Annotated in this window: 45 protein-coding genes and 1 tRNA gene; 16 read left to right on the top strand and 30 right to left on the bottom strand. The window is 61.4% G+C overall.

Annotation, left to right across the window (positions count from 1 at the left end; all coding sequences use genetic code 11):
- Positions 1–140: 140 nt before the first annotated feature.
- From CRI93_RS13855 to CRI93_RS13830, 6 genes are all read right to left on the bottom strand, one after another.
- Positions 141–1,424 carry a serine hydrolase gene (locus CRI93_RS13855; RefSeq protein WP_176521884.1) on the bottom strand — a complete coding sequence of 428 codons (1,284 nt, stop codon included), beginning with the start codon at positions 1,422–1,424 and terminating at the stop codon, positions 141–143.
- A gap of 208 nt (positions 1,425–1,632) precedes the next feature.
- Positions 1,633–2,625 carry a hypothetical protein gene (locus CRI93_RS13850; protein ID WP_141491726.1) on the bottom strand — a complete coding sequence of 331 codons (993 nt, stop codon included), beginning with the start codon at positions 2,623–2,625 and terminating at the stop codon, positions 1,633–1,635.
- A gap of 32 nt (positions 2,626–2,657) precedes the next feature.
- A complete protein-coding gene (locus CRI93_RS13845) occupies positions 2,658–3,143 on the bottom strand; it encodes a hypothetical protein (RefSeq protein WP_098063238.1) in 486 nt (161 codons plus the stop codon).
- A gap of 42 nt (positions 3,144–3,185) precedes the next feature.
- Entirely contained in the window at positions 3,186–3,644 is a 459-nt protein-coding gene (locus CRI93_RS13840) for an anti-sigma factor (protein WP_098063237.1), read from the bottom strand.
- Positions 3,645–3,701: 57 nt separating this feature from the next.
- Positions 3,702–4,283, bottom strand: a complete 582-nt coding sequence (locus CRI93_RS13835) for an RNA polymerase sigma factor (protein WP_176521883.1) — start codon at positions 4,281–4,283, stop codon at positions 3,702–3,704.
- 355 nt (positions 4,284–4,638) lie between these two features.
- Positions 4,639–4,962 carry a hypothetical protein gene (locus CRI93_RS13830; RefSeq protein ID WP_098063235.1) on the bottom strand — a complete coding sequence of 108 codons (324 nt, stop codon included), beginning with the start codon at positions 4,960–4,962 and terminating at the stop codon, positions 4,639–4,641.
- A gap of 311 nt (positions 4,963–5,273) precedes the next feature.
- Here CRI93_RS13830 and CRI93_RS13825 point away from each other — a divergent pair, with 311 nt between their 5' ends.
- Both CRI93_RS13825 and CRI93_RS13820 read left to right on the top strand, forming a co-directional pair.
- Positions 5,274–7,643, top strand: a complete 2,370-nt coding sequence (locus CRI93_RS13825) for a S41 family peptidase (RefSeq protein ID WP_098063234.1) — start codon at positions 5,274–5,276, stop codon at positions 7,641–7,643.
- Between the two features lie 703 nt (positions 7,644–8,346).
- Positions 8,347–9,204: a 3-hydroxybutyryl-CoA dehydrogenase gene (locus CRI93_RS13820; protein ID WP_098063233.1), complete on the top strand. Its 858-nt coding sequence runs from the start codon at positions 8,347–8,349 to the stop codon at positions 9,202–9,204.
- 275 nt (positions 9,205–9,479) lie between these two features.
- Here the strand turns inward: CRI93_RS13820 and CRI93_RS13815 are convergent, their stop codons facing one another.
- Positions 9,480–10,439, bottom strand: coding sequence for a PhoH family protein (locus CRI93_RS13815; RefSeq protein ID WP_098063265.1), 960 nt, complete (start codon positions 10,437–10,439; stop codon positions 9,480–9,482).
- A gap of 92 nt (positions 10,440–10,531) precedes the next feature.
- Here CRI93_RS13815 and dapF point away from each other — a divergent pair, with 92 nt between their 5' ends.
- Positions 10,532–11,437 carry a diaminopimelate epimerase gene (dapF, locus tag CRI93_RS13810; RefSeq protein ID WP_098063232.1) on the top strand — a complete coding sequence of 302 codons (906 nt, stop codon included), beginning with the start codon at positions 10,532–10,534 and terminating at the stop codon, positions 11,435–11,437.
- 34 nt (positions 11,438–11,471) lie between these two features.
- Here the strand turns inward: dapF and CRI93_RS13805 are convergent, their stop codons facing one another.
- Positions 11,472–12,143, bottom strand: coding sequence for a heme exporter protein CcmB (locus tag CRI93_RS13805; protein ID WP_098063231.1), 672 nt, complete (start codon positions 12,141–12,143; stop codon positions 11,472–11,474).
- Positions 12,144–12,296: 153 nt separating this feature from the next.
- On the opposite strand from CRI93_RS13805, the gene CRI93_RS13800 reads away from it, so the two are divergent.
- Together CRI93_RS13800 and CRI93_RS13795 are read left to right on the top strand one after the other, a co-directional pair.
- A complete protein-coding gene (locus CRI93_RS13800; RefSeq protein WP_098063230.1) occupies positions 12,297–13,271 on the top strand; it encodes an ADP-ribosylglycohydrolase family protein in 975 nt (324 codons plus the stop codon).
- Between the two features lie 42 nt (positions 13,272–13,313).
- Positions 13,314–14,573, top strand: coding sequence for an aminotransferase class V-fold PLP-dependent enzyme (locus tag CRI93_RS13795; RefSeq protein WP_098063229.1), 1,260 nt, complete (start codon positions 13,314–13,316; stop codon positions 14,571–14,573).
- On the opposite strand, the gene CRI93_RS13790 is transcribed toward CRI93_RS13795, so the two are convergent.
- A complete protein-coding gene (locus CRI93_RS13790) occupies positions 14,566–15,480 on the bottom strand; it encodes a zinc-dependent peptidase (RefSeq protein WP_098063228.1) in 915 nt (304 codons plus the stop codon). The genes CRI93_RS13795 and CRI93_RS13790 overlap by 8 nt on opposite strands.
- 694 nt (positions 15,481–16,174) lie before the next feature.
- Here CRI93_RS13790 and CRI93_RS13785 point away from each other — a divergent pair.
- The 3 genes from CRI93_RS13785 (at position 16,175) to hpt (ending at position 20,293) form a co-directional block, all read left to right on the top strand.
- Complete coding sequence (locus CRI93_RS13785) at positions 16,175–17,965, top strand: SurA N-terminal domain-containing protein (RefSeq protein WP_245850547.1); 1,791 nt, start codon at positions 16,175–16,177, stop codon at positions 17,963–17,965.
- Between the two features lie 276 nt (positions 17,966–18,241).
- A complete protein-coding gene (gene tilS, locus CRI93_RS13780) occupies positions 18,242–19,615 on the top strand; it encodes a tRNA lysidine(34) synthetase TilS (protein WP_176521882.1) in 1,374 nt (457 codons plus the stop codon).
- Between the two features lie 90 nt (positions 19,616–19,705).
- Complete coding sequence (gene hpt, locus CRI93_RS13775) at positions 19,706–20,293, top strand: hypoxanthine phosphoribosyltransferase (RefSeq protein WP_098063225.1); 588 nt, start codon at positions 19,706–19,708, stop codon at positions 20,291–20,293.
- 121 nt (positions 20,294–20,414) lie between these two features.
- Here hpt and wrbA read toward each other — a convergent pair whose 3' ends face one another.
- From wrbA to CRI93_RS13735, 8 genes are all read right to left on the bottom strand, one after another.
- Entirely contained in the window at positions 20,415–21,041 is a 627-nt protein-coding gene (wrbA, locus tag CRI93_RS13770) for an NAD(P)H:quinone oxidoreductase (RefSeq protein ID WP_098063224.1), read from the bottom strand.
- Positions 21,042–21,107: 66 nt separating this feature from the next.
- On the bottom strand, positions 21,108–22,124 hold the full coding sequence (locus CRI93_RS13765) for a VOC family protein (RefSeq protein WP_098063223.1): 1,017 nt from the start codon (positions 22,122–22,124) through the stop codon (positions 21,108–21,110).
- Between the two features lie 36 nt (positions 22,125–22,160).
- The gene (locus CRI93_RS13760; protein WP_098063222.1) at positions 22,161–22,592 is read right to left on the bottom strand and encodes a MarR family winged helix-turn-helix transcriptional regulator; all 432 of its coding nucleotides are present in this window, start codon (positions 22,590–22,592) and stop codon (positions 22,161–22,163) included.
- A gap of 133 nt (positions 22,593–22,725) precedes the next feature.
- Positions 22,726–23,814 carry an asparaginase gene (gene ansA, locus CRI93_RS13755; RefSeq protein ID WP_098063221.1) on the bottom strand — a complete coding sequence of 363 codons (1,089 nt, stop codon included), beginning with the start codon at positions 23,812–23,814 and terminating at the stop codon, positions 22,726–22,728.
- A gap of 464 nt (positions 23,815–24,278) precedes the next feature.
- Complete coding sequence (locus tag CRI93_RS13750; protein WP_098063220.1) at positions 24,279–24,722, bottom strand: PIN domain-containing protein; 444 nt, start codon at positions 24,720–24,722, stop codon at positions 24,279–24,281.
- A gap of 62 nt (positions 24,723–24,784) precedes the next feature.
- Positions 24,785–25,093, bottom strand: a complete 309-nt coding sequence (locus CRI93_RS13745; RefSeq protein WP_141491725.1) for a hypothetical protein — start codon at positions 25,091–25,093, stop codon at positions 24,785–24,787.
- A gap of 676 nt (positions 25,094–25,769) precedes the next feature.
- A complete protein-coding gene (locus tag CRI93_RS13740; RefSeq protein WP_098063218.1) occupies positions 25,770–29,465 on the bottom strand; it encodes a T9SS type A sorting domain-containing protein in 3,696 nt (1,231 codons plus the stop codon).
- Positions 29,466–29,630: 165 nt separating this feature from the next.
- Positions 29,631–29,996, bottom strand: coding sequence for a PID-CTERM protein-sorting domain-containing protein (locus CRI93_RS13735; RefSeq protein ID WP_098063217.1), 366 nt, complete (start codon positions 29,994–29,996; stop codon positions 29,631–29,633).
- A gap of 1,464 nt (positions 29,997–31,460) precedes the next feature.
- Between CRI93_RS13735 and CRI93_RS13730 the strand changes: the two genes are divergently transcribed.
- The 3 genes from CRI93_RS13730 (at position 31,461) to CRI93_RS13720 (ending at position 36,360) form a co-directional block, all read left to right on the top strand.
- Positions 31,461–33,152: an alanine/glycine:cation symporter family protein gene (locus tag CRI93_RS13730; protein WP_483869240.1), complete on the top strand. Its 1,692-nt coding sequence runs from the start codon at positions 31,461–31,463 to the stop codon at positions 33,150–33,152.
- Positions 33,153–33,692: 540 nt separating this feature from the next.
- Complete coding sequence (upp, locus tag CRI93_RS13725; protein ID WP_098063264.1) at positions 33,693–34,322, top strand: uracil phosphoribosyltransferase; 630 nt, start codon at positions 33,693–33,695, stop codon at positions 34,320–34,322.
- Between the two features lie 49 nt (positions 34,323–34,371).
- The gene (locus tag CRI93_RS13720) at positions 34,372–36,360 is read left to right on the top strand and encodes a Na+/H+ antiporter NhaC family protein (RefSeq protein WP_098063215.1); all 1,989 of its coding nucleotides are present in this window, start codon (positions 34,372–34,374) and stop codon (positions 36,358–36,360) included.
- 892 nt (positions 36,361–37,252) lie between these two features.
- Here the strand turns inward: CRI93_RS13720 and CRI93_RS13715 are convergent.
- The 10 genes from CRI93_RS13715 to CRI93_RS13665 all read right to left on the bottom strand — a co-directional run bounded on the left by CRI93_RS13715 (position 37,253) and on the right by CRI93_RS13665 (position 48,398).
- Positions 37,253–38,020: an MBL fold metallo-hydrolase gene (locus CRI93_RS13715; RefSeq protein ID WP_245850543.1), complete on the bottom strand. Its 768-nt coding sequence runs from the start codon at positions 38,018–38,020 to the stop codon at positions 37,253–37,255.
- Between the two features lie 644 nt (positions 38,021–38,664).
- Entirely contained in the window at positions 38,665–39,714 is a 1,050-nt protein-coding gene (locus CRI93_RS13705) for a polyprenyl synthetase family protein (RefSeq protein ID WP_098063212.1), read from the bottom strand.
- Positions 39,715–40,012: 298 nt separating this feature from the next.
- Positions 40,013–40,086, bottom strand: a tRNA-Arg gene (locus tag CRI93_RS13700).
- Positions 40,087–40,190: 104 nt separating this feature from the next.
- On the bottom strand, positions 40,191–41,042 hold the full coding sequence (gene thiD, locus CRI93_RS13695) for a bifunctional hydroxymethylpyrimidine kinase/phosphomethylpyrimidine kinase (RefSeq protein ID WP_098063211.1): 852 nt from the start codon (positions 41,040–41,042) through the stop codon (positions 40,191–40,193).
- Positions 41,043–41,178: 136 nt separating this feature from the next.
- On the bottom strand, positions 41,179–41,853 hold the full coding sequence (locus CRI93_RS13690; RefSeq protein WP_245850541.1) for a thiamine phosphate synthase: 675 nt from the start codon (positions 41,851–41,853) through the stop codon (positions 41,179–41,181).
- 46 nt (positions 41,854–41,899) lie between these two features.
- Positions 41,900–42,433: a hypothetical protein gene (locus tag CRI93_RS13685; RefSeq protein WP_245850539.1), complete on the bottom strand. Its 534-nt coding sequence runs from the start codon at positions 42,431–42,433 to the stop codon at positions 41,900–41,902.
- A gap of 659 nt (positions 42,434–43,092) precedes the next feature.
- A complete protein-coding gene (locus tag CRI93_RS13680; protein WP_098063209.1) occupies positions 43,093–43,593 on the bottom strand; it encodes an HNH endonuclease in 501 nt (166 codons plus the stop codon).
- Positions 43,594–43,854: 261 nt separating this feature from the next.
- A complete protein-coding gene (locus CRI93_RS13675; RefSeq protein ID WP_098063208.1) occupies positions 43,855–46,194 on the bottom strand; it encodes an acyl-CoA dehydrogenase family protein in 2,340 nt (779 codons plus the stop codon).
- A gap of 19 nt (positions 46,195–46,213) precedes the next feature.
- Complete coding sequence (gene hemE, locus CRI93_RS13670; RefSeq protein ID WP_098063207.1) at positions 46,214–47,278, bottom strand: uroporphyrinogen decarboxylase; 1,065 nt, start codon at positions 47,276–47,278, stop codon at positions 46,214–46,216.
- A gap of 85 nt (positions 47,279–47,363) precedes the next feature.
- Positions 47,364–48,398, bottom strand: a complete 1,035-nt coding sequence (locus tag CRI93_RS13665; protein WP_098063206.1) for a dienelactone hydrolase family protein — start codon at positions 48,396–48,398, stop codon at positions 47,364–47,366.
- 126 nt (positions 48,399–48,524) lie between these two features.
- On the opposite strand from CRI93_RS13665, the gene CRI93_RS13660 reads away from it, so the two are divergent.
- Together CRI93_RS13660 and CRI93_RS13655 are read left to right on the top strand one after the other, a co-directional pair.
- The gene (locus CRI93_RS13660) at positions 48,525–49,130 is read left to right on the top strand and encodes a diacylglycerol/polyprenol kinase family protein (protein ID WP_098063205.1); all 606 of its coding nucleotides are present in this window, start codon (positions 48,525–48,527) and stop codon (positions 49,128–49,130) included.
- A gap of 82 nt (positions 49,131–49,212) precedes the next feature.
- The gene (locus CRI93_RS13655) at positions 49,213–50,073 is read left to right on the top strand and encodes a lipase family alpha/beta hydrolase (protein ID WP_098063204.1); all 861 of its coding nucleotides are present in this window, start codon (positions 49,213–49,215) and stop codon (positions 50,071–50,073) included.
- A gap of 137 nt (positions 50,074–50,210) precedes the next feature.
- On the opposite strand, the gene CRI93_RS13650 is transcribed toward CRI93_RS13655, so the two are convergent.
- A complete protein-coding gene (locus CRI93_RS13650) occupies positions 50,211–51,077 on the bottom strand; it encodes a hypothetical protein (RefSeq protein ID WP_098063203.1) in 867 nt (288 codons plus the stop codon).
- 104 nt (positions 51,078–51,181) lie between these two features.
- Positions 51,182–51,841: an MBL fold metallo-hydrolase gene (locus CRI93_RS13645; RefSeq protein WP_098063202.1), complete on the bottom strand. Its 660-nt coding sequence runs from the start codon at positions 51,839–51,841 to the stop codon at positions 51,182–51,184.
- 559 nt (positions 51,842–52,400) lie between these two features.
- On the opposite strand from CRI93_RS13645, the gene CRI93_RS13640 reads away from it, so the two are divergent.
- Together CRI93_RS13640 and CRI93_RS13635 are read left to right on the top strand one after the other, a co-directional pair.
- Positions 52,401–53,828, top strand: coding sequence for an LptF/LptG family permease (locus CRI93_RS13640; protein ID WP_245850538.1), 1,428 nt, complete (start codon positions 52,401–52,403; stop codon positions 53,826–53,828).
- Positions 53,825–54,697, top strand: a complete 873-nt coding sequence (locus CRI93_RS13635; RefSeq protein ID WP_098063200.1) for a phosphodiester glycosidase family protein — start codon at positions 53,825–53,827, stop codon at positions 54,695–54,697. The genes CRI93_RS13640 and CRI93_RS13635 overlap by 4 nt, the downstream gene beginning before the upstream one ends.
- 24 nt (positions 54,698–54,721) lie before the next feature.
- Here CRI93_RS13635 and CRI93_RS13630 read toward each other — a convergent pair whose 3' ends face one another.
- On the bottom strand, positions 54,722–56,203 hold the full coding sequence (locus tag CRI93_RS13630) for an FAD-binding domain-containing protein (RefSeq protein WP_098063199.1): 1,482 nt from the start codon (positions 56,201–56,203) through the stop codon (positions 54,722–54,724).
- Between the two features lie 894 nt (positions 56,204–57,097).
- Between CRI93_RS13630 and CRI93_RS13625 the strand changes: the two genes are divergently transcribed.
- On the top strand, positions 57,098–57,553 hold the full coding sequence (locus CRI93_RS13625) for an alpha/beta fold hydrolase (protein WP_098063262.1): 456 nt from the start codon (positions 57,098–57,100) through the stop codon (positions 57,551–57,553).
- Positions 57,554–57,671 lie beyond the last annotated feature (118 nt).

The raw sequence follows: 57,671 nt of genomic DNA, 5'->3' as shown, positions 1-57,671 counted from the left end.
AGACGATCTAGGATCCATGCCCCAATGGAGGGATGCGTTAGCGGAGTGAGTTCGCCCTCAAACGGCGAATGGTTCCCGCCACAGCGGCGCTCGCTTTCGCCGTCAAGAACCCAAACAGGCTCTTAGTCGCTACCGCTCTGTCACTCACTGCGTTGTCGGAGCAAAGTCTCGCGCTGCTCCTCGCGAAACGTCTCGTAGACCGCTGCTTGTTCAGAAGTTAAGCGCGAGCGGATGGCTGCATCGGTTTCGCGCATCACCCGACGGAGTGCGCGCCCGAGTCGGCGTTTTTCGCGTCGATTCAGCGGCTCCATCGATGCACGCCGCTGTCGCAGTTCGAACAGCTCCTCGGTCCGCCGTTGAACGATCGGTCGGATGGCCTCGGTTTGCGCATCCGTTAGGGACAGCGTGGAATCGAGTGTTGCCATTTGGCAGCGAACGACGAACGCTGCCGCCCGCTCACGTTGCTGCGGACCTTGTCTGTTGCTGGCCCCCTCATTCGCCCCCTCGTATGCTTCGCCGTTCAGCAGTCGAGCCAGAAACTCGCCGTCGTGCCACGTCCGGTCACGGCGTCCGAGCCGCACCACCACCATCTCGCGCGATGGGATAACGAACAGGCGCTGGTTGTTGAGCCCGGCAGCCATGAAGAGGTCGTTGGGCCCGTCGGCATAAATCATGCCTTCAGGTCCATCGGGGGCCACGTCGCGCGGTGCGTACTCGAAGAAAGAAGCGGCGGGATCTACCGGGGCATTCAGCCAGACCGACAGCCCGTATCCGGGACCGGCCTCCGTCGGTATTGTAAGGGGCGTAAGCACGTCGCGTGCGACCACGACCTCGCCCTCGAACGTCCCGTTGCCCAAGAGCAGCCGCCCGAATCGCAGCCAGTTGCGCGCGGTGGTACGTGCCCCGCTGCCCAAGTTGATGTCACCGTCCGTGCGTCCCCAGGTTGGCGATTGAGCGCCAATCGGTTCCAGCAGTCGCCGGGTGAGGTAGGCCTCGGGGGATTCGCTGTCCAGTTTCTCTGCTAAGACCGCGCCAAACACTTGAAAAGCGGTGGGACCGTAGCGGAAGGATTCCCCTGGCGCATGCACGAGCGGCGTTTGCAGGGCCTCTTGAAAGCTCGGGGCGCGCCCGATGCGCGTTTCCAACCCACTCGTAAGCTGGAGCAGCTGCCGAATGGTGATCTGCGACTTTTGGGGATCCTCGGTCCACGACGGCACGGAAGCCGCAACGGGTTCATCCAGCGAAAGCAGTCCATCCTCTGCAGCGGCCAGAGCCATCAGTCCCGTTAACGTTTTGGTGCCACTGGCCAGTATGTGAGGATCGTTGGCCCGGTAGCCGTTTGTGTAGTCCTCTACAACCAGTTCGCCGTCTTCCCAGATCAGAAGGGCATCACCAGCTTTCGCTTCCGCGTAGGATCGGGCCATCTCGAAAGGATCAGCCTTAGCAGGCGAGTCGTCATCGGGCGGCTGCGTACTGGCTGGACTCGGTCCTGCGCATCCTACCAACACTCCTATGCAAAGAGCGAGAAAAACGCCCGAACGGCTGACATTATGAACGGGAAATCGTGGCGCAAACATTGAGTGTCAGGAATCTTGAGGTAGGCATGCGTGAGGGATGGGCCGACCTGCCCATTTACCCGCGGCGTTCGTTGACAAGGCGGGCCCGTACCCGGAGCACAAGGCTGCGGTGAAGTCGGATAGTCTCGTACTGGACATCGGTAAGTGTCTCGCGCAGTGTTTCGTGCATTGCAGATCGCACGTCGCGGATGGCCTGACGGGCTTCGTCCCGGTCACGCGCGCCGCTGATCTGCTCGATACGAATTGTGCGGATGCGCTCACGGGTGTCTTGCCGCGCTGTGCCGATTGCTTCTTGCTGGGCATCGGTCAAGTTCAGCACCGTGGTGCGGGCGGCCGTTCGCTCGGCACGTCGCTCGGCGGCGGCTTCTCGGATCGCCTGAATGCGTTCACGTTGCGCGTCGGTAAGCACAGCGCGCGCATCCTCACGAAAACCGGTACGCAGCTCCTGCACGTTGGTGCGGAATTGCTCAGGACTGAGGGTGCCTTCCTGCAACTGATTGCGCGCATCACGGATGGCGCTGCGCAGCTCGCGGTGTAGCGCGCGCAGCTCTTCCTGTTGGGCATCGGTAAGCGACTTGCGCAGGACCTGGCGCACGCCCCGAGGCAGGCGGCTCCAGGCTGCCCCGCGTGGGCCGTCGCGCATCTCAGAGCGCAGTTCGCGGCGCAAGGCGCGGTTTCTTTCGAAGAGGCGCTCTTTTTGCGCATCGGTAAGCGTCTCGTGCAAGTCAGCCGCCACCGTCCACAGCACGCCTGGAGCGGCATCGCTGGGCGTTTCGTTGGTGAACCTGCCGAACGCAGATAGCGAAACCGATTCATCGTGCTCACGCAATGAATGCTGCTGCGCGGCGGTAAGCTCAAGCTCGGCGTTTAGCATCTCGACGAGCGTGTTCGATGCCGGAGGCTCGGGGTCCGCTTGCTCTGAGGCAACGGTGTCGCATCCCACAAGAAGAAGGACGGCCATCCCCAAAGCCAAAAGGGGCGGCCACGTACGGAAGAGGATTGAAGAACGACAAACAGCAGGAGCGTGCGTAGCCGTTTGGGTGGTCATGGCAAACAGAGATTGAATGGTTTCAACGCGATTCATGGATTAGACGAGGCGTTCGGCGCCTGCATTTCATCGTTTTGTGATGAATACATGAAACCGAAATGCTCCCTGCGGACGGGTCCGTCGGATGAAAGCCCGGATCGTCGATTTTGGAACCGCTGGCGCATGCGGCGTAGCTCTCTACGCTGTTCGGGCGTGAGGTGCGGGCGCATGTCCTGCCAGAGGGTATCGACACGAGCGCGCATCTGGGTGCGCGTCTGACGGGTCATCTGCTCAATATCGCTCCCTGCCTCGCGCAGTAGTGGACGCAGCGTGTCGCGCTGTGCCGAGGTTGGCTCGATGGCGTTGAGCATGTGCTCGGTAAATCCATCAGCCGTGCGCAGGCTGCGAATGGTTTCCACGCGGTTCTTGACGACCGCTCCCACGAGCAACCCCCCTACGAGTCCGCCCAGCACGAACGTGCCCAGCAGAAGAAGTGCGGGCTTCCAGAGGGAGCGGAGTCCAGAAAATAAAGAAGACATAGCAACGGACCGTACGAGGGATATTCAGAGGAGAGGGGGAGATCAGAGGGCCAGTAGCAGCTCGACAGCGATGGGAGGCAAGCCGAAAAGGCGCTCCACAAGCGTGGTGCTTGTTGCCTCAAGCGGAGGTCCAGCGTAGACGTTGTAGAGGGCCAGCGCCAGCACCGCCGATGCGGGTACGGCTCCGAACCGCCGAAGCAGAAGCTCCATTCCCGCGGTGAGTTCACCCCAGACCGTGGGGGAAGCAGAGCCCGAAGCCGGTGCGTGCTCTTCCGCTGTCATAAGCTCACGATTCAGGCGGCTCATGGTGCGTTCGGCAAATCCGTCCTCGAACGCGTCTGGTGCAGACTGGCTCATGAGCGTGTGCACCGCCTGCTCTTCATGCAGGTGGCGCTGCAGATGCGGATGGTCACGCAGCAGCCGGTCGAGTTCTTCGCGCTCGTTGGATGAGAGGGTGTCATCCAGCGCCTGTTCAATGAGATAGCGATGCCGGTTCTTCATTGCGGTATGGGAGTCAGAAGGTCGTAAAGACGTATTCAGGTTTTGCAAGGGCTTCTCCTAAGGACGATCCGCATCCAAGAGGGGGCGTAGCCGGTCGGCGAGGCGCTTCTTGGCACGATGCAAGCGCGAAAGCACCGTTCCGTAGGGTATCTCCAAGATGTCTGCTGTTTCCTGCGTAGAGTAGCCATCGAGCAACCGCAGCACGACTACCGCGCGGTACGGCGTATCCAACTGGCGCACCGCTTGCTGCACCAAACGCTTCTGCTCTCGACGCTCCACCGTACGGTTTGCATGTCCGACGGGCTCATCGGGCGGACGCTCAGCGTCACGACTCTGCAAGCGATTCTGACGCCGCTTGCGAGCGCGGAGTGCATCGATTGAGACATTGATGGCGATGCGTGTCACATACGTTTTGAGGCGAGCCGCCCCCTCAAACTGGTCGAGCGAGCGATACAGGCGAATCATCGTTTCTTGCCCCACGTCATCAGCCTGCGGGCCCGGTCCCAGCATACCAATCACGGTAGCAGCTACCACGGACTCGTAGCGCTCCACCAGATACCGAAAGGCTCCGGTGTCGCCTGCCTGCACTGCAGCAATGAGAGCCTCATCGGTCGCATTAGGCGAGACATCAGGCGGCACAGTGTCAGGGAATGCTGTGGCGGAGGATACTGGAGCTCTGGCGGTGGCCTGCAAGACGGCGCAGGCCGAAGCCCACACATTTTTGTATTAGACGAGCACAAACAAGCTCACATTCCAGACCGTCTCCCCTTTTTAGGAATCTGTATGTGTGATTCTTATGAAAGAGAGTGCCTGGCGTGATGTTAGGTAAGAACGGCGAGACGGAGGAGCGCGAAGGGTAATGTCCCGGCATGGCACACGTTGCACAGTGGAGCCATGCAACGAGAGGGCTGTCGTTTATTCATGCGATGTGTTCGCTTCAGGAAAGGTTTTTTATCAGAGGAGCTATCCCTCAGCGTCTATCCACTACCGTATACTACTTGGAGCGCGGCTCCTTGCGGATCTCATCGAACGTCATCTCAATGATGCGCGGGTCAATGCCGTTATAGATGGCGCTCATCAGTTGTATGGTGCGCTGCGCGGCTCCTTTGAATACGAAGTGCGGCGCGGCAAACTCACAGCGCACGAAGTTGGGTGGAACGCCCCCGCTGTAGACAAACGTGCAGGCGTCGAATTCACAGTCCTCGAAATGCTTTCCATCAACTGCGAGTTGCTTGCTGGTAAACTGTTGGCCCCGCACCGGGGTGCGGTTGGATTCAGAGGGCAGCGGAGTATTGGAGGAACCATCCTTCTGACTCATGGAGCACTTCGGAAACGTGGGGTGTGGACAGCAGAAATTATGTTCTGTAGCGTTGTCTGCCGTAACGTGCTTCAAGAGCGGGCGTTGCGCAGGAAACGAAGCGGCGTAGCGGTGCGAAGCCAATCGTACGAGAGACGCAAACGGGCGCCAGCGCGCGCTTCGCCCCTGCCCCTGATCCGCGCGACCCAGCGGCTCCCGCACCGCAGATGAACGGGGCCCACGTCTCGTCTCGCCCGCAGTTGTAACAGTGCACATGTTGCCTGCGTTTACTATGTATCGTGCTCAATTCTCTAATACGTTTTCTGTATCCCATGATTGAACGTTCCACCTCTACGCGCTTCCTCACGTTCGTTTGCACATGCGCGCTTCTTGCAGGCAGCCTTGCCCTGCTGGGAATGCAGTCTCCCGCCGATACCGCCCCCGATGCACCGCGTGCGTCAGCCGATTCCTCGGGCGCGATTGCCAACGTAGAAGCGTTTGCGCGGCTGTACGGATACGTCCGCTTCTTCCACCCGAGCGATGCCGCTGCTGAACTTGACTGGGATCGCTTCGTGGTGCATGGTGTGCGCCATGTGTACGACGCGCCCACTCCCGATGTGCTGCGCGAGCGCCTGCACACGTTGTTTGCGCCGATTGCGCCCACCGTGCAACTCTACGAAGCGGGCGCAACGCCTCCGAATCCGCCCGACATGCTCACCCCGCCCGACACCGCCGGACTCCGCCTGGTGGCGTGGCAGCATCGAGGCATCGGGCTCGGCAACCCAGGATCATACAAGAGCGTCCGCCTCAACCGCGCGTTGGAGAGCGACGACGGCCCCCAGTTTGGAATAGGGATGCGGAGCATCGGTGCTACGACGCATCGGGGCAAGCAAATTCGCCTCCGAGCCGATGTGCGGGCTGATGTCGATGGGAGCGCCAACCAGGCGCGGCTCTTGCTCGGCGTAGATCGCCGCAACCAACAGCGCGGCTTCTTTGACAATATGGGAGATCGCCCCATCACTGCGTCCAGCTGGAATACTTATACGATTACCGGCCCGGTCGCCGACGATGCCACGCATATTACGATAGGAGGCATACTGGTCGGGGAGGGGGAAGCCTGGTTCGACAACGTACAACTGCACGTGCGCTCGCACCCCGATTCCGCCTGGACACCGGTTCCGCTTCTCAATGCCGGGTTTGAAGCCGGCGATACCGGAGAGATGCCCCCGAACTGGGGCAACCGGTCAGACTACGAAGTGACTACCGTTGACGAACGTTCGGTGCAGGGCGACCAGGCTATGCACATCGCCTCGCCGCCGCCAGCTTCCGTCGCAGAACCCCTCTTCGACGCGCGCCCTGATGCCGGAGCGGTCATCAACAAGCTCATTGGTCGCGGACTTGCGGTGCAGATGCCCCTTGCGCTCTACAGCCGCGATGAGCAAACGCTGCGCCCAGGCGATGCTCCAGCGCCCGCACGTCTCAACACGCTCCTTGCCAACGGCGCCTCTGACGCCGCCTTAAGCAGCGACCGGGCCACACACATGGCCGCTGTTGTGATGGCGTGGAACGTGATGCAGCACTTCTACCCCTACTTCGACGTGGTGGATACGGACTGGGAGGGCATGCTTCCACGTACGCTGCGCGCCATGCGGGATGCCGATACCCCACTGGCCCGGCTCCGGGTGATGCAGCGCATGGTGGCCGAACTCGATGATGGACACGGACGCGTTTTTCATCCGCTCGTGCAAAACCGCGCTGGGCTGCCGCTTCGCGTAGATTGGATTGATGAGCAGGTCGTGGTCGCTGCTGTGAGCGATTCGTTGCAGGAGGCCGAGACGCCCTGCATCCGTCCGGGCGATGTCATCACCGCCGTAGACGGCACGCCGAGCGCAGATGTCATTAGCACGCGCAAGACGTACATATCAGGCTCGCCGCAGTGGACCGAGCACCGGGCGCTGAGTGGATTTGCACGCGGCCCCCGCGGCACCGAGGTCACCCTTTCGGTGCAGCGCATTGACGACGGTAGCACGACCACGTGCACCGTCCCGCGCAACACCGACCGTCCGGTGCAGCAGCCTCGCCCTGATGGCATCGAAGAAATCGATCCGGGCGTGTACTACGTTGACTTGACCCGCGTAGGGCCTTCAGCCGTTCAGCAGCAGATGGACCAGCTGGCTGCAGCGCGCGGTGTGGTGTTTGACATGCGCGGCTATCCGGAAACCGGCAACCAGCAGGTGCTGCGTCACCTGACGTCCGACACCCTGCAGTCGCCACGGTGGCAGGTGCCCCAACTCATCTACCCCGACCAGGAACGGCGCGTTGGCTACGACACGAGCGGACGCTGGCAGCTTACGCCCCAGACGCCCACCATTGGCGGTGCCGTGGCCTTTCTTACGGATGCAGAGGCTATCAGCTTCGCCGAGAGCATTCTGGGCATTGTGGAGCACTATGAGCTGGGCGCGATCATTGGCGGCCCCACGGCAGGCGCCAACGGCAACGTGAACCCGTTCTCGCTTCCCGGCAATTACCGTATTAGGTGGACCGGCATGCGCGTCCTGAAGCACGACAGATCGCAGCACCATCGCATTGGCATCCAGCCGACGATCCCGATACAGCCTACGCGCCAGAGCGTTGCTGAGGGACGTGACCGGTATCTCGAAGCGGCCTTGCAGCACATCAACACAAATGCCCCGCCTAATTAACGGCATGTGCAGGTTTCCTTCCTCCTTTGTTGATCGCCGCCTTGTGGTAGAATGCGCGGTCCTGACATCCCCCATTCCCTCACGCTGTTCGGGCCTTTCCCCCTTCGCGAAGGGGGAAATGTCGCGCAGCGACAAAGGGGGATGCCCAACCCAAAAGGACCATCGAAAAACTCGCACACTGCGTTAATTAGGATGGGGAAGGAAGCCAGCAGTGCGCTTTACCGCTCGCCAGACGACCTTCGGGTAGCACCGTTGGATGGACGGCATCCTTATGCCTGATCATCGAAACCGCTGGGCCTACCACGAAACCTCCGAAGGTGCTGATTCGCCAGTTGTCCTGACGAAAATGTCTGTGGGTGAGGTTCTTAGCATTGAACCGCTACCCCATAGCTTTTCGTCAGTGGGAATACGGTAAATAACGCGTGGATGTACAGCACTGCTTTTTTGAGACTCGCTGTGTCTTTCCTCCGCGCTCGGCATCCCCAATGCACGCTTCGAACGCGGACTATCATCGGGGGGCGAACCGGCGGATTCGAAGCCAACCGTTCAGGCAGGACGAGCGGATTCGTCGCCGCTGGATACAGTCCACCGGAGTTGAGCGCCTATGTATCGCCTTCGTGCATTTTTCGGTGGATCGTGCGGTGGCGCATGGGTACGTTGGGAGCGTATTCGCTGAAACCGCTTCCAACCTCTGCATCCCTCTATGTCTTTTTCGAACACCGCCGTGGTGGGCGCTGGCACCATGGGCAACGGCATTGCTCACGTCCTTGCACTGAATGGGTACACCGTAACGCTGATCGATGTCAATGAGGAGGCGCTCGAACAGGGCACCGACACCATCGCATCCAACCTGCAGCGCCAGGTCAACAAGGAACGCATCACCGCTGCTGAGCGCGAGGCCACGCTCGACCGTATCCGCACGCATACTGATCTCGCCCAGGCGGTGTCGGATGTTGAGCTCGTCATTGAGGCCGTAAGCGAAACGACCGATGTGAAGGGCCCGATCTTTGAGACGCTGGATGAGGCGGCTCCCGACGATGCGATTCTCGCCTCCAACACCTCTTCGATCTCGATTACGTGGCTGGCGGCGCAGACAAGCCGTCCCGATCAGGTCATCGGGATGCACTTCTTCAATCCGGTGCCCATCATGAAGCTGGTGGAGGTCGTGCGCGGCCTCGACACCAGCGACGCGACATTCGACGCTGTGGAGCGCCTGGCACTCGACTTAGACAAGACGCCCGTCGAGGTGAATGATGCGCCGGGCTTTGTCTCAAACCGTGTGCTCATGCCCATGATTAACGAGGCGGTGTTCTGTCTCATGGAGGGCGTGGCCAGCGAAGAGGACATCGACACGGTCATGACGCTGGGTATGAATCACCCGATGGGCCCGCTCACGCTGGCTGACTTCATCGGGCTCGATGTGTGCCTGGGCATCATGGAGGTGCTGCACCGCGAGCTCGGCGACGACAAGTACCGCCCATGCCCACTCCTTCGTAAGATGGTGACGGCCGGTCACCTCGGACGCAAGTCGGGACAGGGCTTCTATTCGTACGACGGGTAGTGCTCTAACGCCTTATAGGACCCAAGGTACCACCCATAGGCTGTCATTTTGAGCGCAGCGGAGCGGAGTCGAAAAATCTCCTCATCTCGGCTGTTTTGCTCTCATAGGGAGAGATTCTTCGTCGCCTCGCTCCTCAGAATGACAGAATGTGGGGGAATGCTGCTATACCCCGCAACTTAAGTTAGATATGTTGCGCACAGCGCTTTCCTCACACCGCCTCATCGACACTGCGCTCGGTGGGGCGGTTTGTGTTTAGGGGATACAAGGCGCCCTGCTCATCCCTCTTCATGCTTCTCGTACGCTGCAATGATGTCGCGCACCAGGCGGTGGCGCACCACGTCCTTGGGCGTCAGGTATATAAAGTCGATGCCGGTGATGCCTTCCAGGATGTGCTGCACCTGCACCAGTCCACTGCGGCGGCGGTCCTTCAGGTCGGTCTGTGTCACATCGCCAGTAACGATGGTCCGGCTGTTGGGTCCAAGGCGCGTCAAAAACATTTTCATCTGGCCGGTGGTCGCGTTCTGCGCCTCATCCAAGATGACGAAGGCCGACTTCATCGTCCGCCCGCGCATGTACGCCAGCGGAACGATCTCCACACGGTTCGTCTCGATGTACTCGGCCAACGTGTCGTGCGGCATCATGTCGCCGAGCGCATCGTAGAGCGGCTGCAAGTACGGATCGATCTTCTCGTAGAAGTCGCCCGGCAGAAAGCCCAACTGCTCGCCCGCCTCTACCGCCGGACGCGCCAGCACGATCTTCTTGACACGGTGCTCTTTCAGCGCGGCCACGGCCATGGCCACCGCCATGTAGGTTTTGCCGGTGCCCGCCGGGCCAATCGCAAAAACGACGTCGTTGGTGCGCGCCGACTCGACCAGTTTGGCCTGGTTGGGCGTACGCGGACGAATGGCCTCGCCGTCGGGGGTGTGCAGCACCACATCGGCATCGGGCGTGTTCGCTGTTGGGGCCGGATCGCTGTTCGACTGCTCCAGGGCCAGCACCGTCTTCACGTCCTCCTCGGCCAGCGCGTCGTTGCGCTCCAGGAGCACCATCAGTTCTTGAAAGACGGCATCAACGGCCTCGACCACCTCTTCGGGGCCCTCAACATATACGGTGGTGCCGCGTGCAGTAATGGATGCTTCCGGAAACGCCTGCTCGACTGTGCGCAGATGCGCATCGTTGAAGCCAAACAGGAGGAGCGGATCGGTGTCTTGAATGCTAAAACGTTTCTCAGCCAAGGACAGTGTAGCAAACCGGGGAATCAGAACACGAAAGGGGCGCATTGGCCCCGCCGCATGTAGTATGTACCGTTTCAGCGTTTGTTTGCCATATGCCCGACCTGATTGTATCGTTCACGAAAATGGAAGGCGCCGAAAACGACTTCATCGTCGTTGACAATCGATTCTTCCACTTTTCTGATGCCGAACTACAGGCGCTGGCCCGCCGCTGGTGTCCGCGCCGCCGGGGCGTAGGGGCCGATGGCGTGCTCGCCCTGCATCCGCCCGAATCCGCATCGGCACAGGGGGATGCAGAGGACCGTGCCTCCACAGCACCCGTCCCCGACTTTCGGATGCGCTACGTCAACGCCGATGGCTCCATGGCCACGATGTGCGGCAACGGCGCCCGGTGCCTGGCGCGCTTCGCTGCCAATGCCGGACTCGGCTCCCCACAGCAGGACCGCACGCGCCTTACCTTCAGCACAGATGCTGGACGCTACACGGCCGATGTACCGAACGACCCCAACGCTCCCGTGCGCCTGTGGGTGCCTGAACCCTCGCGCTACACGGCTCATGTCACGCTGCAGACCGCCGACTCCGCCGGATTCGACTGGCACCAGGTCTGGTCGGGCACCGAGCACATTGTTGCGTTTGCAGATGCAACGGACGCGCTGAACGAAGCACCGCTCGAAACCCTGGCCCCGCCCCTGCGCCACGACGACGCGTTCGCCCCCGAAGGCACCAATGTGAACCTGGCGGCTGTGATCGATGCCCACACCGCCCGAATGCGCACGTACGAAAAGGGTGTGGAAGCCGAGACTGCCGCCTGCGGCACCGGCGTGCTGGCTGTGGCAGCAGCGGCCTTACAGCAAGAGACGCTCACGCCGCCGATCACCATCCACACGTCAGGCGGCACGTTTCAGGTTGGCCCCGCATCCGATGACAAGGCGCCCGCCCCCTGGCATCTCGACGGACCGGCCCGCGCTGTGTACGAGGGCACGCTGAAATGGACGCCGTAAGCAGCGCGCAGATGATGAAAGCGGACATCCCACCTCACTCCTGCCACACGTAGTCGAACAGAAGCACCGCAGCGGTGATGGTCGTGCCGGCGAACCCGATCAGGGTTAGGACCTCATCTTGCGCGGCGCGCCAGGTGCCGCCTGTTAGGGCGATGCGCGTGGCCTCGACCACCGACAGCAGGAGTGGCATCAGCACCGGAAGCAGCAGCACGGGCAGGAGCGGGCCGCGCTGCCGCGCCCGAGCAATCAGCGCGCCCAGCAGCGTGGTGGCCCCCGACAGTCCCAACGCGCCCAGCACCAGCACGCCCACGAGCAACCCCGGCGCGCCCACCGACACATCCAGCATAAGCACAAAGAGCGATACGGCCACCACGTTTAGTCCGAGCACCAGAAGCACGGTAAACAGCAGTTTTCCGGCAAAGACCATGCTTCCACGCACGTGCAGCTGCAACAGCAAGAGCGTGCCTGCCTCCGCCTCGCTCACAAACGCACGGCCCAGCCCGATCGAGGCCGAGAACAGGATGACAATCCACAGCAAGGCCGACTGCACGGCGGGCGCCAGCGTCTCTTGGCCCACAGCAAACAGCACCAAAGCCAGCGTTGTGAGCACAAACAGCCCAAGCATGTTCAGGGCGACCCGCTGACGCAGCTCAATCTGCACGTCCTTCTGAAACACCGCCCAGGCCCCGACCAGCCAATCGGTCATGCGTGTACAATCAATTCGTTCAACAAATCCGGTTCAACATAACCCCCAATGTGTCGTATAGCAGATGCATTGTGATGCAGGGAGCATATGCTGCTCTCTACTACACCGATGCCCGCTTCATACGTTGCGCCTATTTATCATCTTCGATTCTGTATGACTACCGATACCTGTCTGGGGACGCTGCTTGGCACAGCCGTAGGAGACGCGCTTGGCATGCCTGTTGAAGGCCTAAGCCATCAGAACATTCGCACCTATTACAAGGGCATCAAGGAGTACCGCGACGATGATGGGCGCGGCGATCTTTCGGCGGGGCAGTGGACCGATGATACGCAGTTCACCTTTGCGGTGGCTCGTGTGGTGGCTACGGCAGCGCCCGACCAGTGGCCTGCCGAGGTGGCTGCCGAGTACACCGCGCTACAGGACGAGGCGCGCCGCTGGGGACCTACCACCACGGCTGCCATTGAGCGTCTGGCCAATGGCACACCGCCGCTAAAGGCCGGACGCGCCGAACGCCCCACCGATGGCGCGGCCATGCGTGCCGCTCCGCTCGGACTCTGGTGGGCGGCCTCCGATCTCAATCGGGATGCCGCCTTCCCACCCATCCGCGACATCCTTTCGGTCACGCATGCCCACCCTGCCGCGCTTGCTGCCGGATGGGGCCAGGCCGCCGCTACTCGCTATTGCGCCACGCATCCGCTCGACACGTTCGACCGCACCGACTTCTGGGAGCATCTGGTGGATACGACAACCTGGGCCGAAGAAAAGCTGGGTGACGATGCCCGCGTGTCCGATCGCCTGAAGCAGCTTAGCGACCAACTCCGCGAGTTCCCGCTCGATCTGCGCGACGTATGCAACGGCGCCAATGTAGCTGCCGATGAGGCGTGGCCCTTTGCTGTTGCCATGGTGGCCCGCGCACCGCAGCTTCTCGAAAATACGCCGCTCTCGGGCATCAACGTGGGCGGCGATGCCGATACCACCGGCGCGATGATGGGCGCGCTGCTGGGCACGCTGCACGGCTGGGATGCCTTCCCCGACGAGTGGAAAACCGGCCTCGAAGCCGCCGACCACCTGCGCCAGCACGGCGAATCCTTTGCCCGCCGCATCCTGCCTGCGGAGTCTGCCGCGTAGCCCGCTCGTTGTCCCCGCTCCCCCGCATCCTCCTACTGCTGTATGTCCACTCCGATTGCCTCCCTCCGCGATGCGTTCGTCCGCCCCGGCCCCGACGAGGCCGTAGAACTGCGCGCCTTTACGCATGGACTGATGCCCAGGCGCGTGCCCACCATGATGCAGCGCTTTGCTGAGGACTGGAGCGGGCGCGGCGTGGATGCCTGGAACCACGTGCCCAATCACTGGCAGCCCGCCGCCACAAACGGCTCCGAAGAGAACGTGGGGTGGTGGACGCTGCCCATGTTTCTGGGCGATGCCTTCATTGCCCCGCTGTTGGGCGCGCCGCACGGCACCTGCATCATGCAGCCGCATGTGCACTGGACGATGCAATGCCTGCTCTCGGCGCCCGAGGTCATTGAGCGCGGAAATGAGGTGGTGCTCGTTGACAGTGCGTTTCCGTCGGTGAAGCACAGCGTGCACCGCTGGCAGGCACTGAACGGACTCACACCCGCCGTCGTGGATCGCCCCGCACACGGGCATGTCGATGTGGAGCGCGTCATCGACCGCATTGGGGCAGACACGGCGATGGTCGTGCTCAGCCATGTGGGCTTCACGACCGGGCAGCGCATCCCCGACCGCGAACTGCGCGCCGTGGCCGACGCGGCTCATGCTCAGGGCGCGCTCTTCGTTATCGATGGCTACCACAGCGCATGCACCTTTCCCATTCAGGTGGATGCGCTGGGCGTGGATGTCTACATGGGTGGGCTGCTAAAAGAAGGCTGCGGCTCCTCGGGCAACAGCTTCGTCTATCTGCGCGAGGGGTTGGAGCTCACCCCGCGGCTTACGGGCTGGTTCGGAAATGCCGAGCCGTTTGCTTTCAATGACACGCCCCAGCCGCACCCCGACGTGCGCCGCCGCTTTCTGGGCGGCACCACCGCCGTCGCCTCGCTCTACCATGCCGTAGAAGGTGTGCGCCTGCTCCTGGAAGCAGGACTCGACACTGTGCACGCTCACACGCAGCGCCTAAGCCAAATCGTCATCGACCGTGCCGACGAGGCTCCCTTTTCCATGCGCTCGCCGCGCGATCCGGACCAGCGGAGCACTCTGCTTGTGCTGGAGGTGCCCGAGGCGCACAAGCTCTGCGAATACCTGAAGACCCAGCACATCTACACCGACAGCCGCAAGAACCGCTTCCTGCGCATGGCGCCGTTCGTGTGGAACACCAAAGCCGACATGCACCGCGCCCTCGACGTGCTCACCGAGACCCTCGAAACCGGGGCACATCGCGACTTTGCGCCAGAAACCAGTGGACCCGTCACGTAGCATCGTCTCGGAGCGTCTCGGGGTCTGCATCCGGTTCGGGTTCAGCAGGATGCGCAGGCGTCCAGTTGAACAGTGCCGTCATGGCCTCGAACAGCTCTGGATGCTCCGTGCGCACCGCCTCGGGCTCCTCAAAGAAGTGCTCCACCGCCACCGCAAAGAACTCCGACGGCGCCGTGGCCGCATACGGATCGAGAATCGACGTGCCCCGCTCTACCTTGCGCATCTCGGTGCGAATGAGCTGCTGCCACGCCGCTGCCGAGCGCCCGTCCACGAGCGAGGGGACGCCATCGGGCCCGGTGTTGTCGAAATCGAAGAGATGCGCCAGCTCGTGCAGCACCACGTTGTTGCCATCGCCCGGATGCTGCCAGCTGGCCCGCACTGCTGGAGCCGACATGATGAGCGGGCCCTGCTCGTGCGCCATGCCGTCGTAGCCCGCATCGCGGCTCCCGTCGTACGCATCGTCGAAGTGGCCCGGGTAAAAGAGCACCGTGCGCGTGCCGGGCAGCTCCCAATCGGGCAGGCCGTGCAAGAGCAGCGCCGCCGCCGCGGCCACACTCAGGCGCAGGTCGTCGGTCACTGGTACGCCGCGGATGCCCTCGAAGTCGAACTCATCCATCAAAAACAGCACGTCGCGTTCAAAGCGCTGCTGGCTGTCGGCGTCGAGGGCGGTGTACGGCGGGATGCGGGTGCGCAGCCACGTGCGCCAGTCTTCGGGCAGCCCCGCTTGCGCGCGCTTCCACCGCTGGTAGGGGCGGCGGAGGCCCAGGTATGCGACGACACCCGCAGTCCCGAGCCCCACGAGTGCGCCCGCTGGATGCACCTGCCACCCAATAGCAGCCAGGCCCGCCCCCAGAATGAGCGCGAGTCCAGCCGTAGTCCAGATCGTGGAAGAGCGGAAGGCGCGCATGCGATGGATCGCGATTATTGAGTGAGGGACTGTGTGTGGCGTGTACCCGTGGACGGCGGAGTTATTCCGTAGGGATCTCCCATAGCCGGGTAACTCGTGCCGAATGCTTTCGGTACCGCATGCATCCCTGGCGGAAATACGACCGAATAGATGCGACGCTGTGGGTCGGACGCAGGAGCGTCCTCTGCCATTGCACCGACGGGGGACCGTCGGGGCCAGGTTATTCCGTAGGGGTACGGCGCGCCGTGCTTCGATGAACGCCTGGGATCAGGGTTCTTTGCTTACACTCGTCGCATGGCTCCGCCGTGCGACGCAGGCTGTTCAGGGGCACAACCGGCATGACCCTTCAGGCCCCTCTACCCCGCTCTAACCTGGCCTAAACACCGCCGGGCGTAGGTTCGCAGGCTACAAGTCGCTAAACACGTACGCGCCATGCCTCGACCCAGGGAAGGCGACAGCGTGCGCACTGCGAACCACAGGGCCCAGGACCGTACCTTTGTCCAGCGAGACAGCGATGCGGAGCGGCTCCTACCGGGCGTAAGCGCGAGCAAAGAACGAAGAACGGATGAGCGCGGCCTGTGCATCCCCAAACTGAAGAACAATTGAGAGCGGGCTGGGTACGGAGAGGTTGCGCAACAGCCATTGACAAGATCGTCACATCCTCCACACCGACCGACTGGATCGTATGGGCGTCATGAACAAGCTCCGGGAAAACACCGGAGTCATCCTTTGGATTCTCGTTATTTCGTTCGGCGTTATTTGGACGCTGCAAGACTCGGACGTGTTTAACACGGTCGGGCAGCCTACGGGCAATATTGCCGTGGTGAATGGCGCCGACATCACGTACCAGGAGTTCCAGCAGGCGGTGGAGCAGCAGATGCAGCGCATGCGCGAGCAGATGGGCGGCGACGTAACGCCGCAGATGCAGGACATGGTGCGCGAGCAAACCTACACGCAGCTCGTAAACACGCAGCTCATTGAGCAGGAGATGGACCGCCTGGGCGTTGACGTGACCGATGCCGAGGTCATGGACATGGTCTACGGCGACAACCCGCACCCGGTGATCCGCCAGCAGTTTTCCGACGACTCCGGCCAGGTCGATCAGCAGCTCATTGCCAACCTGGCGCAGAACCCCGAAATGCGCCAGAGCTGGCTGCAGCTTGAGGACTTCCTGCGCGAGGAGCGCCGCCAGAACAAGATGAACACGCTGCTCCAGTCTACGGTGCACGTGTCGGAGCGCGATGTGCAAGATGCGCACTTCCGCCAGAACGCAGCGGCCGATGTGCAGTACGTGGCCCTGAATTACGCCTCGGTCAGCCGCGACGAGGTTGAGATTACCGAGTCGGATCTGCGCGACTACTACGACGAGAACCGCGAGGACTTCCGCCGCGAGCGCACCTACGAGGTGCAGTACGCGTCGCTGCCGAAGGTGCCTACGGCTGAAGACTCAGCAGCCGTTGTGGAGGACCTGGAATCCCTGCGCTCTGAGTTTTCCGCCACCGACGACGTGGCCGGCTTCCTGGATCGCAACGGGTCGGCGGTGTCGTACACTGAAGAGTTCGTAGAGGCATCATCGCTGCCGACTCCGGTAGCCGAGGCGGTGTTTGCGGATCCGACACCGGGGCGCGTAACCGACATGGTCGTTGCAAATGGCAACGCACAGTTCATTCGTATTATGGGCACCGAGCCGGTTGAGGAACCGGAAGATGGGGAGCCCGATGTGGCCGTTGACATTGCGCAGATGGCGCTGGAAATTCGTCCCAGCGTGGCCACCCTGCGCGACCTTGAGGACCGCATGGACGATGTGGCGTTCTATTCCGACGAAGGCGACTTTGAAGAGGAAGCTGCCAATCAGGATGCGCCGGTAGATGAGCTTACCGCCCAAGACGGCGATGTGACGTTCCCCAGCCTGGGGCAGAGCCGCGCGCTGCGCGACTTCTTGTCGAGCGCCGAGGAAACGGGCATCATCAGCGACGTCATTGAGCTCGACGACCGTTTTGTGGTGGCCCACCTTACGGGCATCCAGGAAGCGGGCTACCGCTCGTTTAGCGATGTTGAGAGCCAGATTGAGCCGCGCGTCTTGCAGCAGAAACGCAAAGCCGTGCAGGTGCAGCGCATGCAAGATGCGTATCAGGGCGCGGCCTCGCTGCAAGAGCTGGCCGACGCCCTCGACACGCGACTGCGCACCCGCGACGGCGTGGGCTACGACGACAATGTTATTCCGGGCCTGGGCCGCGACCTGGCCTTTACCGGCACCGTCTTTGGACTCGAATCAGGCGAGCGCTCCGGCGTTGTGGGCGGCGCCAACGCCGCGTACGTCGTTGAAGTTACGAACTGGAACGATCCCGAGCCGCTCACCGACGCCCAACGCACGCAACTGCGCGAGCAACTGCGTGCCCAGCGCCAGCAACAGGTCGTGAACCAGTGGATCGAATCGCTCCGCGAAGAGGCCACCATCGACGACAACCGTGCGGCCTACTTCTAATCGTACCGCCGTACAGCACACCAATGGCAAGCGCACTGCCTGCACGAAGCCCTGTTGCCCATCTTGTGGCAAGAGGGCTTCGCGCGTTTAGCCGCTCACCGTATTGCCATGTTTGGTCGCGGCTATATCCTAAGCGATAGATCTCTTTATAAAAGCTTTTCCTGGGGCGAACGGTCCCCCGTTCGCCCGTAGAAGCACATTCAGTGCAGGCTACAAAATAGTTGACGTCATTTATGACCAAGCCGCTGCCCTTCGTTTTCCATGTTCGGATGCGCCATGTCGATTCGTGATGCGGTAGCTTCGGTTTTGGCGGATGCAGAGGTCGGCACTGCGCCCGTGGTTGTAGGCGTAAGTGGCGGCATCGACTCGATGGTGCTGGCGCATGCGCTGGCCGCAGAAGGCGCACGCGGCGTCATTGTACACGTCAACTACGGACTGCGGCCCAGCGCCGATGCCGACACCGCGCTGGTGCAGGACTGGGCCGCTCGGCACGTGCCCAACTGGCCCGTCGTGGTGCATCGTCCGGATACGCTCAGCGGCAATACGCAAGACGCCGCGCGCCGGGTGCGCTATGCCGAAATGCACCGCGTGGCACGCGCACACGGAAGCCGGACCGTGCTCGTAGCGCACCATCAGCGCGACCAGGTTGAAACCGTGCTGCTGCACCTGCTGCGCGGCACGGGACCGCGTGGACTGGCGGGGATGCCGCGTTCACGCCTGCTGCAAAACGACCCCGATGTGCGCCTGTGGCGTCCGCTCTTGCACACCCCGAAGGCGGACATCGAAGCTTATGCCGAGGCCCACCGCGTGCCGTATCGCGCTGACCCGACCAACACGCGCGCTGACTACACCCGCAACCGTCTGCGTCACGAGGTGCTGCCGGTGCTGCGCGACATTGCATCGGACGCAGAGGCGCGCATCGACGACACCGCCCGGCTGCTGCGCTCATACGTAGATGGGCACTGGACGCCTGCACTGCGCGAGCGCTTCGATGCCGCGTACACGTCTACCCCGCACGGCGGACGCCTGGACCTAACAGCCATCCGCGATGCAGCCCCGGTCATGCAGACAGCTCTGGCTCGCACGCTACTGCGCAGGGCCTGTCCCGAAGCGGCCCACACGCAGGCTGTGGCGGAAGCCGTTGCGGATCTGACGGATGCCCAGGTCGGGCGTCGTGTGGAGGCCGGAGCCGCAACGGTGTGGCGCACGCGCACGCACCTGGAGGTCGTTGCCGATCCGCCTACACTCCTCGATCCGCAGCCAGTGTCGCTCGCAGGTCCGCCCGTCCAACTGCCTACGGGCACGCTCCACTGCGCCGAGACCGATGTGCCGGAGCAGCGCACGCTCCGTGAAAGCTCGAACATCGCCTATGTGGATGCAGCGCAGTGGCATCCCCCCGTAACCGTACGCCCGTGGCGAAAGGGCGACCGCCTGCAGCCGCTGGGCATGACCGGCCACAAATCCGTGAGCGATCTCCTCACCGACGCCAAGGTGCCGCCGCACCGGCGAGCCGAGCAGCTGGTTGTTGTGGATGCGGAGCACATTCTGTGGGTGGTGGGCCATCGCATCCACCACGCCGTGCGTGTAACCGCTTCCACCAATCGCGTTGTGCAGATGCGCTGGAAACCACGCCCGAACGCGGGTGAATAGTCAGTTTGTCGCTACCATTTTCCGACACGTCTGTGTATGTTGATGCGTGTTGCATCGACCCACCCTTGTTCACAGTTGACGACGATCCCGATGTCTTTGACCCGCGACTTGACCGACACGACCCCTCAGGCTCCTGATACGACGCTCACGTGCCGCGGTGAGCAGTTCCGTCTGTATCTGACTGATGAGGCCATTCAGGAGCGCCTGCAGGAGATTGGCGACGCCATCAGCGAGGAGTACGAAGGCCGCACGCCCATTCTGGTAAGCGTGCTCAATGGTGCGTTTATGGTGACCGCCGACCTGATGCGCTACATCACCATCGACTGCGAGATTGACTTCATGAAGCTGTCGTCATACGGCGATGAGAAGGTCTCCAGCGGCGAGGTGACCGAGCTGAAGCGCATTGATGCGAACCTGGAAGGCCGCGACGTGATTGTGGTTGAGGACATTGTGGACACCGGGCTCTCCATGCAGTTCATTTTGAACATGATGGAGTCGCACCGCCCGGCCTCGCTGCGCACGGTTACGCTGCTCCACAAGCCCACCTCGAACGACACGAATGTGCCGCTCGATTATGTGGGATTCAACATCCCCGACCTGTTCGTGATTGGTTACGGCCTCGACTACGGCCAGATTGCCCGCAACCTGCCCGACATCTACATCCTGGATGAGGAGTAGCGGAGCGTTCCTCGGGCGAGTCCCCGTTTAGCCAGCACGCTCTCGACGCCAACAAAAAAGCAGCCCGCTCCCTATCGGAGCCGGCTGCTTTTCGTGATACTGTACGACGTCCGCAGAGCGCTTACAGGCCCTTCAAACGTGCGGATACGTTGGCTACGCGGCGGCCCAGATTGCGGGCGGAAAGGAGTTCTTCTTCCACCGGCTGCCGCGAGCCGTCGCCGCCGGCCAGCGTGGCGGGGCCGTAGGGCGAACCGCCAATACCGTCAGTGGTCAGGATCTGCGGATTCTCGCCGTAGGGCAATCCTACGAAGATCATCCCCAGATGCAAGAGCGGCACCAGGCTCGTCAGAATGGTCGTCTCTTGTCCGCCATGAATCGTGGCGGTGGAGGTGAACATCGCAGTGGCTTTGCCTTCCAGCTCGCCGTTCTGCCAGAGCGCGCCCGTGCTGTCGATGAACTGCTTCATCTGCGCGGTCATGTTGCCGTAGCGCGTGGGCGAGCCCCAGATGATGCCGTCGGCCCAGCGCAGGTCGTCGTGCGTCACTTCAGGATGCTCGCTCATGGCCTCTTGTGCCTGCACGTAGGCATCCTGGCCGCTCATGGCCTGGCGGGCGCCCTCCAGCTCCGGAATGCGACGCAGTTGCACATCGGTATCCTCGACGCCTTCGGCCCCTTCAGCCACGGCCTGGGCCATCTGGTAGGTGTGTCCGTACGATGAGTAAAACGGGATAAGAACGTTAGTCGCCATATCAAAATGGGTTGATTGTGCAAAAGAAAATAGAAGGATGCGCAGGTCATTTTCCCCACGCGGGTGTTATGCTACAGGTTCTGAAGCCGCTTCAATGGGCGTGAGCTTATCTTCGATGGAGGCCCGGTCCGGCTCCAGTGCCGGTGGCAGCGTGACTTTTCCAGCGTCGGCCTCTTCCACGGGGAACGGCGCCCCCGTATCGGTGGCGATTTCGATGAGAATGCCGCCGGGCTCGCGCACATAAATCGACGTAAAGTAGTGCCGGTCGATGATGGGCGATACGTTCAGCCCCGCGCTCGTAATGCGTTCGTGCCAGTCGGCAATGGTGTCTTCGTTGGGCGTACGCAGCGCCACATGGTGCACGCCGCCTTTGCCCAGCCAGCCGCGCCCGGCGTCCGATCGCTCAATCAGATGCAGTTCCGCTGCCGCCCCGCCATCGCCAATCGAAAAGACGGTGGCAGTGTCAGGGGGATGCGGGAGGTCCACGTCAGAGTCGGATGCCTCAACGACGTAGTCGCGGGCGGGGGCCAGACCGAGCACATCGGTGAGCACCTGACGCGTGGGGGCGTCGGCGTCAACGGTGATCTCGACGGGCCCGAGGCCCTGAATGGCGTAGTCGCTGTCTACGGGGGACTGCGTCCACGGTGTAGTGTCGGGCACGCGGTCTACATCGGGTGCATCGTCGACCAGGTGCAGGGTCTGGCCCTCGGCATCATACAGCGTAATCGTGGCGCGCCCGGCCCGCTGGTGGATGGGCGTACGCCGCACGCCCACCGCATCCAGATGCTCGGCCCACGCTTGTAGTGCCGCCTCGCCACGCACCCGCAGCGACGTGCCGGTAATGAGCCCGGTGCCATCGTGCTGATCGCGAGCGCGGGCGATGTCGAAAAACGTGAGGTCGGTGCCCGGCGTGCCGTGTGTATCCGCATAAAACAGGTGATACGACGACGTGTCGTCCTGATTCACGGTCTTCGCCACCAGGCGCAGTCCCAGCGTCTGCGTGTAAAACTGCACGTTGTAGCTGGCGCGCCCGGTAACGGCGGATACGTGGTGAATGCCCTGAAGCGTGTCGTCGGAAGCCATGGGGATTGGGGAGTCAGTAGGTGTGTAGGGATGCGCCTATGCGGCGCTGTCGCGCAGGCGGTGGAGCAGCCGGAAGAGCGTCTCCTTTTCGGGGGTGGAGAGGTCGTCCGTTAGCGATTGCACCAACCGGGCGTGCTCGGGAAACACCTGCTCTACGAGTGCCCGCCCGGTATCGGTAAGCGCCACCTGCTGAACGCGTCCATCGTTGGGATCAGCACGGCGGATGAGCAGGCCGTCGTCTTCCAACTGGTCGAGCACGTAGGTCATGCTGCCGCTGGTAAGGAGCACGCGCTCGCCCACCTCGCCCACCGGGAGCGGTCCTTTGTGCAAGAGCACCTCAAGCACCGCAAACTGCTTCATGGTGAGGCCATGCGCTTCTACCTGAGCGCGCAGCGGCGCGTCGATGGCGTGCTGGGCGCGGTTCAGCGCAATCCACACCTGCAATGCTCGGCGGCGGTCGCGTTCCATAGAGCATGTGAGTGCGTGAGTGTTTATCTTGATACCAAGACATTTGAAGCTGATGCGCGTTTGCCGTTCCGCGCGTTGCAGGGTCGTTGCAGATCAGAGCAGCGTCTCGTGCATCTTGCGGTGCCGCCAGGTACTACCGGTACCCGGCCAGACGCTGACGCGAACGGCCCAGGTTGGGCGGCACCTCGTCGGGCGGAGTTAGCTCGCCGCGCAGGTTCTGCTGCATCAGGCGGCGCACCGCATCGGGCGCATGGCCCTGCTCAAACAGGTAGTAGAGCTTCGCCAGGGCGGCTTCGGTCGTCAGATCGTAGCCACTCACCACGCCCGCCTCGGCCAGCGCATGGCCCGTGGCGTACAGATCCAGGTCGGCGGTGCCGTGCAGCGGCTGCGTCACATCTACGATGACGGTCCCCTGCTCAGTCGCCGTCCGAAGCGCTTCCAAAAAGGCATCGTTGTTACTGGGTGCGTTGCCCGCGCCGTAGCACTCCAGCACCACGCCCTGCACCGGCGGGGCCAGCACATGCGTCAGGTACGAGGCATCGAGCCCCGGAAACACCCGAAACGCCGCTACTGTGGCGCTGCCCAGTGCCACCACCTGCGGCGGACGCAGCGGCTTCTTGGGGGCAGGCACAAGTGGCCAGTTGATCTCCACGTTGATGCCCACGGTACCTACTGGCGGAAAGTTGGGCGAGGCAAATGCATCAAACGTATCTGCATTCACCTTCGTGGCGCGCGTGCCGCGAAAGAGCCGGTCGTTGAAGTACAGAAACACCCCGCTCATGCGATCGGCATACGCCCCCAGAATGAGCAGCGCCGTAAGCAGATTGCTCTGCGCATCGGTGCGGGTTTCGACGAGCGGAATCTGCGAGCCCGTAAAGATGACCGGCTTGTCCAGCGGATCGAGCATAAACGACAGCGCCGATGCCGAGAACGCCATCGTGTCGGTGCCGTGCACAATCAGAAAGCCGTCGTAGTCGTCGTAGTGGTCGCGGATCGTCGTCGCCATCGCCAGCCAGTCCTGCGGCGTCATGTTGGCGCTGTCGAGCAGCGGATCGAACTCGTAGATGTCGTATTCCGGCACATGCTCGCCCCGAAACGCCCCTCGCGCCTCAATCTGCGCCTCCAGGTGGCCCGGCTGCGTGTCATACTCGCCCGAGGGCTGCCGCGCCATTCCAATCGTTCCTCCGGTGTGCGCCACAAAAATGCGAGGCGAATCAGCCATGCGTCTGGCGTAGGTTCATGCATAAAAGCTACGGATCGCACTGTACGACACCTGCCACGGGGCGATCCCCATTTGCACCGGCTTCGCACCATGCGTTGTTAGAGGGAAGCAGAAGAGCCCGCTTCGGGACGCCATCCCTACCGCGCTCCGTAAGCTGCAGCGAAGCGCGCCCTACACGCAAGCCCGCGCGGCAGTTCGTCGTTATCTCGTCGCGCATCACACGCGGTGGGTGTAAGAACCTGTTTTGATTTCTTATTTTTGGTAGCAATTCAACGCTAAGTGATGGACCAAATGTACCAGTATCCGGAGACGGGAAGCGCCCCCCGGCGCGGACGTCTCTGGTGGGGGGCGAACGGGGTAACTTGTGCCGAATGCTTTCGGTACCGTTCGCCTCAGGACAGATTTTTATCAGAAGAGCGATCACTTGACATCTATCCACTGCCCGTTGATCTTCTTCTGAACGGCTATCTCAACGCGCTGAGATCTATGTCAGGATCCAGCGGATTGAGAAACGAAACGCCTTCGACCGTAGCCCCTGTCGCAAAATCTTCGCTCAAGATGATCGGACACTGTGCAAGCTTGGCCACCGCCCAAATCTGCGCATCAACGTACGAAAAGCTATGGTCTTGAACCCCACGCACAGTCTCTAAGACGACTGCAGGGGTGAGTGGAAAAACGGTAAACACCTGCTTGTACCGGTCTACCTGTTCGTACACCTCTGTAGCAGCGAGTGTAGGCTCAAGACGATAAAGCGCAACATTGGCGAACTCCGCCAGCACCTGCGCAGGAAGTGCCCCGCTTTCCGCCCGCCCGACCTGCTCAACAATGCGAAGCGCACGCGATTGCTTGCTGGTCTCGCTTTCATCAAAGCAGTAGACCAATATGTTGGTGTCGATTACATAGCGCATACAGCCCTTTGTGGTGTGTCAGGGTGCGGAGCAACTTAATATCCGTACCCAATGCGTTGCCCCTACCGGTCTAAGCGAGACTCGTAGAGCACATCTCGCCCTCGCGTCTGATATGCTGTCTTAAAAGCTGCAGGCAATCTGCGCCCCTCAGCCAGACGACGCGTATGACGCAGCAGCTCGCTCAGCGCCTCTTGACGTGCAGACTCGGTTTCTGCGTGAGGCGCTGTGCCCTGTTCAGACGGCTGGAGCATCTGGTCGAGTGCCTGACGTGCAAGCTCAGCCTCCGATATGCCTAATTCTCGAGCACGCTGCTTAAGCACTTTATTTTGAGCATCGGTGAGGTAAAGCTGTTTGCGAATCATCGCAGCCATGGCAGCATGTTGTGCTTGTTTTGGAACGTAGATGTACATCACATACATTACTTATACCTAATGAGGTCCTCAGCAGCACGGTACGCGGGACATTTTCGCCTCACCGGCACTCGCTCTCGCCGTCAAACCAAAACCCAAACAGGCTCTCAAACAGATCTGACAGGTCTTCGGAGACCTGTCAGATCTTTGCTACTCCCCTCCACAATACATCCCAGCATGTCCCATTCAACCACGCTCCATACGATACGCTGGTTAGCAGGTACACCGTACGTAGTGCTGTGTCACCCCTCATTTTGATGGTTGCCTTGGCATCCTCCCCTCACGAAGCCTGTCATGGTGAGCGCAGTCGAACCATCTCCCTGGTATTTAGCAGATACGGCGGGACAGAGGCCCTGCCAACCTTGGGGGAGATCTTTCGACTCCGCGTCTCCTTGGCGGAGCCGCTCCGCTCAAGATGACACCATGTAAACGGGGTATGCTGCAACCCAAACATTGACCTGTGACACGACAGTAGGTAGGGACACGGCGCGCCGTGTCCCTACGGTTGCCTGGATACACCACACATGCCCCCGAATATGTCTGGGAGAACGAGCAGCACACCTCACCCCCAACAAAAAACCGCCGATGAGGGGACACCTCACCGGCGGGTTGGGATAGCGATGTTCATGCTGTGTACTTACCGCACCACCGTAATCTTCTGTGTGGTGCTGAAGCTCTCGCCGCGCATCCGCACGATGTAGAGGCCGCTCGACAGGTTGTTCACGTCGAGGGTGATCTCGCGGGTGTCATCGGCGGGTACGGACTCTTGGAAGAGCGTGCGCACGCGCTGCCCCAGCGTGTTGTACACCTCGATGGTGACCGGCTGCGACTCTTGCACCGCGAACTGCACGGTGGCCTGATCGCGCACCGGGTTCGGATAGGTGGCAAGCTCATAGGCACTGCTCAGCCCAATCTCCACGTCGATGGGATCGGAGAGCGTGGTGGTGCCGTCCAGGTCGGACTGGCGGAGGCGGAACGTGTGCGTGCCCGCGTCCAGCTCGTCCATCTGGAAGCTGTACGACTGCGGCGAATCGGTGGTGCCGGCGCCTTCAACGAACGACACCTGCGTGAAGCTGTCGGCGTTGGGCGCTTTGTGCTCCACATCGAAACCCGCGTTGTTGGTTTCGCTGGCAGTGCTCCACTCAATAATTGCGCTCTGCTCACTGGCCTGACCCTGGAAGTTGTTCAGCTCCACCGGCAGCGGCCCGGCATCGGGGTCGAGGGTGAGGGTGAAGCGGGTGCTGGCTTCGTTGTTGTGCGTGACAATCTCACCCATGTTCGGGTCAGCTGCCTGCTCGGCACGCATATTTGCCGATGTTTCGCTGCAATCCGTACTGGACGATAGCGTGAACGTGTACGGATCGTCAGCACGCAAGTCATGCGTCTCACCCGTCGCTGTATCAGTCACAAACAGTCCCCACGTCTCAGGAATGTTTTCGGTTTCTCCCAGCGACATTGTTGCTTCGCCTTCGAATGGGGTACTGCCTTCGCACCCTGCGGCTTCAGCAACCAAGGGGATCGTCATTTCCTCTTCTGGACTAAACGGCAGGTTGTTGATGTCAAGCGCAGTACCGTCCTCACGCAGCGTGTAGAAATTTACGTGTCCTCCCGATGGCGAACTCAGCGGGGTGAGGCGGTATGCATCGTAGCTATCACGCCCCGTGCTCCCTTCCTCATTATACGTCATGTGGGCCATGTCGGTCGTCTCACCCAAACTAATATTCAGGCGGGCAAATCGTGAGGTAGCAGGTCCCTCCGACGCAAAGAACGGGTCGCTTTCGCTTGTAACCTGCGCTGTCGTGATATCCGTTACTTCTAACGAAGCATCGCTTGCTTCAGCCTGAACCTTGAACCCTTGGAAAGGGGCAATTATTCCTTCGAATCCGCCCGTGCCATCTGTACCGTTGTACGTTTGGTATTGCTCATTTTGCGGATCCCACACGTAAACCGTATTGTTGAGGCTGCTTTTACTCAAGTTATCCCAGTCAAGGAATGCAGCATAGGGATTTCCCACCACGTTCCAGCCCTCGTCATCCGCACTTATACCATCTGTATAGCTGAGTGGGAAACTGAAGCTGGTGCTAAAGTTTGGCAGCCCACGTCCCTCAACTGTTTTGGGGAAGCCTGTATTGTCCCGATCCTCATCATAAGCGTACACAATGAATCCGGTGCCATAACTGGCGTTGTTATCTACGTCTTCGACGGATTGCCATGCACTCCCATCCGTTCCGTTAGAGGCACGTGATGACTCGTCATAAACAAGCAGGTTGCTTAACGCTCGACGATTATCTTCAGAGTTATCTGGACCTTGAATCCACAGCCGTGACTTTTCAACACCACCATCACTGGCCTGACGCAAGAATTGGTCGTATGTGTTGCCCATTGGATTGGCCAGCATATACCATTCAGGGCCCTGGTTTAGGGTGCGATCCGCGAGCAACTCATCGGTGATCGTACCACTTCCATACACGATGGACGCCCCTGGTGCAAGTGTAAGAACGCCCCCACCAGCCAAACGCCCATTGTCTAGGCTCAGTGTGCCCGTTACTTCAATCGGGCCGCTATTAACAGAGACATCAGCCCCAGGCGACCCTTGATCTCGGTTAGAGTTGATTGTTAGGTTGAAAAACTCAAAATTAGTTTCCGAGTCAATCGTCTGCTGCCCATTCCCAATGAATGAAATTGATCGGTTGCCAGAAGCTATGCCTGGATTGAAGCTGAACTGGCCCCCATCATTGCTAAAGTTGCCTCCTATCTCAAGAGGACGTCCAAGACTCAACTCGCCGCCTTGATCAATGGTGAGATCATCTGTGAGAAGGCGCGGGTCGGTATTATCAATTTGTACAACTGTATTGCTTCCACGTACAACCATCGACCCGAAAGTGAGCTCTTGTGTTGTAGAGCCAGCAATTTCTTGTAGCTGGCCTCCTTCAAATGTAATTCCTCCACCCTGCGGAAGGAGTGGTCCACTTATATCGGCATCCCCATTGAGTGTCAGTCGTCCTGCTGCTAAGAGAACCCGTGCCCCGTCGCTTACAATTGTGAGCTTACCGTTGATCTCGAAAGCATTTTGCAGTTCGACATCTGTGTCATTAGTTACGACGACATCGGAGAATACGACCCCCTCAACTGTCGTAGTACCAGAGTTATTGAATCTGACTATTGAAGAGAAAAAGTCTGCGTTCTCATTGATTGAGAAAAGCGACCCATCGAACGTGAGGTCAGCTCCCTCATTGCCCCCACTCTCTCCATATGTTCCGCTTACATTTAAAGTCCCACTGACCTGAACTTCCTGATTATTGGTAATCGTCATATTGTCAGAGGGATCTACATTTGCTCCGCTCTCGATAGTCACATCCCAAAACCCGTTGCTCTGACGGAAATTGCCCGAAAGAGATTGCGATGACCCTGATGACCCAGTAAAGAAAATGTGAGAACCCGCAGCAGCAGTGAGGGTCCCAGAGTTGTCAAAGTTACCCCCAACACTAAACTCAGCCCCTGCCCCGATGCTTAACTGACTTCCCGAAGCGATGGAGGTAGCAAAGTTGATATCTGCATTTCCATCGTTGAGATCAAAGGAAGCACTATTAGTCCCGTCAGCACCAATGTCTAAGCCACCGAATAAAACGGTGATCGACGAGTTATCTCCGGCAGCGAGGGTACCATCTGTAAGCTGGAGGTTTCTTCCCAAAGGTATGCTTGATCTTCCCACAGTGAGCGGAGCTGTCGTACTACCATTGTTCTGATCTACTTCAATCGTACCACTACTGGTCAAACCCTTCGTTACTCCATCAGCGAGTGGATCGTCCCCTCTAATCTCTGCCGAGCCATTCCCACCACTTTCTCGATCTACCCGAAAAGTACCTGAGTTGTCCATGCTCCCATTGACAACCAAGGAGCCACTCGCGATTACCGCTTGAGTACCATCTACGACATAGGTGTTCAAAACAGTGTTGCTTTCAACTATCACATTTCCTGTGACAGTAAAGTCTTCACTAAGCACCAACCCATTCGAAGAAGAGCGCACTGTAACATCCGCGACTTCCAGCGTGGGAATATTTTGTACTATTGCCCCACTCTCAATGTCAGCAGCATAGCTATCGCTGTCGGGGTATCCGACTGGGTCATTGCACGGATCAGTAGCAGGATCCCCACCCGACACAGAAGACCAGTTATCAGGATCATCCCAGTTCCCACCGCTGACGGCATAGCACGTAGTTTGACCAGTAGCCTCCCCAGGCACGAAGGCCAGAAGAAAAGAAGCAGCTATTGCAAGGAATAGCGCGAAAGAAGTAGACGAAGCGGCCGATGAATTCGTATCTGTATATTTCATGGGTAGGCAGAGGGTTTTCTGGAAAAGAAACAGTGCTCAGAGCAGCAGCACGTCGGCGTACTTGACTGCTCTATCGAACCAATAGCATCGGGCCTCTAAAGGCGGACTTCTAAAAATCCAACGTGCTGCCCTATCGTTGTTACTAAGATGCTTTCAAACTCATTTTTACGGCATCTCTTTGTCACCATGCGGCTTCTCACCATCTCGGCGGCGTAGTCTATTGGCTGCGTACCCCGCCCCTGCAAGAACAAGCAGGCTAAGCCCTCCGTCAACGGGTACTCGTGGCGGCGGCGGGGGCGGCGGTTCATCATTCGTTTGCGGCCCATCAGCCACCGGCCCGTTCGACCCTGTTCCAAACTCATTGGACGATGCGCCCGAGTCTGCCCAGTCGGGCAGGCCGGTGCCGGCGGGGTCGGGGGTGCGAGGGGCTTCGTACTGCGTGCGGTCGTCGCGGTTGTCAGCGGGCGCTGTGTCCCATGACGACTGAGCAACGGCTGAGGGCGCGAGGGCTCCGCTGCTGGCAACGAGCATAAGACCAAGCATCGCAGCTGCGTATCGGTAAAAACATTTCATGTGGTCGGGAAGAATGTAATCAGGATCTACCGCAAAGGGCACGATCGGTCATAATGAAAACGAGAAGATGTCCTCTGCAATGTAGCGCATGTCGCATGTAACAAACTGCGACATCGCTGTGAAACCCGCGCAGCGCCAGCGCCCCAGGGGCCTGTTTGTGGAGCGCACAACGGGTTTTTGATATTTGCGAGCACATGGGTCGCCTTGAGCGTGTGTCCAGTCAGGCCTGCACCGGCCCATGCATATATGCAAACGGCTCGTCCTGATGCACATGCGCACATGGTATAATGCTCAAGACGCGTGCCAACGCTGTACATGCTGTAATGCGGCGCGCCTTGCAGCTTGCATTATGCGACGTATGCACCGCTGTTTCGATTGACATGGGTGCAGCTTTTACTGTGTACGATACACACTCCACATAGAGAGTATGCAACGCATCTCATAAACGCAAGCCCCCGGTCAACTCTCCCCACTGCAGCCCACACAGACGGATGCTCCAATAGCAATATCATGGTATTTTATCCTGCCCTGGGTCGAAAGGGAAAAGGTAGCGGTTCAATGCTAAATGATGGAGGAACCGTGCCGGTAGCCGAAGACGTCTCTGGCGCGGGTAAACGGAGGGTACGTGTTTAGCGCAGGTGGAACCGCGCCGTCTCAAATTGCTCCCCTGGAGAGGGGAGCTGTCGCGCAGCGACTGAGGGGTAGATACGAAGGTAGCACTCCATGTGAATACCCCGCACGCCGCATGCTCTTGCCAACCTACCGTCACCGCTCACGTCTCCATTACCAGCACCCCCAAGAAATCCATAGTCAGACCTCGCTTGCATCACACGGGAATGATTTTCAGGTGTGAGACTTGGATCCCGGCTCAGGGGCCGGGATGACTTGGAAAGCAGGTTGGTAGCGGTTCAATGCTAAGTGATGGAGAGAATAAGCCTGTAGCCGGAGACATACGCTTTGCTCGCGGTCTCGGGCTATCGTCGGTCTTCAAGCGGGTAGCAGGACTGGGCAGATCTGACAGGTCTTCCGAGACCTGCCAGATCTTTAAACGTCCCTCCATCGCTAACGCGATAGTCCCCTCTTCAGAGGGGCAGATTCGCGATATGCAGTTTCTCCCAACCGCGTCGAGGTGTTTCCATCTCCAAACGCAGGTCCAAAGCCGCTTTTCCGTCCTACTGACATGAAAGTCGTTCTTCATCGTATCAAGCCTGTTGCAGTCCACCGTTCCTGCCCTTATATTAACACGATGTTGCGGCCATCACAGGGCTCGCAGCCATGGGTCGGCGTTCCGTGCATGTGGGGCGCCGTTTTCTTTGCGTGTTCCCTCCATCCGTCTTTACTCGCTCTATGTGGTTTCAGCGCACAATTGAGTTTCTGAATGACCTGGTCTGGTCGTACGGCGTGCCCGTTGGCGACGGCCAGATGATTCCGTGGGTCGTCATCTTGCTGCTGGGGACCGGGTTCTACCTGACGTTCCAGCTGGGCTTCATCCAGTTCCGAAAGCTGGCGCATGGCTTCTGGGTGATGACCGGGAAATACGACAACCCTGACGATCCCGGCGATGTCCCGCACTTTCAGGCGCTGACCACGGCGCTCTCGGCTACCGTCGGTATTGGAAACATTGCGGGGGTGGCGCTGGCCATCCACTTTGGCGGGCCCGGCGCGCTCTTCTGGATGTGGATTACCGCGTTCGTGGGCATGGCCACCAAGTACAGCGAGGTGACGCTCGCCCAGTTCTACCGCGATGTGCGCGAGGAAACCGCGGACCTTAAAAGCTGGATGGGCTCGGTCTCGGGCGGCCCGATGTACTACATCGAAAAGGGCCTCGGCAAAAGCTGGAAGCCCGCCGCGATCTTCTTTGCAATCATGCTGATCGCGACCTCGTTTCTCACCGGTAACGCGGTGCAGGCCAATACCGTAGCTGACACCATGCGCGCCGAGTTTGGCATAGAGCCATGGATTACGGGCGTCATTGTGGCGGCGGTCATTGCCCTGGTGATTCTCGGCGGCATCACGCGTATCGGCAAGGTCACGGGCATCGTGGCCCCGGTGATGGCCGGCATCTACGTGCTGGGCGCGCTCGTCATTCTCGCCCTCAACTACGACCAGCTGATTCCCACCTTCGCCAGTGTCTTTACCGAAGCGTTTAATCCTTCGGCGGGCGTAGCGGGCACCGGCACCGGCGTGTTCTTACTGACACTCATGTACGGCGTGCGGCGCGGGCTCTTCTCGAACGAGGCCGGGCAGGGCTCGGCTCCCATTGCGCACTCCGCGGCCAAGACCAACGAACCATCATCAGAGGGCGTGGTGGCGCTGTTGGAGCCGTTCATCGACACCATTATCATCTGTACCCTCACCGCCATGGTCATTCTGGTCACGGGCGTGTGGGGCGATCCGGTACCCACCGAGTTCGACCTTAACTCGGGCAATATCACGTATCGCGTGCAGAGCGAGGGCGGCCTCTTTGCGGATGTCGAGACGCCCGAAGAGATTCGCATCGAAGATGGCGTGCAGCGCGTAACCGAAGGCGAACCCGCCATGGCCTGGAATCAGGCGGTCGTGGAGCGGCTCTTTGTGGAATGCGAAGGCGAGTGCACCGAAGACGGCGACCTCAGCGAGCCGTTCACGGGCACGCTCTATCCCAGCGACGGCACCGCGATCTCGCAGGATGGCACGACCTACGCCTCCCTCTACGGCGGTGGGGTGCGCAACGGCGCGCCGCTCACGCAACTGGCCTTTGAACGGGGGCTGGCGCCGCTCGGCGACTGGGGCGGCTACATTGTGATTCTAAGCGTCCTGCTCTTTGCGATTTCGACGGCCATCTCCTGGAGCTACTACGGCGACCGCTGCGCCCACTACCTCTTTGGCGACCGCGCTGTGCTCCCGTACAAGTTCCTGTTCGTCCTCATGAACTTCGTGGGCGCGATTACCGCGCTCACCACCATCTGGACCATCGGCGACATTGCACTTGGCCTGGTCGTGGTGCCTAACCTGATCGCCCTCATTGCGCTTTCGGGCAAATTGAAAGAGCTAACGACCAGCTATTTCGACCGCAAGCCCTGGGAAAATGGAGGCAGCAGCTTCGTAAACGTAGTCGATGAGGACGACCGGTAGGCGCTTTGCCGCAGGCCTCCTGCGTCCCGCGGTCTTCCGTCGGACGTGTACGGAGGACGCCTACCGCTGGGGGATGCAGCGGTCCTGCGCATTCATCTGGCAAGGACGCAGCAATGCCAACGTGATATCGGAAGTCTGGCAGGGTTAAGAGACTGTTTGGTAAGTGCTTTTTGTTCTGCAACCCCCTCTGTCTACTGACATCTCCCCCTTGGGAAAGGGGGAGAAACCCAAACGAGTCCGCAGGACGACTCATGGAGCGCAGCGGAATAAAGGGAGAGGGGGTTCGATCTAATGAGCGACGCTTACAACATCCTCATTATGATTTACCAAACAACTTCTAACAGGCGAACGGAGGACCGTTCGCCTCAGGAAAGGGATTTTATCAAAAGGGCTGTTTGCCCCGGAAGGGAAAGAAACCTGGGGATTCCACTTACCTCTTACCCGCCGCGATGACCTGCGCGTTGCTGATTGCGTCCTCAGAATTGCCGTTGACTTAGCACTCATTTTAGACTTCCCTGATCTGTTATGGATGTTCTGGACATCGACATGCTCACTGTCGTCGATCATCCGCTCTTGAAACGCGACCTGACGATCTTGCGCGACCGTACGACCGCGCACGGTCTGTTCCGCAAAACCGTGTCGGATGCCGCAGCGATTCTCGCCTACGAGACGCTGCGTAGCATCCCCCTGGCCGAGGTGGATATCCACACGCCGCTGGAGCCCACCACCGGCTATGCCATTGCCCAGGAGGTCATTGTGGTGCCCATCATGCGGGCCGGGCTCGGCATGGTCGACGGCTTCGTGCGGTTCGTTCCTGAAGCCCGCGTGGGGCATCTTGGCATGCAACGCGACGAAGATACGCACCAGCCGGTCGACTACTACGCCAACATCCCCGATAGCGTCGACCGCGCTGAGGTGTTTGTGGTCGACCCCATGCTGGCAACGGGCGGGAGCGCCATCTCGGCCATCACGCGCCTCAAGGAAGAGGGCGCAGACCGCTTCACGTTTGCGTGCCTGGTCGCCGCCCCCGAAGGTGTACAGGCCCTGCACGAGGCCCATCCCAACGTGCAGATCGTGGCCGCCACGCTCGACCGCGAGCTCGACGAAAACGCGTTCATCCGTCCCGGCCTCGGCGATGCGGGCGACCGCATCTTTGGTACCCCGGCGTAGCCTCCGCCCGGCGTAGCCTCCGCATCCCTCTTGTTCTGTCTTCGTGCCTATGTTTGCCTCTGCTCTGCGCACTCGGCTCCCCCTCGTTTTCGGACTGCTGCTCCTGGGCTGGCTCGGCACCAGCCTCACGCCCTCTGCGTCAGCGCAGTCAGTGGATGCCCCGCGCGTCGTCTTAAACGACATCGCATTCAGCGTCACTGTCAGCGATCCGGACCAGCAGCTTACCCCGGGCGCTCAGATTCAGGTAGGATCCGCCACTGCCTCTCTCGAACCCGACGGCTCAACCTGGACCGCCGAGGGCCTTGTCGTGGAGGAGACAGGTGCGTACACGGTACGACTGGTGCAGGGCGGCACTACGATCAGCGAAGCCGCCACACGGGCGCTTCCGGGTGTTGTCTCGCTGCTCCCCCCGCTCCTGGCGATTGGCATGGCGCTCGCCTTCAAGCGGGTGATCCCGGCGCTCTTCCTGGGCATCTGGGTGGGGGCCTGGATGGCGGCGGGCTTTTCGCTTAGCGGACTCTTCGTGGGCCTCCTCGAATCGCTGGAGATCTACGTGGTCGGGGCGCTGGCCGACGAATCCCATGTCGCAATCATCCTGTTTTCGCTGATGATCGGCGGCATGGTGGGTATCATCTCCAAAAACGGCGGCACGTATGGCATTGTGGAGCGCCTGGTGGGCTGGGCCAACACACCGCGCCGCGCGCAACTTGCCACGGGCACACTCGGCGTGGGCATGTTCTTCGACGACTACGCCAATACACTTGTAGTCGGCAACACCATGCGCCCAGTGACCGACCGCCTGAAGGTCTCGCGCGAGAAGCTGGCGTACATTGTGGATTCGACCGCTGCGCCCGTAGCGTGTGTCGCGTTCGTAACCACCTGGATTGGCTACGAGGTTGGGCTCGTGGGCACCGCCGTGGAGGGCCTCGAAGGATTTAATCAGGGCGCGTACTCGATCTTCCTGAGCTCGCTCGCCTACAGCTTCTATCCGTGGCTGGCGCTCTACTTCGTGTTCGTCGTCGCCAACTCCAGCCGCGACTTCGGCCCCATGGCCCGCGCTGAAATCCGCGCTCGCACCACCGGACAGGTCGTGAGTGCCGAAGCCAACCTCGATAAGGCTGCCGAAGAGGATAACGACGAGATGCGCCCCAAAGACGGCATCCCGCTGCGGGCCTACAACGCCGTGCTGCCCATTCTGGTGCTCGTCGGGAGCGTGCTAGCCGGGCTGTACTGGACAGGCATTGATGCTGCCGGAAGCGATGCGTCGCTCCGTGAGATTATTGGGGAAGCCGACTCCTACACATCGCTCATCTGGGGTTCGCTCCTCGGTGTGCTTACCGCAGGCGCCCTCTCCGTGGGGCAACGCCTGCTCTCGCTCGAAGAGACCGTCGAAGCCTGGTACAGCGGACTCAAGTCGATGCTCTTTGCCATGATCATCCTGGTGCTCGCCTGGGCGCTCTCCGACATCACCGGGGTGCTGCACACCGCCGAGTACCTCGTGTCGGTGCTGGGCACAACGCTTCCGCCCGGCGTAGTACCCGCCATCATCTTCGTGCTTGCAGCAGCCACGGCCTTTGCTACCGGCTCCAGCTGGGGCACCATGGGCATTCTGATGCCGCTGGTGGTGCCGCTGGTGTGGGCCGTGCTGCAGGCCAACAACATGGCCGACCCGTCGAACTACCACATTATGTACTCTGCGGTGTCATGCGTGCTGGCCGGATCGGTGTGGGGCGACCACTGCTCCCCGATTTCGGATACCACCATCCTCTCATCCATGGCGTCGGGCTGCGACCACATCGACCATGTGCGCACGCAGCTTCCGTATGCGATGAGCGTGGGCGTGGTCGCCCTGCTCGTGGGCACGCTGCCTGCCGGGTTTGGCTTTCCGTGGTGGCTCTCGCTCCTCATCGGTGCGGGACTGCTTTCGGGCGCGCTGCGCCTCTTCGGTACGCCCGTCGACACACAGGGGGAGGCTGCCGTATCCCCTTCATCTGATGAGTCGTCGCAGCCCCAAGAGGCTTCGATGCCGTCGACCTAAGAACCTGTTTGGGTTTTGGTTTGACGGCGAGAGCGAGGGACGCTGAGGCGAAAATTGAACCCCAATCGAGGTTCGTAGCCGGGGCTACGGGCCGAGATTAGGGGCAATTTGCAGCCCAGCGAAGCCGCTCGGAGCCCAAAATAAGAAATCAAAACAGGTTCTAAGTAGACTTCTATGCTAACCCAGATCGCAGCTGCGCATAAGAGGCTGTATGGCGCGTTTGTGGGCTGGATGTGAGGAGCAGCGATTGGTGCTTGCATCGGGGGAATACGCCCCCGCCCGCCCTTCCTCGTCGCATGGCACAAAAAGCATGACCTTCGGCCCCTGCGCCCCGATGAATTGGTCTACACACCGCCCGGGACGTCCTTCCGACCGCTGTCGGAATACCAGTCCCGGGCTACAAGTCACTAAACACGTACCTCCCCTCGGGAGAAGGAACTTCAAAGTGCCAAGATTCGGGCTTCTCGCGACCTCTTGCAAGGAGCGTTAATGGACAAGGAAAAGAAAAGTCGGTAGTGGGTAGACGCTAAGTGATAAGGCTATCGTAGAATGTAGGTTTGTCTTGTTCGAACCCCCTCTCCCTTTATTCCGCTGCGCTCCATGAGTCGCCCTGCGGACTCGTTTGGGTTTCTCCCCCTTTTCCAAGGGGGAGATGTCGATAGACAGAGGGGGTTGTCTGGCTCCGATGATGTCGGCCATATGACAGTTACTTACCATTGAACCGCTACCGAAAAGTCACCCACACTCCCGCCGGGAGAAGGAACAAGGGGGAGGGGATTCATGGCCTGTTGCAGGCCGGGCTTGAGGGGTGAAGTACCTTAACCTTTCTCCCCAGTCATCCTGCCCCCCGACTGCGCACCGCCGCTCGCATCTCAAGCAGTCCGCAACGCATCTACGCTATCGAGTAGCTCTTGCCCTCTACGCCGAGCGTCGTTTCCGGAAAGACATCGCGGGCGGCCTCCAGCGGCTCGTGCTTGGGTCCGGGCGGAAGGTGCACGAGCACAAGCCGGTCGACACCTGCGGCCCGTGCAATATCGGCGGCTTCCACCATGCTGCTGTGACCCGGCCCTGCACCGGTGGCTTCATGAATGAGCAGATCGGCCCCCTCGGCCAACTTGACGACCGCATCACACGGTGCCGTGTCGCACGAGTACGCGACGACCGCCCCGCTCTCATGCGCTACGCGCAGTCCGAACGTGGGCGTATCGCCATGACTCACCGGCGCACTGGTGATGTGCCACGGCGCGTCCGTCCACACCGTAGCGCCGGGCTGCCCTTCCACTTCGTGGGCAATGAGTTCGGGCATCCCCTCCCATCCTGCAGTCACCGGCGCAAACGCCTTCATACAACGCCTCGCCTGATCGAGCGTAGCCGGATAGCCGCACACCGGCAGATCGCCGTCGCGATCCGAGAGCCAGAGCTTTTCCATCAGCAACGGCAGTCCGCTGATGTGGTCGGGATGGCGGTGCGTGAGGATGAGCCCGGCAATCTCTTGAAACGTACCTCCTACTGCCTGCCAGCGCTGCAAGGCATCGCCGCCGCAGTCGACCAGGAGCGAAGAGCGGGAATGGGCATCGTCGGAGAGCGCGAGCATCGTTGTTGTGCGATGCGGGTCGCTGATGGAGGCTCCGGTTCCCAGGAGGTGAGTGTAAGCTGTCATGGTGCGCATTTAGATGGTGAGACGGACACGAATGGTGACGGCTCCATGCTTGGTGGAGGACGATGCGGGCTTGTAGCCGGAGACGGGGAGCGCCCCTCGGCGCGGACGTCTCCGGCGGGGCTGACGGGAGCGAACGGGGTAACCTGTCCCGACCACTGTCGGACCGTTCGCCCCAGAAAGATTATCATTGGGAGAGTGATCATGTAACGTCTATCCACGACCCTCTATTTCATTACCGGTCATGCTGAACGCAGTGAAGCATCTCAACGCCCACAGTTGGGAAGCGGTGCCACCGAGCTTGCATGCAGACCGCTGCACTTCTGCCTATATGATGAGATGAGAGAAGGCCGACTTGGGTAGCCCAATCACCTCCAATCACCTGTAGCGTTGATGTTCTGCTTTCTGGTACTTACTGCCGTGTCACAGGTCAATGGTTGGGTAGCAACGTACTCCGCTCGCACGCTGTCATCTTGAGCGGAGCCGAAAGATCTCTCTCGAGGTTGGCAGGGCCCCTGTCCCGCCGTATCTGCTGAACGACGAGGAGATGTTTCGACGCGCTTCGCTTGCTCAACATGACAATCCGTTGGAGAGAACGCACCTGGACGCGCGCCTTCCGCACTACAATAATCATCTGTGACACAACACTACCGCGTGCGCTGGATCGTGTAGGCCGTCAGCCCCATGAGCGCATTTCGGGCGTGGGATTCGGGGAACGAAGCGGCCATGTCGTATGCTTCTTCAGCGAATGCATGCATGCGGTCTTGCGCGTACGTGATGCCGCCGTGCTCACGCGCAAAGGCTGTGATCGCTTTCATATCCGCCGCCGATTTCTCGTCGGTGCGTACGCGCTTCATGACCTGTTTCTTATCGGATTTGGTGGCCTGCTGCAGCGCATGGATGAGCGGCAGTGTCATCTTCTTTTCTTGCATGTCGATGCCCACGGGCTTGCCCGCATCCACCGCACCGAAGTCGAACAGGTCGTCGCGAATCTGAAACGCAAGCCCAAGTTTTTCGCCGTAGGTGCGCATCCGGTCGACCATGTCGTCGTCATCGGTGGCGCTAAGTGCACCAGCGGCAGTGCAGGCAGAGATCAGCGAGGCGGTTTTGTCGGAGATGATGCGGAAGTAGGTCTCTTCGTCGATGTCGAGGAAGCGCGCCTTTTCGATCTGCAGCAGCTCCCCTTCACTCATGCGGCGCACCGCATCCGAGAGCGCGTGCAGCACGGTGTAGTCCTGATGGTCGAGCGAGAGCAAGAGACCGCGGCTGAGGAGGAAGTCGCCCATGAGCACCGCGATTTTGTTCTTCCACAGCGCATTGATGGAGAACATGCCGCGGCGTGTGTCAGCGTCGTCGACGACGTCGTCGTGCACAAGCGTCGCGGTATGAAGCAGCTCCACGAGCGCGGCGGCCCGGTAGCTCATCTCGGTGACCTCGCCGCATACCTTGGCCGACAGCAGCACGAGCAGTGGACGCACGCGCTTGCCTTTCTGCTTGAGTACGTACTGTGTGATTTTGTCAAGCAGGAAGTGGTCGGCGCGCATGGCCTCCCGGAAGTACGGGCGGAACGCGTCAAGCTCCTCGGACACCGGCGCGCGGATCGCATCAAGCGTCGTAGGTAACGACGACTCCGCAGACCGCTCGCCCGTAGACCGCTCACCGGCACGGTTCGACGTAAAGACTGAGGCGTCTTCCATTACGGTTTTCAGAAATCATTGAAAGGTTGGGGATCCGTTACGCCGCGTCCGCGCGAAAAGTTTACGGTGTGGCGCTGCTCCCTGGGTTCGGATGTACAGTCTGCGTTACGTGTGCAGGGCGCCGTGTCAAGGTTGCGCAAAATTGGAGGGGCGGGCACAAGGCCCCACGAGAAGAGTGAGTTGCCGTTCAGCGTGCTGTGCCTATGTGCTGCCGCTGCGCGTTGGTGCGATCCCGATGCTTTGCCTCCCCCAAACGAAAAAACCCCTGACGAGGCAATAAGCCTGTCAGGGGTTGGTGCCTGCCCGGGAGGATTCGAACCCCCGACCTGCGCATCCGTAGTGCGCCGCTCTGTCCATCTGAGCTACGGGCAGATGTGTGTGCCAGGCCGTGCCTGGCCCGTTGCGCACCCATACACGCACCCAAAAATGGAATGATCCATCATTATGCGTCCTCACAAACTGTTCAAGCAAGCCCGCTATGCCGCGTCGGAAACGACCGACGACGATGCAGGCTCCGTAAATGGTGTAAGGTGAAAGAAGTGGCTTGTAGGACCGTGACCGCTCCCCAGCGGGAGCGCCTGTTCAATCGCTTTTGTTACGTACGCCTTGGCCTGACGTACCGCTTCAGGCAACGCGCGTCCGTGGGCTATGTGGGCGGCAATGGCCGAGGCATAGGTGCAGCCGGTGCCGTGCGTGTGCGGCGTATCGATGCGCGAGGCCCGTACGGCATGGAACGTAGTCCCGTCGTACAGCACGTCGACCGCATCATCAGTGGCAGCCAGATGACCGCCTTTCACAAGCACAGCTGCAGGCCCCATGTCAAAGAGCGTCCGTGCAGCGTCGCGCATGTCGGCTTCAGTGCGTACGGTGGCGTCGAGCAGATGCCCGGCTTCGTGCAGGTTGGGCGTAATGACCGTGGCCAGCGGCAGCAGCCGGTTCCGCAACGTTGCCACTGCCTCGGGGGCAAGCAGCTCGTATCCACTCTTGGAAATCATAACCGGATCGACCACAAGCGGATATCCGTCGCGCTGCTCCATCTCGTCGGCCACGCGCTCAATGATGTCAGCTGTTGCTAACATTCCCGTTTTGATAACGGCCACCGGAAAATCGCTCAGCACGGCCTCAATCTGCGCCGAGATGAGGTCGAGTGCTACGGGCTGAGCCTCCGTTACAGCGACGGTATTCTGCGCCGTGATCGCTGTGATGACGCTCGTGCCAAAAACCCCATTGGCCTCCATCGACTTGAGATCGGCCTGGATCCCGGCCCCGCCACCCGAGTCGCTTCCGGCAATCGTACAGGCTACAGGTTTCGGCGTTGCAGTTGGCATAGGGGGATGCAAAGTGGATGGTAATGTAGCGAGTCGTTTCGCAGGCGTGCAGGCACGCTGTTTCTTGGAAACACGCAGCGGACGCGTGGTTCTGTGCATTCTGTAGAAGGCGGTACGCAGCGCACGTGGTTTTTCGTTAGCCTGCTTCTTTCCACGCCTGTTGATAGGCCCGCGCTGCCTGGGTCGGGTTGTCGGCATGCACAATTCCTGAGAGCACAGCAATTCCTGCTGCTCCAGCACGACGACATGGCGCCACGCGCTCAGGGGTAAGTCCCCCCAGCGCCAGCACCGGCACGCCGGCCTGTCTGCCGAACCGGCGCAGCGCATCAACCCCCGTGCCCGGGTGACCGGGCTTGCTCGACGTGGGGAAGATCGGACTGTACGTTACGTAGTCCACCACGCGGCGGCGGGCCGGGGGCAGTTCGAGCACGTGATGCGCTGAATAGCCAAGCGGGCGCGGAATGGGCGCCGCAATCGCCTCGGGCCGCGGACCGCGCCAGCCGGTGTGGAGTCCGGCCCCCAGCGTACGGGCGGTGCGCAGGCGCGTGTTTACGGTAAGCGTAGTGGCGGGATGGACCGATCGCACGCGTGCTGCGAGGGCTTTGGCTTCGCACTGAAACCGCTCCGGCGCGGCCTCGTGGTCACGCAGATGCACCCACCGGAGCCCCGCCTTCACCGCCGCCAGCACCGCCTCAATCACGAGCTGCGTCGCAAATCCGTTGGCGATGAGCGCAATGGGCGGGCGCGGCAATGCCGTCTGTGTAGCGCGCAGGGCCGTGGGTTTGCTCTTATTCATGGGTAGCGTAGCCACAGCGCAATTGCGTATCGTATTGGCGTCCAGCTTCTGGGCTTCTCAGCTACGACGACACCTGCCGGGCAGGATGCGAGGGATCGGGAGCGTCGACGCCGCGTGTGGCGGGATCGCCTTCGGTGCGGAGCGTGCGGCTCCACCACGCCAACCCTCCCCCCACCACCAGCCCCAGCACCAGGCTCATGGCTGCGTTCATGAAGGCGATGCGCCACTGCGTGTTAGCCACCTCGGTAATTACGACCTCTTGCGAAGCCCCCGGGCGCACGCGCACTCCAATCGTCTCGCGATCTTCGGCCACCCCAATGAGCGTGTGCGGAAGCGACATGCGCTCGCGTGTGATGACCGTGCCGTCGTCCATCGGGATGCGCAGGCTCACGTAGTCGTACTTAATTTCGGCACGCCCCGACGAAAAGAAGTCGGTGATCTCGGCCTCGGCAGGCGTTCCCTGCTGGAGCGTCTCGCGCAGCGCCAGGCCGGTCCACACCTGATGGGCCGAGAGCCCCACAAGCAGAATCGGGATGATCCATGCAGCGCGCGTCAGCCAGCGAGTCACGGTCGAGGAGCCCGAGGGAGTAGCCATAGCAGAAGATCGATTGGAGGGTGTTGGGAGGCAGCAGCACAAGTGCAGTGTAGATGCTCGTACGCTTACTACCGCAGTGGGATGCGAGCGCCCGTACGCTCCGGTGCAAAGCATCGGTCAAGATACACGATGCAGGCGCACCTCCGTCGTGGACATCCGATGGTGCATTGAGACGAACCTCGCGAAAAAGCAAACCGCGATCTCGTCGTATAGCTCCACCATGCAACAAAACCGCTCCAGAGATCGACCTGTGGGCTGTCCCCGAAATTGCCCCACACTCAGTATTTTCGGTGTGCATATACAAATGAATCGCTCTCCTGAGGGCGTGCGGAGGCAGAGCCCCCGAGGTGGGGCGTCACGAGGCAGAGCCTCGCGACGAGTAGGAAGAGGGAGAGAAGAGGAAGTTGTTTCTCCAACTCAAAGAAAGAATTCCCTCGTCGCATGGCACCACAGGCATGACCTACGGCCCTCCGCCGTGCGACGCAGACCACGCGGGCCAAGCAGGGGCGCTGCCCCATCCCCCACCGTCATACACACCCGACGGCGGACTGCCAGACACAGGGGATCGGGTTTTCTTGTTGGGAGCGCGCATAGAAACGAGCGTAGCCTCTACATCTCCCGAACGCACCCAGTGCTGCCTCCACCGTTAGGAACTGCAGTTACGACAGGAAGAGATAGGGTTTCCAGGTGTCGTCGAGGTTGCCCACGAAGTCGCGGATGAACATGACGTAGCTGGGACGAAACGGCTCGCGGTTGAGCTCCATGCCCGCCTCTTCGGGCGTCATATCGCCTTTCCGGTTGTTGCAGGTCACACACGCTGCCACGAGGTTCTCCCACGTGTCTCGCCCGCCGCGCGACTTGGGACGGATATGGTCGATGGTGAGCCGGTCGCGCGATCCGCAGTACTGACAGGTGTGGTGGTCGCGCTTGAGTACGTTTTTGCGCGAGAGCATCACCTTTTTGTACGGGATGCGCGCATACGCTTTCAGGCGTACGATGCTGGGATACGGCATCCGCGTGCTGGGCGAGCGGACGGCTTTGCCATCCACCGACTCAACAAGATGCACCTTCTGCAGGTGCATGAGCACAATGGCGCGCTGCACGCTGCACACCGTGAGTGCGCTGTAGTCTTGGTTCAGAACGAGTACGTGTCCATTCATCACACGCAGCCCCCCACTCCGCTACGGAGTGCATTCGTGGAGGCAAAAGCATACAAACGATGCATTGGAATACTGAAGAGGTCAGCCCTCGCCGATGCCTCGGCATCTTGTGTGAGTTCAAGTGGCGTGCGCGGCATATACACACGCTGTTACGTATTACAAGCGTTCACGCTTTGTTTCCCAAATCGCGCTCTACGCGCAGCTATCGCCGAAAAACAAATGATTACGTTGCATCGGTCGGGGTGTGGTGGAGGCACGCCGCTACGCCGTTTCCGTCTGCTGCTTCTGGGCGATAGGAGCATGCAGGCAGGCGTTCGGGATCGCAAAGGCGTCGACCAAGGGCTCGGCCATCGGGCGCACCTCTTTGCACAGCGCGTTGACCTCGTGACGGATGGCTTTGGCCTTGCTGCCTTCAATGTAGTTCTGCTCTAAGAACCAGCCACGGTCCGACTCAATCGCTTCCAGCGCAAAGAGCGTACATAGCGTGCGCAGTACGCCGCGCAGGTCGTCGTCTTCGGTGTCTTGAATGGAGGCGTGAAAGTGATCGAACACCAGCTGCTCCGATTTGGCTTTGGCGAGTGTGACCAGGTGGTCTTGCACCTCGATGAACGCGTCGTAGGTATCCATGCCGTCGTCGATCCGCTTTTTGAGACGACGCGCTACCGACTGCAGGAGCGCTTCACTGCGGTAGCGAAAGGCGTTGCCATGAAACTCGGGATCGCGCAGGTGCTCGCGGTCGGTGTTGCGGCGGATAAGCGGGTTTTTCTCCTTCAGGCGCGTGCCCAGGTCCGATGCCACAAACTGCACCATGTTGAACACATTCATATCCCGAAACTCGCGCTGAAAATCCGATAGCAAACCCTTGGCCACCTGAAGCAAGAGCACGGTGTTATCGCCCTCGAACGTGGTGTACACATCGGTGTCGGCTTTAAGCGCGGCGATGCGGTTTTCAGCCAGGTAGCCCTGTCCGCCACACGCTTCGCGAGCGGTTTGAAGCACATCGGTGGTGTGCCAGGTGCTGTACGCTTTCAGTGCATTGGCCTCGGCCTCAATGTCTTCGAGCGAATCGTTGGGACCGCGTGCAGCAAATTCGTTGGTCAGATGCGCCAGGGCAGCGTGGATGGCGTAGGTTTTCGCCAGACGCGGCAGGAGCCGTCGCTGATGCGTGCGGTAGTCCAGAATTGGCACCTCGGGCTCATCTTGCGGACCAAACTGCCGCCGCCGGTTGCCGTAGCGCACCGCAATCGTCAGGCCCGATTTCGCGGCACTGCAGGCCGACCGCGCCACGCTGATGCGTCCCCCCACAAGCGTACTGAGCATCGTAAAGAAGCGACGCCCGGCGCTGGGAATGTCGCTTTCGTACGTGCCGTCGGCATGCACATCAGCATAGCGGTTGAGCAGGTTTTCGCGGGGGATGCGCACGTGGTCGAACCACAAGCGTCCGTTGTCAACCCCGTTGAGTCCCATCTTTCGCCCGCAGTCTTCGATGCGCACACGCGGCTTGGGCGTGCCCGCGTCATCGCGGATGGGCACGATAAAGGCATGGACCCCGTAGTCCTCGCCGTTGGTGTGGAGTTGCGCAAACACCGTGGCCACACGTCCATGCCGGGCCGCATTGCCGATCCACTCCTTGCGCGCCCCGTTATGCGGCGTGTTGATGACGAATTCCTCCGTCTCGGTATCGTAATGAGCCGTCGTTTCCAGATCGCGCACATTGGATCCGTGGCCGAGTTCGCTCATCGCAAAGCAGCCCGGCAGCTCCAGCGTACCGATGTCTTCGAGATATTTCTCGTGGTGACGCGCACTGCCCAACTGGTGCACGCTACCGCCAAACAGGCCAAACTGCACACCGAACTTGATAACGAGGCTCAGATCGTGGTACGAGAGCGTCTCAAACGCGGTAATAAACTTGCTGATGTCGCCGGTCCCGCCGTGTTTCTTGGGGAATGCCAGCGCCCCCAGTCCCTGATCGGCCAGGAGGCGGCACCAGTACAGCACACGCTCGCGCTTGGCCTCGGTGCCGAGCGAGGGATCGTAACGGAAGACGGGATCGGTGAGCAGCGCGCGGATCTGATCGCGCAACTCGGCGTGCTCGCCATCCAGATAGCGTTGAAGCTGCTCCACCTGGCAGGGGATGCCACACGGCACCTCGTCGCTGGGTGCAGGACGCTCTCCACGCAGTTCGTCAACGATCTCGTCGCCTGCGATACCGAGGGCCGCCTCCACCTCGCGTAGCGCCTGCTGCGCATCGTCGGGCATGCCGGGTGCGCCGTCGCCGCCCAGCGCGGCCATTTCTGCGCCCAGCGCGGCCAGCGAGGTGCGCCCCGTAACGGGAAGATCAGTCGCTGCTTTCTGCAACCGCCGCCGCCAGCGTTGATACTCGGTGGGCGTGGGCGGATGCTCGGGATCGAGCCACTGCTGCACCGCGTCGCGATGCTCAGGATCCATCCAGTCGAACGCTTGCAACCGCTTCCGAAGCGTGGTATGCTCAGCGGGTGTAATGACGCCGTCGGCCCAAGCCACGTAGAGCAAGGGCAGCACCGCCAGCACATCGGCGGGGTAGTCGGCAGCGTTGGGGGCGGTTTCGGTTGATGTTGGCATGGGAAGCAGGGGGTTGGGCTTATACAGCGCGCATGGTTTCGGAGAAGGCATGCACCGCTTCGATGAAGACACCCGCATGGTCGGGGTCGTGGTCGGGGTGCATGCCGTGGCCTAAGTTGGCAATGTGGTGCTGCGGACCAAAAGCGGCCAGCATGTGCTGCACCTGGCGCCGGATGTCGTCGGGGGCGCTGTAGAGCGCGCACGGATCCAGGTTGCCTTGCAGCACAATGTCGGTGTCGATCTCGGCGCGAATCGTTTCAGGGCTCATCGTCCAGTCCAGACTAAGCGCGTCGTATCCCGCCGCCGCCAGCGCCGGTTGGGCGTACGGCGCGCCCTTCGCAAATGCGATGCACGGCACGTCGGGATGCGCCTCTTTGACTGTTCGCACGATGGACTCAAGGTACGGAATGCCGAACGTCCGGTACAGGCTGGGCCCCAGGAGGCCCGCCCACGAATCAAACACCTGAAGCGCCTGTGCCCCGGCATCCACCTGCTTGATAAGATACTGCCCAATGAGCGTAGCCAGCGTGTTCAGCAGCTCATGGCTGGATTCGGGGTGCTGGTAGAGCCACCGGCGGGCGTTCCGGTACGACTTGCTGCCGCCGCCCTCAATCATGTAGGCCATGAGCGTCCACGGCGCGCCGGCAAACCCGATGAGCGGCACGCGTCCGTTGAGTTCGTGGCGCGTGTGGGTGAGCGCATCGTAGACCGGCTGCAAGACCGCGTTGGCCTCCTGGTCGGTGACGCGTTCCAGATCGGCGGGGGTGTCGAGCGGATTCGGGAAGTGTGGCCCCTTCCCCGACACCATCTGCACCTCCAGCCCCAGCGCCTGCGGAATGACGAGGATGTCGGAGAAGATGATGGCCGCATCCAGCGGAAACCGGTCGATGGGTTGCAGGGTGACTTCCGCAGCCAGCTCGGGCGTGTTTACCACTTCAAAGAACGGATGGTCGGCGCGTACGGCCTGATACTCAGGCAGGTAGCGCCCGGCCTGGCGCATCATCCACACGGGAGTGCGCTCGGTGGCGTCGCCACGGGCTACACGCAGGAACAGATCGTTTTGGAGCGGCGGAAAATTGGCCATAAAGGCGGTGGATACAGAAGGTTATGGATGTACGATAAGCGGCGTGCGGCACAAGAATCGAGACGACCTCCTGTGCGGCCTGTGCTTACGCATCAGGGTAGAGCGTGGTCTGCAGGAAGTCGAGCGTGCGCGCCCAGGCATCGGTGGCCGCCTCGGGGACGTAGTTGCTGCCGGTCGGGTTGGCGAAGGCGTGGCCCGCCCCTTCGTAGATGCGGATGTCGGCGTTGACCCCGCCATCGCGGAGCTGGTCGGCAAACGTTTCCACGTTTTCGGTGGGAATGCTGCCGTCATCGCCTCCAAAGATGCCGAGCACAGGCATCTCAAGCGCAGCCACAGCCTCGGCCGAGGCGTTGCCTACGTTGCCGTAGTAGATGACCGTGCCGTCCCATCCGCTCGGGGCGTTGAGTGCCGCCTGTAGCGACCAGTATCCGCCGAAGCACCAGCCCATCACGCCGATCTGCGGCGCGCCCTGCTCCTCAGTCATGAACGTGCGCGCCGATTCGAGGTGACGGCTCAGCACGTCGCCGCGCCCCATGGCTTCTTCCATGAGCGAGGACGCGCCGTCGGGCGTGTCGGCGACATCCCCCTCGTACAGGTCGACCGCGAGCACCTGGTAGCCCTCAGCCGCCAGGCGGTCGGCCATTGCGCGGATGTTGTCGTTCAGGCCCCACCACTCGTGAATAAGCACGACGCCGGGCAGCGGCGCATCGGCGGACAGCCCACGGGCGCTACGGAGCGAGTCGGCGGCCTCGGGAGCTGCATAGTAGCCGGTCCATGCAGTGCCATCCTCGCTTGTGCCGTACGTTACGGTTTCGGTGGTCACCGGCCCTGCAGGGGGCTGTACCAGCGGCGATGCATCCGACGTGTCGGCGGCGTGCGCCTCAGCCATCGCATCCACATAAGACAGTGAGGCGGACGTGGCGGTGGTGTCGGCATCAGGAGACGCGTCGGAATCGGACGACTGGTCGCATCCAATGACCAGCGGAAGCAGAAGCACCGCCGCCATGAGCGGAAGCCAGCGGGTAGCGAACGTGGGGTAGTTGACGGTCATGATAGGCGGTTTGGTAGATAAGCAGGGCGACACATACACATTGGTATCGCCTAAAAAGACCAAAGCCATGCGGCGTTCCTCTGAAGTCCTTCGTGCACGGAACCGTTACGCCTGCGGTCCAATATCGGGCGGTGACGCATGCTGGCCCTTTTGTCACACGCTGCCTTTTTCCGCCCTGCTCCTCGTACTGCGCTGATGGCTGCCGACGCTGCGTTTTCGTTTCGTGCTGAACTGGGACGCAAGGCCCTTCATGTGCTGGCCCTGGGCATTCCGCTGAGCATGGCCTGGATCGGAGCGCCCCTCGCGGTGTGGATCGTAACGGCAGCGGCCCTCATTGGCGTAACTGGCGATGTGCTACGTGCGGTCTGGCCCCGGTTCCGCGCTCTGATTCGCACGATATTCGGCGGATTGATGCGTCCGTCGGAGTGGTCGGATGCTGCAGGACGCATCACACTCAACGGGGCGACGTGTGTGCTCGTGGCATGTGCGCTGGCCGGGTGGCTGTTTCCGCTGGCGGTGGCGGTGCCTGCGCTCTGCGCCGCGCTCCTCGCCGACGCCGCTGCCGCCATTGTAGGACGCCGCCTGGGCCGCCACCCCTGGGGCAATCATGGACGCACTGCCGAGGGCTCTGCGGCGTTTGTGATCATGGCTGCTGTTGTGCTGGTCGGGGCGGGGCTTCCGCTCGTTGCTGTGGGCGGAGCCGCCCTGATGGGTGCGGTGCTGGAGGCCCTTCCGCTCTCGCTCAACGACAACATCGCCGTGCCGCTGGGTATGGGCACGGTGCTTGCCGTGCTTGGGTAGCCGTTCTATCCAGGCAACTTTGCGATGCCGCCTGTTGTTGGCCCCGTGTCCGTTTTTCTCTGGTCGACGCGCTATGCGTCTTATGTCTACATTTCCTGCCTCGGCGTTCCACCGCCTCACCGGACTGCAGTCGCTTCCGCAGCCCGATGTCATCCCCACCCGCCTGCCAGTTGTCATGATGCATGGGTTCGGCATTGGCGGGTCGCTGCGGCGCGGCGGGCACCTGCACGAGCAGGCCATGTATTTGCGGATGCGCGGGGTACGCGCCTACGCCCCCAACGTGTCGCCTTATAACACCGTGCGAGCCCGCTCCCAGACCTGGAAGCGGCACATCGAGCATGTGCTCCACGAAACCGGGGCCGAGGCGATCACCATCATTGCCCACTCCATGGGCGGACTCGACGCGCGCTTTCTCATCAGCCAGATGGGACTGCACAATTGCATTGCGGCACTGGTTACGGTGGCCACCCCGCATCGTGGATCTGAACTGGCCAATCTTGTACTCAAACAGCCCGATTCGGTCCGCTCGTGGATGGCCGACGTCGCCGACTGGCTGGGCACGCATATCATTGAAAACGGATCGGCCAACTCGCTGCAGACCGTGCGCGAACTCACCCCTTCGTTCATGCAGCACAGCTTCAACCCGAACGTGCCCGATCACCCCAATGTGCGCTACTGGTCGTACGCCGGACAGGCAGGGCGCGATACCGAGGTCCCGCTCACCCCGCTCCTGCGTTACTTCAATGCGTACCTGTATCAGCGCGAGGGCTGCAACGACGGTTTTGTGTCGGTGGATAGCGCCAAGTGGGGCACCTTCAAGGGGGTACTGGATGCCGATCACATCCGCCAGGTGGGCATGGATGCCGGATTCGGCGGCGCGGACTTCGATGCGAATGCGTTCTATGCGAATGTGGCTCAGGACTTAGCCAACGAAGGGTTGTAGGGACGACACGACGCCTCTGCTTCACCAAAGCACTGCCGGGGACGGTGGACCGTTGGACCCAGAATCAACACAATCAAATCCGTAGGGACACGGCGCGCCGTGTCCCTACGGATAAATGGGGGGCGCTCCCAACATCGCTACGGCGCATTCGCTCCGACATTGCCCTGCCCGAGCGCGGTCTCCAGCGCTGTATTGCTCCAGGAGACGCGTACGTGTCCGCCGAACGCCGCCAGCTCCTCGAACGGACGCGGCACCACCGCCCAGCTGGACCGTGCGCCCTGGGGATGCCCGTCGAGCGCGCCCAGGTAGAACGCGATGCGTCCGCCGCCACCCACTGCCCCCTCGCGCAGATGCACCGGGTGCGCCTGATTCGTGACGGGCGCGTTGGCAGCGCGGCGGACTTCCACGAGCGTCATGGTGGGCGTGAGTGCCTCGAAACGAATCGTGCCGCCGATGCCGCTGGGCGCTTCGGGGCGGCTGTTGGGCACGGGGGCAAGCGGGTACGTGGCGGTGTCCGGCGCGGCGGGACGCTCCAACTGAAACAGCGTTGGTTGTACGCTGGCGTTGGCCCCGATGTCGCCCTGCGCGAGCACCGTATCGAGCGGCATGACCTGCTCGTGCAGGGTAATGTGCGCATCCAGCACACGCAGCGAGTCGAGCGGACGCGGCAGCAGGTGCACGCTGCGCCCGGCCCGCCGTGCGGCGTTGTCGATGGCCCCCAGCCCCTGCAGAATGGGCCCCGTGGTGTCGGCGCTGTTGGCGCGGATGTGCACCGGGTAGATCGCCTCCACATCGATCGTGTCGTCCAGAGCCACGGTGACGAGCGTGCGCGCTGAGTCGAGCGACTGCATGAGCACCTCGGCGGTCACGTCGATGCTGTCGGGCACTGCCCCCTGGTTGGGCCCGGCATCCAGCGCGTAGCGCACCTGCTCGCGCAGTTCCGTCTGTGAGCTGCCGTCTTCAATGGGCGCGAGCGTGCTGTCTGCGCATCCAGTCGCCAGCATACTACCGAGCACAAGCGCGCTGCATAGCGTCCAAATGCTCGCCCAGGCACATCGTGTTTGCATCCGCCAAAAATATGTTATTCAGTGGGATACGCCAGCACGTCTCACTCCGCAAAACCGGGCACCTGATTATTCAGGAACGGATTCTGCTTCCGTTCGCGTCCGATGGTCGTTACAGCGCCGTGGCCTGGATAGATGGTCATGGCATCGCCGAGTGGCAGCAGCTTGGTGCGGATCGACGCCATGAGGTCGGCTTTCGAGGTCTGGGGCAGGCCCTGAATGCGTCCAATCGAATCTTGGAAGAGCACATCGCCCGTGAACGCGATGTCTTCTTCATCGGCTACAAGGCTTACGGAGTCGGGCGAGTGGCCGGGGGTGTGCAGGATGCGGAAGCGCACGCCGCCCACTGTGAGCGTATCGTCGGGCGTGAGCGGAATAGTGCTGCGCTCGGGTGGGTCGATAGTCACACCAAACGCCTGCGCCTGCTGCGCAGCCTGGTCGTAGAACGGCGTGCCACTCGGGTGCAGATAGAACGCCTGGTCGTAGGTGGATTCGAGATGCGCACAGCCCAGAATGTGATCGATGTGCGCATGCGTCAAGATCAGATGCGTGACCGTCAGGTCGTGCTCGTCGATGTAGGCATCGACTTGCTGCTGCTCGGCACTGCTGGCGCACGAGGCGTCAATGATGGCGGCTTCGCCTTCGCGATGCGCCACGTACATATTGGTCATGAAGCCGTTGAACGTGAAGGACTGAATCGTCATAGGCCAGGGCATCTGATATAGGTCTGAATCAGGATACGGTACGAGCTACCTGCTTGCAGGATTCGGTAGTAGGTCAACGCCACGTGATGAAGGAAAGACACCCGTAGCTGGAGAACGTGCACCGTATGCTATCGGTGCTGGGGGCGCTCCCTGGCGCGGACGTCTCCGACATGGGCGAACGGAGGAACTTGTCCCCACCACTGTCGGCATCGCTTGCATTCCTGACGACATCTGTTCCAGGCCCCGATTGCGCCTCTGGTATGCATCATGCCCGATGAGTCCGCAGAAAGCCTACAGACGGGGCAGAGCCCCTAAACAAAGGCGTCACAAGGCAGAGCCTTGCGACGAGCGGTAATTGGGTTGGAGTTCACCTCTTTTACGGTCCCCATACAGCTTTCATACTACAGCACTCAACATGCGGCGATTCATCTCGCAGTATCACACAAATACGATAGGCACGATCCTGAACCGGAATCGGGGCAAGCCGTAGAGATGGGTCGCGATCTACTCTGTTTGTTGTGTTGTCTTTCGTCGCATGCGGCTCCACCGGCTCCACTGGATGATGCTTCGCAAGCTGCCCGGCCCGTTCTTTGGGTGGCTGGGCGTGCTCATGTTTCTGCTGCTCATGCAGTTTCTGATTCGGTGGCTGCCCGAGCTGGCCGGAAAGGACCTGCCGTTCCTTGTCATTGTGGAGCTGATTGCCTACAACCTGGCGTACATGGTCGTGCTGGCCGTGCCCATGTCTACGCTCCTGGCTGCGCTCATGGCATTTGGGCAGCTGGTGGAGTCGAAGGCCTACACGGTGATGAAAAGCGCCGGGATCTCGTTCGGGCAGCTCGTATGGCCCGCGCTGATCGTCGGACTGTTCGTGACAAGCTTCATGGTGTACTTTAACACGGTGATGCTGCCCGAATCGAACCACCGCGCCCGCATGCTGTGGAGCACCATTCGGATGCAGCAGCCCGGCTTTGAACTGCGGCCGGGCGTGTTCTACGAGGGCATCGAGGACTATAGCATTCTGGTGCGCGAGCGACCCAAGGGCTCCAACCAGCTCAACGGCATCACCATCTACGATTACACGCGCGGACGCCGCGAGCAGGCCGTCATCCGGGCTGCACACGGCACGCTCGAATCGGACTCGCTGGGCCGCGAGATCACCATGGTGCTCTACGATGGCGAAATGCATCGCCCCCTCACGCGCGATGCCAACAACACGCAAGAGCGCTACGAAAAGATGCGCTTCGACCGCCACACGCTCCGGCTCGACATCTCGGACTTTGGATTCCAGCGCTCCGATGAAGACGAACGCCGCACCCGCCGCACTGCGCGTACCATGCGCATTGCCGGACTGCGACAGGCCGCCGACTCTATGCGCACTGAGATTGGCTTCGACCTGCAAGAGATCCGTAACTCTCCGCATCACCCGTACCGTCCCGATGCTTCGGACGACCCGGTGGCGCCCTGGCCCCCGCCCGACACGCTCGATACCGGCGCGGCTTCGTTTCTCCTGCGCGACCTGCCCCCAGACCGCCAGCCGAGCCTGCTCGACGGGGCGCTGCAGCAGGCCCGCTCGCTGCAGTCGTCGCTCCGCAGCACCCGCCGCAGCGTGGAATGGAAGGGCGAGCGCGTGCGCACCTACCGCGTCGAGATCATGAAAAAATATTCGATTGCGGTAGCCTGCGTGGTGTTCATCTTTATTGGCGCTCCGCTGGGCCTAAGCATCCGGCGGGGCAGCCTGGGCGTTAGTGCCGCCTTTGCCATGGGCATCTTCCTCTTCTACTGGATTACGCTCGTGCAGGGCGAAAAGCTGGCCGACCGCGCGGTCATTCCGCCATGGCTGGGCATGTGGATTGCCAACATCATCATGGTAACGGTCGGCTGCTGGCTTGTCGCGTACATCGTGCTTGACCTGCGCGCTACGCCCGCCCTGCGTACCCGGCTGTGGATGTGGCTTCGCTCCCTGTGGTCAGATGCATCTTCTACATGAACCGGGAACGCACAGCCACCCACCGGGCCTGGGTATCCTGGGGGATGCTGGGGCTGCTGCTTCTGTGGAGTGGGGGCCGTCTGCTGGCCGATGAGCTGCGCCCTGCCAACGTGCCGCATCCGGACACCGAGGTGCGTCCGGGCCTCCACTACACTGCGCTCGACTTGGCCGCCCGTGGCTATGCCAACACCGGACGCGCCTACATCGCCCGCATTGACCTGACGGCTCCCGGCGTAGAGCTGTTCGTCACCCCGCCTGATGTACGCACCGACAGCACCGCATGGTACCGGCTGCGCTACCCGTGGCAGGTGGCCTGGAAGCACGACCTGGATGTGGTCGTCAATGGCGCGCTGTTTCAGCCGCCGCGTCTTGGCTATTGGCCGTTTGCCTGGGCGCAGGGCCACCACACCACCATCGCCGACGGCACAGCCAGCCACATCAACCCGCAGAGCTACCTGCTCTGGCTCACCGCTGACCGCATCCCCCGCCTCACCGACGAGCGCCCCGTGCCCGATTCGGTGCTCCACCGGGCCCAGTGGGGCGTTGGGGGCCTGGTGCGCGAACTGCGCAACGGCACCGTGCACCCGCGCACCCAGCGCAGCGGCACCATCGATAACTACACCATGGTTGCCGCCTGCACCGAGACGCAGCAGCTGTGGCTGGCGGCGTTTCAGGACGTGACGCGTGGCACCGCTGCCCAGATCTTAGCCGATCAGGGCGCCACCGACGGACTCATCCTCGACGGCGGCGGCTCCACCGCGTTCTACATGAGCCATTCCGCCCAGGGCGCTCCCGACGGACTGCACCTGGGGGGCCACCGCCCGGTAGCCACCCACGTTGGCGTGCGGGTGCGTACGGCAGCGCCGTAGGGATACGGCACGTCGCGTGCCTACTCACCGCCGCCGTCGGCTGCCGTGCTTTTCAACGATAGTGTCGGCCTGCGCCTGAATGTGCGGCTCCTCGCGGAGCGCCTCGATCTGGTCGCGGGCATGGTGGTAGGCCTCCAGATGGTCTACCACGCGCTCGGGATAGTCGCGGCCCACCACACAGCCGTACGCCTGCTGCTCAAACGCCGACATCTGCCACGGCTCATGCACGAGCGCATCGTTCTCGATGGCGGCCAGTTCCGGCACCCAGCGGCGGATGAACACGGCCTTGGGGTCGTGCTCGTGGCCCTGCTTCACTGGATTGTAGATGCGCAGCCGGTTGATACCTGTCGTGCCCGACTGCATCTGCACCTGTGGGTAGTGGATGCCAGCCTCATAATCGGCCATCTGGCCGCCGTACCAGGGCGCAAACCGGCGCCAGTCGAGCCAGCAGTCGTATGCGGCGAACGAGCACAGCATCGCGCGCATCCGAAAGTTGAGCCAGCCCGTGTGGCGCAGGCAGCGCATGCAGGCATCGACCATGGGGAAGCCCGTTTGGCCGTGTTTCCAGGCCGCGTACAGATCGGCGTCGAAGCCATCAGCACGCAACTCATCAAAGGCCGGGATGTAGCTTTCGTGCTCGATGCGCGGAGCGTCTTCCAGCTTCTGCATGAAGTGGCCGTGCCAGTGCAGGCGGCTGTCGAACGAGGAGAGCGACTTGCGCCATGTGGCTGCACCTTGAAACGACGCGTTCTCCACCTCCATCTGCCGCTCACGGAGCGCGTGCACCGCCTGCCGGATGCTCAGCGTGCCGTACGCCAGATGCACCGACAGCCGCGAGCAGCTCCGCTCCGCCGTACGCGGACTCGACATGCTTTTGCGATATGGCTTGCCCCGCTGGTGTAGAAAGGTGTCGAGCAGCTGGTGCGCGTGGGCCTCGCTCACGGCCTGTACGGCAGTCGTGTCGGGGGGCAGTCCCAGATCAGCGTGCGTGGGGATGCGTCCCGGCTCCAGGTTGCCCGGCGCGGGCATGAGCATCTCGGGCACGGGCACCGGCGGTTGCTGCATGTAGGCTGCCCACCGAGCGGACCATGTGTCGCGATCGCGCAGCGGGCGCACCACGCCGCGGCACGGGTATTCGGTCAGGGGGATGCGCCGGGTCTGTGCCCAGGAGCGCACGCGGATGTCGCGGTCAAAAGTACGCCGGTTGCCCGTTTCCTGATGCGCCCAGATGCGAAACGGCCCAATCTGCCGGTAGAGCGTCTCAAGCACGTCGGGGAGGCGTCCGCAACGCACAATGAGCGGCTGTCCCAGCGCCGCCAGCGACCGACGCAGCGCGTGCAGCCCCTGCGCGATGAGCGACCAGTGGCGCGGCGAAACGTCATCGCCGGCAGCGATCTCGGGCTCGGCCACGTACAGCGGCAGCACAGGGCCACGCGCGGCGGCCTCGGCCAGCGGACGGTGGTCGCGCACCCGCAAGTCCCGCTTGTACCAGACGAGTTGAATCATAAAGAAGAAGATGTTGGGTTGAAGTCCCGCACGTGACCTGAAATATCGTCAGGGTCTGTTTAGATCTTCGCGGCTCTATCCACCCCTCAGTCGCTTGCGCGACAGCTCCCCTCTCCAGGGGAGCGGGCTAAGGGAAAACTCGAATCGAATGTCCATACCCTGTCCTGCACGCTTGGCATGAGCTTTCACCTTTGCAGGTGCGGCGGCATCGCTTTCCAACGGGGCATCCTGAGATGCTTCACTGCGTTCAGCATGACTACAGAGGAAGGGAAAGCTCATAATACCGAGCTATTGTTCGCCCCCCCAAGTCGTCCTGACGCCCTTGGGCGGAAGGATCCCAACGCCAGCTCTGCACAGGTGGCACGCCCCCGCATCTCCGGCAACTGTCCTCGCCCAGGGAACGCAGAAGCGTTCATTTCCCGAGGCAACGGGGGACCGTTGACTCCAGTTAGCCAGTTAGAAGGAATGATTGCACGCAGCAGCGGCATCTACCACTGTTTTTTTCGCCGGATGGCGGGCGTAAGCAAGCATGGTCCTTCTTCCGGGCTCTCTGCCCCATCTGGATCGTCTCATCATCACGCTTCATCCCTCAGGGGATACGAGTGGAGGCAGAGCCTCCGGGCCGCGCGTCACGAGGCAGAGCCTCGCGACGAGTGGTGCAGGAGTTGGGTTGGAATTAGTAGGGGCCGCCGCCGAACGGGCCGAACTGCATCACATCGTCCGACAAGGCACTGAGAGCTTTACCTACGCGATGACACGCCTTCGTGTAGCGAATCGGTTCGCGGGGTGCGGATCGTTACGGGTGTAACACGCTGTGCTTTGCATCCACAAAACCCATCGTGCATATGCATGTGGCAATTACACGGCCCCTTTCACGAACCGAACTGGCAACGCATGGCTTCTGAACGACTCACGTTTACCAACGACCGTGGCGACGAACTGGCGGCGCGCCTGGAGCGTCCTGATGGCGAACCGGCGGCGTACGCGCTGTTTGCACACTGTTTTACCTGCTCGAAGGACCTGCGGGCGGCGCGCACGATTAGCACGGCGCTGTGCGACCGGGGGTTTGCGGTGCTGCGCTTCGATTTTACGGGCCTGGGAGAGAGCGAGGGCGATTTTGCGGATACGAACTTCTCCTCGAACGCGCAGGACCTGGTGGCCGCTGCTGATTTCCTGGCCGATGCCTATGAGGCGCCGTCCCTGCTGATTGGCCACTCGCTGGGCGGGGCCGCGGTGCTGCAGGCGGCCCACGATATGCCCTCGGTGCAGGCCATTGCCACCATTGGCGCGCCTGCGGAGCCAACGCACGTAACCCATCTGCTGGACGACGACATCGACACGATTAAGTAGGTCGACAGAACAACATTACTCGTAACCGATGCCGGCGGTGCGGAGTGCCTGTTGCGGCGAGAGGGTCTGGAAGTACTGGCGACAGCTTTCTCGAAGCGCCTCGAGGCTCCGCTCCAGG

This window comes from Longimonas halophila (genome assembly GCF_002554705.1).
Classification (GTDB): Bacteria; Bacteroidota; Rhodothermia; order Rhodothermales; family Salinibacteraceae; genus Longimonas; species Longimonas halophila.
This window is presented reverse-complemented; position numbering and strand designations above follow the sequence as displayed.

Coding starts and splice junctions, on each gene's coding strand:
- CRI93_RS13855 (WP_176521884.1), bottom strand. CDS start 1,424: ATGGCCCGATCCTACGCGGAAGCGAAAGCTGGTGATGCCCTTCTGATC.
- CRI93_RS13675 (WP_098063208.1), bottom strand. CDS start 46,194: ATGCCAACATCAACCGAAACCGCCCCCAACGCTGCCGACTACCCCGCC.
- ansA (WP_098063221.1), bottom strand. CDS start 23,814: ATGGCTGATTCGCCTCGCATTTTTGTGGCGCACACCGGAGGAACGATT.
- dapF (WP_098063232.1), top strand. CDS start 10,532: ATGCCCGACCTGATTGTATCGTTCACGAAAATGGAAGGCGCCGAAAAC.
- CRI93_RS13820 (WP_098063233.1), top strand. CDS start 8,347: ATGTCTTTTTCGAACACCGCCGTGGTGGGCGCTGGCACCATGGGCAAC.
- CRI93_RS13645 (WP_098063202.1), bottom strand. CDS start 51,841: ATGACGATTCAGTCCTTCACGTTCAACGGCTTCATGACCAATATGTAC.
- CRI93_RS13800 (WP_098063230.1), top strand. CDS start 12,297: ATGACTACCGATACCTGTCTGGGGACGCTGCTTGGCACAGCCGTAGGA.
- CRI93_RS13640 (WP_245850538.1), top strand. CDS start 52,401: ATGATGCTTCGCAAGCTGCCCGGCCCGTTCTTTGGGTGGCTGGGCGTG.
- CRI93_RS13840 (WP_098063237.1), bottom strand. CDS start 3,644: ATGAAGAACCGGCATCGCTATCTCATTGAACAGGCGCTGGATGACACC.
- CRI93_RS13740 (WP_098063218.1), bottom strand. CDS start 29,465: ATGAAATATACAGATACGAATTCATCGGCCGCTTCGTCTACTTCTTTC.
- CRI93_RS13635 (WP_098063200.1), top strand. CDS start 53,825: ATGAACCGGGAACGCACAGCCACCCACCGGGCCTGGGTATCCTGGGGG.
- CRI93_RS13750 (WP_098063220.1), bottom strand. CDS start 24,722: ATGCGCTATGTAATCGACACCAACATATTGGTCTACTGCTTTGATGAA.
- CRI93_RS13825 (WP_098063234.1), top strand. CDS start 5,274: ATGATTGAACGTTCCACCTCTACGCGCTTCCTCACGTTCGTTTGCACA.
- CRI93_RS13730 (WP_483869240.1), top strand. CDS start 31,461: ATGATTCCGTGGGTCGTCATCTTGCTGCTGGGGACCGGGTTCTACCTG.
- CRI93_RS13765 (WP_098063223.1), bottom strand. CDS start 22,124: ATGGCTTCCGACGACACGCTTCAGGGCATTCACCACGTATCCGCCGTT.
- CRI93_RS13685 (WP_245850539.1), bottom strand. CDS start 42,433: ATGGCTACTCCCTCGGGCTCCTCGACCGTGACTCGCTGGCTGACGCGC.
- CRI93_RS13805 (WP_098063231.1), bottom strand. CDS start 12,143: ATGACCGATTGGCTGGTCGGGGCCTGGGCGGTGTTTCAGAAGGACGTG.
- tilS (WP_176521882.1), top strand. CDS start 18,242: ATGTCGATTCGTGATGCGGTAGCTTCGGTTTTGGCGGATGCAGAGGTC.
- CRI93_RS13790 (WP_098063228.1), bottom strand. CDS start 15,480: ATGCGCGCCTTCCGCTCTTCCACGATCTGGACTACGGCTGGACTCGCG.
- CRI93_RS13760 (WP_098063222.1), bottom strand. CDS start 22,592: ATGGAACGCGACCGCCGCCGAGCATTGCAGGTGTGGATTGCGCTGAAC.
- hpt (WP_098063225.1), top strand. CDS start 19,706: ATGTCTTTGACCCGCGACTTGACCGACACGACCCCTCAGGCTCCTGAT.
- thiD (WP_098063211.1), bottom strand. CDS start 41,042: ATGCCAACTGCAACGCCGAAACCTGTAGCCTGTACGATTGCCGGAAGC.
- CRI93_RS13745 (WP_141491725.1), bottom strand. CDS start 25,093: ATGGCTGCGATGATTCGCAAACAGCTTTACCTCACCGATGCTCAAAAT.
- CRI93_RS13850 (WP_141491726.1), bottom strand. CDS start 2,625: ATGACCACCCAAACGGCTACGCACGCTCCTGCTGTTTGTCGTTCTTCA.
- CRI93_RS13665 (WP_098063206.1), bottom strand. CDS start 48,398: ATGGCTTTGGTCTTTTTAGGCGATACCAATGTGTATGTGTCGCCCTGC.
- CRI93_RS13655 (WP_098063204.1), top strand. CDS start 49,213: ATGTCTACATTTCCTGCCTCGGCGTTCCACCGCCTCACCGGACTGCAG.
- CRI93_RS13625 (WP_098063262.1), top strand. CDS start 57,098: ATGGCTTCTGAACGACTCACGTTTACCAACGACCGTGGCGACGAACTG.
- CRI93_RS13705 (WP_098063212.1), bottom strand. CDS start 39,714: ATGGAAGACGCCTCAGTCTTTACGTCGAACCGTGCCGGTGAGCGGTCT.
- CRI93_RS13720 (WP_098063215.1), top strand. CDS start 34,372: ATGTTTGCCTCTGCTCTGCGCACTCGGCTCCCCCTCGTTTTCGGACTG.
- CRI93_RS13795 (WP_098063229.1), top strand. CDS start 13,314: ATGTCCACTCCGATTGCCTCCCTCCGCGATGCGTTCGTCCGCCCCGGC.
- CRI93_RS13785 (WP_245850547.1), top strand. CDS start 16,175: ATGAACAAGCTCCGGGAAAACACCGGAGTCATCCTTTGGATTCTCGTT.
- CRI93_RS13845 (WP_098063238.1), bottom strand. CDS start 3,143: ATGTCTTCTTTATTTTCTGGACTCCGCTCCCTCTGGAAGCCCGCACTT.
- wrbA (WP_098063224.1), bottom strand. CDS start 21,041: ATGGCGACTAACGTTCTTATCCCGTTTTACTCATCGTACGGACACACC.
- CRI93_RS13735 (WP_098063217.1), bottom strand. CDS start 29,996: ATGCTCGTTGCCAGCAGCGGAGCCCTCGCGCCCTCAGCCGTTGCTCAG.
- CRI93_RS13715 (WP_245850543.1), bottom strand. CDS start 38,020: ATGACAGCTTACACTCACCTCCTGGGAACCGGAGCCTCCATCAGCGAC.
- CRI93_RS13630 (WP_098063199.1), bottom strand. CDS start 56,203: ATGATTCAACTCGTCTGGTACAAGCGGGACTTGCGGGTGCGCGACCAC.
- CRI93_RS13830 (WP_098063235.1), bottom strand. CDS start 4,962: ATGAGTCAGAAGGATGGTTCCTCCAATACTCCGCTGCCCTCTGAATCC.
- CRI93_RS13650 (WP_098063203.1), bottom strand. CDS start 51,077: ATGCTGGCGACTGGATGCGCAGACAGCACGCTCGCGCCCATTGAAGAC.
- hemE (WP_098063207.1), bottom strand. CDS start 47,278: ATGGCCAATTTTCCGCCGCTCCAAAACGATCTGTTCCTGCGTGTAGCC.
- CRI93_RS13680 (WP_098063209.1), bottom strand. CDS start 43,593: ATGAATGGACACGTACTCGTTCTGAACCAAGACTACAGCGCACTCACG.
- CRI93_RS13660 (WP_098063205.1), top strand. CDS start 48,525: ATGGCTGCCGACGCTGCGTTTTCGTTTCGTGCTGAACTGGGACGCAAG.